Origin of the sequence: Pseudomonas salomonii (assembly GCF_900107155.1) — a bacterium.
Lineage (GTDB): Bacteria > Pseudomonadota > Gammaproteobacteria > Pseudomonadales > Pseudomonadaceae > Aquipseudomonas > Aquipseudomonas salomonii.
The window spans coordinates 56,154-105,734 of record NZ_FNOX01000012.1 but is presented as its reverse complement, the minus strand read 5'-3'; the positions used below and the strand labels follow the sequence as shown (position 1 = coordinate 105,734).

General features: G+C 58.5%; 52 protein-coding genes (1 of these 52 cut by a window edge). 20 read left to right on the top strand and 32 right to left on the bottom strand.

The window, feature by feature from the left end:
- The first annotated feature begins 373 nt into the window (after positions 1-373).
- Positions 374-697 (top strand): DUF6124 family protein, encoded by a 324-nt coding sequence (locus tag BLV67_RS25070; RefSeq protein ID WP_069786583.1) that lies wholly within the window; start codon positions 374-376, stop codon positions 695-697.
- Positions 698-853: 156 nt separating this feature from the next.
- Here the strand turns inward: BLV67_RS25070 and msrA are convergent, their stop codons facing one another.
- On the bottom strand, positions 854-1,360 hold the full coding sequence (gene msrA / locus BLV67_RS25065) for a peptide-methionine (S)-S-oxide reductase MsrA (RefSeq protein ID WP_065931406.1): 507 nt from the start codon (positions 1,358-1,360) through the stop codon (positions 854-856).
- 207 nt (positions 1,361-1,567) lie between these two features.
- Here msrA and BLV67_RS25060 point away from each other — a divergent pair, with 207 nt between their 5' ends.
- Positions 1,568-2,629, top strand: coding sequence for an alpha/beta hydrolase family protein (locus BLV67_RS25060; protein WP_069786582.1), 1,062 nt, complete (start codon positions 1,568-1,570; stop codon positions 2,627-2,629).
- A gap of 132 nt (positions 2,630-2,761) precedes the next feature.
- Here the strand turns inward: BLV67_RS25060 and cynS are convergent, their stop codons facing one another.
- Both cynS and BLV67_RS25050 read right to left on the bottom strand, forming a co-directional pair.
- A complete protein-coding gene (gene cynS / locus BLV67_RS25055; RefSeq protein ID WP_017136972.1) occupies positions 2,762-3,232 on the bottom strand; it encodes a cyanase in 471 nt (156 codons plus the stop codon).
- A gap of 31 nt (positions 3,233-3,263) precedes the next feature.
- Positions 3,264-3,905 (bottom strand): carbonic anhydrase, encoded by a 642-nt coding sequence (locus BLV67_RS25050; protein ID WP_065931404.1) that lies wholly within the window; start codon positions 3,903-3,905, stop codon positions 3,264-3,266.
- Positions 3,906-4,016: 111 nt separating this feature from the next.
- Here BLV67_RS25050 and cynR point away from each other — a divergent pair, with 111 nt between their 5' ends.
- Positions 4,017-4,913, top strand: a complete 897-nt coding sequence (cynR, locus tag BLV67_RS25045; RefSeq protein ID WP_069786581.1) for a transcriptional regulator CynR — start codon at positions 4,017-4,019, stop codon at positions 4,911-4,913.
- Between the two features lie 26 nt (positions 4,914-4,939).
- On the opposite strand, the gene BLV67_RS25040 is transcribed toward cynR, so the two are convergent.
- Positions 4,940-5,563 (bottom strand): helix-turn-helix transcriptional regulator, encoded by a 624-nt coding sequence (locus tag BLV67_RS25040; protein ID WP_208604503.1) that lies wholly within the window; start codon positions 5,561-5,563, stop codon positions 4,940-4,942.
- Positions 5,564-5,658: 95 nt separating this feature from the next.
- Between BLV67_RS25040 and BLV67_RS25035 the strand changes: the two genes are divergently transcribed.
- Entirely contained in the window at positions 5,659-7,086 is a 1,428-nt protein-coding gene (locus BLV67_RS25035) for an MFS transporter (protein ID WP_069786580.1), read from the top strand.
- A gap of 244 nt (positions 7,087-7,330) precedes the next feature.
- On the opposite strand, the gene BLV67_RS25030 is transcribed toward BLV67_RS25035, so the two are convergent.
- Positions 7,331-8,365, bottom strand: a complete 1,035-nt coding sequence (locus BLV67_RS25030) for a methionine synthase (RefSeq protein ID WP_069786579.1) — start codon at positions 8,363-8,365, stop codon at positions 7,331-7,333.
- Between the two features lie 29 nt (positions 8,366-8,394).
- Positions 8,395-9,378 carry a DUF1852 domain-containing protein gene (locus tag BLV67_RS25025; RefSeq protein ID WP_069786578.1) on the bottom strand — a complete coding sequence of 328 codons (984 nt, stop codon included), beginning with the start codon at positions 9,376-9,378 and terminating at the stop codon, positions 8,395-8,397.
- A 453-nt stretch (positions 9,379-9,831) separates the two neighbouring features.
- Between BLV67_RS25025 and BLV67_RS25020 the strand changes: the two genes are divergently transcribed.
- The 6 genes from BLV67_RS25020 to BLV67_RS24995 all read left to right on the top strand — a co-directional run bounded on the left by BLV67_RS25020 (position 9,832) and on the right by BLV67_RS24995 (position 15,322).
- Positions 9,832-10,014 (top strand): hypothetical protein, encoded by a 183-nt coding sequence (locus tag BLV67_RS25020; RefSeq protein WP_065931399.1) that lies wholly within the window; start codon positions 9,832-9,834, stop codon positions 10,012-10,014.
- A 72-nt stretch (positions 10,015-10,086) separates the two neighbouring features.
- Positions 10,087-10,977 carry a nucleotidyltransferase domain-containing protein gene (locus BLV67_RS25015; protein WP_065931398.1) on the top strand — a complete coding sequence of 297 codons (891 nt, stop codon included), beginning with the start codon at positions 10,087-10,089 and terminating at the stop codon, positions 10,975-10,977.
- Positions 10,978-11,004: 27 nt separating this feature from the next.
- Complete coding sequence (locus BLV67_RS25010; protein ID WP_065931397.1) at positions 11,005-11,709, top strand: JmjC domain-containing protein; 705 nt, start codon at positions 11,005-11,007, stop codon at positions 11,707-11,709.
- Entirely contained in the window at positions 11,706-13,061 is a 1,356-nt protein-coding gene (locus BLV67_RS25005) for an MATE family efflux transporter (protein ID WP_141722702.1), read from the top strand. Before BLV67_RS25010 ends, BLV67_RS25005 begins: the two co-directional genes overlap by 4 nt.
- The gene (locus BLV67_RS25000; protein ID WP_065931395.1) at positions 13,058-13,834 is read left to right on the top strand and encodes a sulfotransferase family protein; all 777 of its coding nucleotides are present in this window, start codon (positions 13,058-13,060) and stop codon (positions 13,832-13,834) included. The genes BLV67_RS25005 and BLV67_RS25000 overlap by 4 nt, the downstream gene beginning before the upstream one ends.
- Before the next feature lie 108 nt (positions 13,835-13,942).
- Positions 13,943-15,322 (top strand): aminotransferase-like domain-containing protein, encoded by a 1,380-nt coding sequence (locus BLV67_RS24995; RefSeq protein WP_069786576.1) that lies wholly within the window; start codon positions 13,943-13,945, stop codon positions 15,320-15,322.
- On the opposite strand, the gene panB is transcribed toward BLV67_RS24995, so the two are convergent.
- The gene (gene panB, locus BLV67_RS24990) at positions 15,310-16,125 is read right to left on the bottom strand and encodes a 3-methyl-2-oxobutanoate hydroxymethyltransferase (protein WP_069786575.1); all 816 of its coding nucleotides are present in this window, start codon (positions 16,123-16,125) and stop codon (positions 15,310-15,312) included. The two genes, BLV67_RS24995 and panB, sit on opposite strands and share 13 nt — an antisense overlap.
- A gap of 140 nt (positions 16,126-16,265) precedes the next feature.
- Here panB and BLV67_RS24985 point away from each other — a divergent pair, with 140 nt between their 5' ends.
- On the top strand, positions 16,266-16,433 hold the full coding sequence (locus BLV67_RS24985) for a DUF2986 domain-containing protein (RefSeq protein WP_065931392.1): 168 nt from the start codon (positions 16,266-16,268) through the stop codon (positions 16,431-16,433).
- Here the strand turns inward: BLV67_RS24985 and BLV67_RS24980 are convergent.
- The 5 genes from BLV67_RS24980 to BLV67_RS24960 form a co-directional block, all read right to left on the bottom strand.
- Positions 16,404-17,387, bottom strand: a complete 984-nt coding sequence (locus BLV67_RS24980; RefSeq protein WP_065931391.1) for a GlxA family transcriptional regulator — start codon at positions 17,385-17,387, stop codon at positions 16,404-16,406. The genes BLV67_RS24985 and BLV67_RS24980 overlap by 30 nt on opposite strands.
- 4 nt (positions 17,388-17,391) lie before the next feature.
- Positions 17,392-17,934 (bottom strand): cysteine hydrolase family protein, encoded by a 543-nt coding sequence (locus tag BLV67_RS24975; protein WP_069786574.1) that lies wholly within the window; start codon positions 17,932-17,934, stop codon positions 17,392-17,394.
- Between the two features lie 159 nt (positions 17,935-18,093).
- A complete protein-coding gene (locus BLV67_RS24970; protein WP_069786642.1) occupies positions 18,094-18,519 on the bottom strand; it encodes a VOC family protein in 426 nt (141 codons plus the stop codon).
- Positions 18,520-18,630: 111 nt separating this feature from the next.
- Positions 18,631-19,506, bottom strand: coding sequence for a LysR family transcriptional regulator (locus BLV67_RS24965; protein WP_069786573.1), 876 nt, complete (start codon positions 19,504-19,506; stop codon positions 18,631-18,633).
- Positions 19,507-19,532: 26 nt separating this feature from the next.
- Positions 19,533-20,744 (bottom strand): YeeE/YedE family protein, encoded by a 1,212-nt coding sequence (locus tag BLV67_RS24960; protein WP_069786572.1) that lies wholly within the window; start codon positions 20,742-20,744, stop codon positions 19,533-19,535.
- A gap of 237 nt (positions 20,745-20,981) precedes the next feature.
- Between BLV67_RS24960 and BLV67_RS24955 the strand changes: the two genes are divergently transcribed.
- Genes BLV67_RS24955 through BLV67_RS24935 form a run of 5 tightly spaced genes read left to right on the top strand, consistent with a single transcriptional unit; the run spans position 20,982 to position 25,966 of the window.
- Positions 20,982-21,530, top strand: coding sequence for a type 2 periplasmic-binding domain-containing protein (locus BLV67_RS24955; protein ID WP_069786571.1), 549 nt, complete (start codon positions 20,982-20,984; stop codon positions 21,528-21,530).
- Entirely contained in the window at positions 21,517-22,722 is a 1,206-nt protein-coding gene (locus BLV67_RS24950; RefSeq protein ID WP_069786570.1) for a DUF6421 family protein, read from the top strand. Before BLV67_RS24955 ends, BLV67_RS24950 begins: the two co-directional genes overlap by 14 nt.
- A complete protein-coding gene (locus tag BLV67_RS24945) occupies positions 22,719-23,666 on the top strand; it encodes a DMT family transporter (RefSeq protein WP_074854542.1) in 948 nt (315 codons plus the stop codon). Before BLV67_RS24950 ends, BLV67_RS24945 begins: the two co-directional genes overlap by 4 nt.
- The gene (locus BLV67_RS24940) at positions 23,663-24,913 is read left to right on the top strand and encodes an ATP-grasp domain-containing protein (protein WP_069786569.1); all 1,251 of its coding nucleotides are present in this window, start codon (positions 23,663-23,665) and stop codon (positions 24,911-24,913) included. Before BLV67_RS24945 ends, BLV67_RS24940 begins: the two co-directional genes overlap by 4 nt.
- A gap of 33 nt (positions 24,914-24,946) precedes the next feature.
- Positions 24,947-25,966, top strand: a complete 1,020-nt coding sequence (locus BLV67_RS24935) for a branched-chain amino acid aminotransferase (RefSeq protein WP_056861168.1) — start codon at positions 24,947-24,949, stop codon at positions 25,964-25,966.
- Positions 25,967-26,034: 68 nt separating this feature from the next.
- Here BLV67_RS24935 and BLV67_RS24930 read toward each other — a convergent pair whose 3' ends face one another.
- Together BLV67_RS24930 and BLV67_RS24925 are read right to left on the bottom strand one after the other, a co-directional pair.
- A complete protein-coding gene (locus BLV67_RS24930; protein WP_069786568.1) occupies positions 26,035-26,901 on the bottom strand; it encodes a DNA/RNA non-specific endonuclease in 867 nt (288 codons plus the stop codon).
- Between the two features lie 204 nt (positions 26,902-27,105).
- Positions 27,106-28,323, bottom strand: a complete 1,218-nt coding sequence (locus tag BLV67_RS24925) for an MFS transporter (protein WP_069786567.1) — start codon at positions 28,321-28,323, stop codon at positions 27,106-27,108.
- A 121-nt stretch (positions 28,324-28,444) separates the two neighbouring features.
- Here BLV67_RS24925 and BLV67_RS24920 point away from each other — a divergent pair, with 121 nt between their 5' ends.
- A complete protein-coding gene (locus BLV67_RS24920; protein ID WP_074854541.1) occupies positions 28,445-29,149 on the top strand; it encodes a TetR/AcrR family transcriptional regulator in 705 nt (234 codons plus the stop codon).
- On the opposite strand, the gene BLV67_RS24915 is transcribed toward BLV67_RS24920, so the two are convergent.
- The 3 genes from BLV67_RS24915 to BLV67_RS24905 form a co-directional block, all read right to left on the bottom strand.
- On the bottom strand, positions 29,052-29,975 hold the full coding sequence (locus BLV67_RS24915) for a LysR family transcriptional regulator (protein WP_065931382.1): 924 nt from the start codon (positions 29,973-29,975) through the stop codon (positions 29,052-29,054). The genes BLV67_RS24920 and BLV67_RS24915 overlap by 98 nt on opposite strands.
- A gap of 97 nt (positions 29,976-30,072) precedes the next feature.
- On the bottom strand, positions 30,073-30,717 hold the full coding sequence (locus BLV67_RS24910; RefSeq protein WP_069786566.1) for a hypothetical protein: 645 nt from the start codon (positions 30,715-30,717) through the stop codon (positions 30,073-30,075).
- Between the two features lie 318 nt (positions 30,718-31,035).
- On the bottom strand, positions 31,036-31,932 hold the full coding sequence (locus BLV67_RS24905) for a LysR family transcriptional regulator (RefSeq protein WP_069786565.1): 897 nt from the start codon (positions 31,930-31,932) through the stop codon (positions 31,036-31,038).
- 122 nt (positions 31,933-32,054) lie between these two features.
- Between BLV67_RS24905 and BLV67_RS24900 the strand changes: the two genes are divergently transcribed.
- The 3 genes from BLV67_RS24900 to BLV67_RS24890 all read left to right on the top strand — a co-directional run bounded on the left by BLV67_RS24900 (position 32,055) and on the right by BLV67_RS24890 (position 35,306).
- Positions 32,055-32,720 carry an RraA family protein gene (locus tag BLV67_RS24900; protein ID WP_069786564.1) on the top strand — a complete coding sequence of 222 codons (666 nt, stop codon included), beginning with the start codon at positions 32,055-32,057 and terminating at the stop codon, positions 32,718-32,720.
- A 2-nt stretch (positions 32,721-32,722) separates the two neighbouring features.
- Positions 32,723-33,931: a pyridoxal phosphate-dependent aminotransferase gene (locus BLV67_RS24895; protein ID WP_069786563.1), complete on the top strand. Its 1,209-nt coding sequence runs from the start codon at positions 32,723-32,725 to the stop codon at positions 33,929-33,931.
- Positions 33,932-34,025: 94 nt separating this feature from the next.
- Positions 34,026-35,306 (top strand): cation:dicarboxylate symporter family transporter, encoded by a 1,281-nt coding sequence (locus BLV67_RS24890; RefSeq protein WP_069786562.1) that lies wholly within the window; start codon positions 34,026-34,028, stop codon positions 35,304-35,306.
- A gap of 151 nt (positions 35,307-35,457) precedes the next feature.
- Here the strand turns inward: BLV67_RS24890 and BLV67_RS24885 are convergent, their stop codons facing one another.
- The 15 genes from BLV67_RS24885 to BLV67_RS24820 form a co-directional block, all read right to left on the bottom strand.
- Positions 35,458-36,675 carry a phenylacetate--CoA ligase family protein gene (locus tag BLV67_RS24885; protein ID WP_065931376.1) on the bottom strand — a complete coding sequence of 406 codons (1,218 nt, stop codon included), beginning with the start codon at positions 36,673-36,675 and terminating at the stop codon, positions 35,458-35,460.
- Between the two features lie 28 nt (positions 36,676-36,703).
- The gene (locus BLV67_RS24880; RefSeq protein ID WP_083269333.1) at positions 36,704-38,011 is read right to left on the bottom strand and encodes an ATP-grasp domain-containing protein; all 1,308 of its coding nucleotides are present in this window, start codon (positions 38,009-38,011) and stop codon (positions 36,704-36,706) included.
- 4 nt (positions 38,012-38,015) lie between these two features.
- A complete protein-coding gene (locus BLV67_RS24875) occupies positions 38,016-38,873 on the bottom strand; it encodes an arylamine N-acetyltransferase family protein (protein WP_065931374.1) in 858 nt (285 codons plus the stop codon).
- Entirely contained in the window at positions 38,863-39,585 is a 723-nt protein-coding gene (locus BLV67_RS24870) for an SDR family NAD(P)-dependent oxidoreductase (RefSeq protein ID WP_069786560.1), read from the bottom strand. The genes BLV67_RS24875 and BLV67_RS24870 overlap by 11 nt, the downstream gene beginning before the upstream one ends.
- Entirely contained in the window at positions 39,578-39,919 is a 342-nt protein-coding gene (locus BLV67_RS32700; RefSeq protein WP_139114109.1) for an ApeI family dehydratase, read from the bottom strand. Before BLV67_RS32700 ends, BLV67_RS24870 begins: the two co-directional genes overlap by 8 nt.
- Positions 39,909-40,457 (bottom strand): hypothetical protein, encoded by a 549-nt coding sequence (locus tag BLV67_RS24865; RefSeq protein WP_065931372.1) that lies wholly within the window; start codon positions 40,455-40,457, stop codon positions 39,909-39,911. Before BLV67_RS24865 ends, BLV67_RS32700 begins: the two co-directional genes overlap by 11 nt.
- A 53-nt stretch (positions 40,458-40,510) precedes the next feature.
- On the bottom strand, positions 40,511-40,876 hold the full coding sequence (locus BLV67_RS24860; RefSeq protein ID WP_069786559.1) for a hypothetical protein: 366 nt from the start codon (positions 40,874-40,876) through the stop codon (positions 40,511-40,513).
- Positions 40,877-40,931: 55 nt separating this feature from the next.
- Positions 40,932-41,459 carry a DUF6622 family protein gene (locus BLV67_RS24855; RefSeq protein WP_065931370.1) on the bottom strand — a complete coding sequence of 176 codons (528 nt, stop codon included), beginning with the start codon at positions 41,457-41,459 and terminating at the stop codon, positions 40,932-40,934.
- Between the two features lie 9 nt (positions 41,460-41,468).
- Complete coding sequence (locus BLV67_RS24850; RefSeq protein WP_163005565.1) at positions 41,469-42,230, bottom strand: hypothetical protein; 762 nt, start codon at positions 42,228-42,230, stop codon at positions 41,469-41,471.
- 18 nt (positions 42,231-42,248) lie between these two features.
- Positions 42,249-43,490 carry a phenylacetate--CoA ligase family protein gene (locus tag BLV67_RS24845; RefSeq protein ID WP_065931368.1) on the bottom strand — a complete coding sequence of 414 codons (1,242 nt, stop codon included), beginning with the start codon at positions 43,488-43,490 and terminating at the stop codon, positions 42,249-42,251.
- 16 nt (positions 43,491-43,506) lie between these two features.
- Positions 43,507-44,769: a beta-ketoacyl-[acyl-carrier-protein] synthase family protein gene (locus BLV67_RS24840; RefSeq protein WP_065931367.1), complete on the bottom strand. Its 1,263-nt coding sequence runs from the start codon at positions 44,767-44,769 to the stop codon at positions 43,507-43,509.
- Complete coding sequence (locus BLV67_RS24835) at positions 44,766-45,908, bottom strand: hypothetical protein (RefSeq protein WP_065931366.1); 1,143 nt, start codon at positions 45,906-45,908, stop codon at positions 44,766-44,768. The genes BLV67_RS24840 and BLV67_RS24835 overlap by 4 nt, the downstream gene beginning before the upstream one ends.
- Positions 45,901-46,263, bottom strand: coding sequence for a phosphopantetheine-binding protein (locus BLV67_RS24830; RefSeq protein ID WP_139114107.1), 363 nt, complete (start codon positions 46,261-46,263; stop codon positions 45,901-45,903). Before BLV67_RS24830 ends, BLV67_RS24835 begins: the two co-directional genes overlap by 8 nt.
- Positions 46,264-46,521: 258 nt before the next feature.
- Entirely contained in the window at positions 46,522-49,578 is a 3,057-nt protein-coding gene (locus BLV67_RS24825) for a multidrug efflux RND transporter permease subunit (RefSeq protein WP_069786557.1), read from the bottom strand.
- Positions 49,575-49,581, bottom strand: partial view of an efflux RND transporter periplasmic adaptor subunit gene (locus BLV67_RS24820; RefSeq protein WP_065931363.1) — the 3' portion only. It continues 1,148 nt past the right edge of the window; 7 of the gene's 1,155 nt are visible here — the last part of the coding sequence; its start codon lies off the right edge, out of view — the gene reads right to left on this strand; the stop codon is at positions 49,575-49,577. Before BLV67_RS24820 ends, BLV67_RS24825 begins: the two co-directional genes overlap by 4 nt.

Sequence of the window (49,581 nt, the reverse complement as noted above, 5' to 3'; positions counted from 1 at the left end):
CCCACATTTAGGTCAGTGTAGGGTTCACGTCCTACAGCGCACACTGAAACAGCAAAGTCCGAAGCCACAGCGCCTTGCTCCCTTGCCTACGCTTGCGTCAGAATCCGCCGGCTTGTGCGCTATGGTGGGCGTCTCTAAGGTTGCTCGGTCGCTGACAATTCAGTGATCGGGTTTAGTAGCCCGGGGTTATTCCAGTCAGTGCATGAGCTTCATCTGTCGAACGGCTTCGTCCGTGCTTGATGGTGGCTGTGTGCAGGGCGTCTTCGGGCGCGCCGGCTTTCTTGGAATTCCCCGGTCTACTAACCTGCGCACAGCTGCCACCCCTTTGTTTAGTAGCTCAGAGGTGGCGGCCCTAAAGTGGGAAATTCCAAGTATGTTCAAAATAACGCCGAACCCTCCAAGCGAACCGGACCTGAAACTCAATCAGGCCGCGCATCGTGCAATTGATCACTACCTCAATCCAAAAGCCGACCCGGCTATGTCACCCCCTGCGCTGTTCAACGTCGCCGCCGATGCCAGCAGCGAAACCCTGATCACCAACAGCTACGAAACCTTTTCCTCGGTCACCGCCTTGCTGCTCGACCTGTCAGAAGACTTGACCGGAAAACAGCGCGACGTGGCGCTGGCGATTCACCAGTTGAGTGAGTTGGGGGTGTTGCTGATGGACAAGCTGCTGGAGCGCGAGGCCGCCGGCTAACGCTGATGATCGTTCCCACGCTCCGCGTGGGAATGCATCCCGTGACGCTCCGCGTCACATTGCGCAGGCCTTAAAATAGGCGTCGACAGCTGGACGCGGAGCGTCTGAGGCGGCATTCCCACGCGGAGCGTGGGAACGATCATTGCCCGGCGCGCCTCAAGCCCGCTTCGGCAGCTTCCAGTTCGGCCGAATAAAGTGGCAGGTATACCCATTCGGTATCCGCTCCAGATAATCCTGATGCTCAGGCTCCGCCTCCCAGAACGGCCCGGCCGGCTCAATCTCGGTGACCACACGGCCCGGCCACAGCTTCGACGCGTCCACGTCGGCCGCCGTATCTTCGGCAATATCGCGCTGCTGCTCACTCAAATAGTAAATTGCCGACCGATAGCTCGGCCCCGTGTCATTGCCCTGGCGGTCAGGCGTGCTCGGGTCGTGGATCTGGAAAAAGAATTCCAGTATCTGCCGATAACTGATCACCGCCGGGTCAAACACGATCTCGATCGCTTCGGCATGGTTGCCGTGGTTGCGGTACGTGGCATTCGGCACATCGCCGCCGGTGTAGCCGACGCGCGTTTGCAGCACGCCAGGGTAGCGCCGCAACAGGTCTTGCATGCCCCAGAAGCAGCCGCCGGCAAGGATGGCGGTTTCGGTCGGGTTGGTCATGGTCTGCGCCCTCAGTGGATACGAGGGTAGTTATGGGGCTGGGTTGGCCAATACCAAGGTGGCACAGGCGATTAATCTCAAACACTAACAGACGAACGGGCCAGCGAAACGATCTCCAACGGGGCGGTATTAACTGCAAACAGGGGATGTGCAGACCACAGGGTTTCAGGTGATGATTCGCCACCTAAATCAAGGACGATAACAACAATGAAAACCGCTCTACACGCCCTGTTCCTGCTCTGCCTGACCACACCCGCCTTCGCCGACGAAAACCCGGTCGGTTTCAAAACCACCACCCTGCCCGATGCGCACAACAATCGCCCACTGGAGCTGGTGGTCTGGTACCCCGCGACCACCACGGCCAAACCCACGCTGATCGCCGACAACGCGGTCTTTATCGGCGCCCTCTCCGTGCCCGACGCGCCGCCGGCTGCGGGCGAGCATCCGCTGGTGGTGCTGTCCCACGGTTACGGCGGCAACTGGGGCAAGCAGGTGTGGCTGGCCAGTGCATTGGCGCACAACGGTTACATCGTCGCGGCGGTCAACCACCCCGGCACCACCACCAAGGACCGCAACGCGCAAACGGCCGCGCAGCTATGGCAACGCCCCGCCGACCTGAGCCGCGCCATCGACGCGGTGCTGGCTCAACCCAAGCGATTTGGCGCGGTGGCGAACCAACAGATTGCCGCCGTCGGCCATTCACTCGGCGGCTGGACCGTGCTGGAAATCGCCGGCGCGCGCTTCGACCCTGACCTGATCGGCCGCGACTGCGCCGCACACCCGAAGCTGGGCGGTTGCATCGGCTACCAGGAGATGAACCCCGCCGCGACGCCCGAAGGCAAAGCCCGGCTGGCCGCGGACTTGAGCGACAAGCGCGTCACCACCATCGTGTCTCTGGATCTGGGCCTGTCACGCGGCATGACCGACGCAAGCCTGGCGGCATTCAAGGTGCCTGCGCTGGTTATCGCGGGGGGCGTGCCAACCGAGGATATGGACCCCAACCTGGAATCCGCCAACCTGGTCAAGCGCCTGCCAAAAGCCTCGACCCAGTACGTGGAAATCAGCGACGCCACGCACTTCAGCTTTATGTCGATCTGCAAACCGGGCGCAATCGAGTTGATTGAGGAAAGCTCGCCGGGCGATGGCATGATTTGCCGCGATGGCGAGGGTGGGCGGCCACGGGCGGTGATTCAGCAGCAGGTGGTGGGGTTGATTACGGGGTTCCTGGCGCGGACGGCCCCTAACGAAAAGCCAGGTCTGCACCCATAAAAAGCGCACCGTATACGATGCGCGAATGGATCAAACCCGGTAAAGGCACCGCGTAGCAGGATTCAAGGCAGCGCAAATAATGTGGCTGCCATAGCCCAAACCCCTTGCAGCGCCGGGCCGTCACTCAGCTAATCAGAATGGTTTGGTCGGCAGGTACTTGCCATCCAGGGTGATCACGGCGCGGGAGCCACCGTCCGGGTCTTCAACCTTTTTGACGTCGAGCTTGAAGTTGATCGCGCTGATGATGCCGTCGCCAAACTTCTCGTGGACCAGCGCCTTGAGCGTGGTGCCGTAGACCTGGATCATTTCGTAGAAGCGGTAGATGGTCGGGTCGGTCGGCACGCCGTTGCCGATGCTGCCGCGCACCGGGATGGTTTGCAGCAGGAGCACGGCATCCGCATCCAGGCCCAGGGTGTCGGCAACGGCTTGAGCGGCGCTGGCGGGCAGTGGGTGCTGGCCGAGCAAGGCGGCGGTGACGAAGGCTTCGTGCAGGCCGGTGCCTTCGGCGATCTGCGCGAACGACAGGTCTTTGCGGGCTTTGGCCAAGAGGATGACGTCGGTGAGGGCAAGGCGAGTGGTCTGGCTGATTTGCGACTGGATCATGGGGTTATCTCCGTGGGTAAAAAGTTGGGTGTTAGTAGGAAACGGCGCGCGCAGTCGGGTTGTCGGCAAGGGCGACGAACTGGCCGGTGCGGCCATCGAAGGCCTGGATGCAGCCGCTTTCGATGTCGTAGACCCAGCCATGCAGGGTTACGCGTTTTTCTTCGAGGGCCAGGCGCACTGAAGGGTGCGTCTGGATATTGGCCAATTGCGCGATCACGTTTTCGCGCACCATGGCGGCGACTTTGGCGTGTTGGTCAACATGCTGGCGGGCCTCGTTGACCACCCGGCCGGAGTCGGCGTAGCGCAACCAGCCGGCCACGGCGGGCATGTGGTCAAGGCATTTGCAGGTGGCGATGGCGGTCATGGCGCCGCAATCGGAATGCCCGCAGATCACGATGTCGCTGACTTGCAGGGCGGCGACGGCGTACTCCACCGAGGCCGACACACCGCCCGGCTCGGGGCCGTAGGACGGCACGATATTGCCGGCGTTACGGATCACGAACAGGTCGCCCGGCTCGCGCTGCGTGACCAGTTCCGGCACCAGACGGCTGTCGGAGCAGGAGATGAACAGTGCCCGTGGGCTCTGCTGGTTGGCCAGGTCTTTGAACAGGCCGGCACGCTCGGGGAAGGCGCTACGTTGAAACTTCAGGAAACCGTCGATGATGGCTTGCATGGGTGACTCCTTTGGTTCGCGATGCGATGAAGCAAAGGTTACGCAGCCCCTTAAATAAGGTAAAAGTCTCATATATGATCAAGCACATCAGATAATCTTATGAGTACAAGAATGCTGGCGCGCCATATCCATTACTTTCTTGCCGTCGCAGAGCATCAGGGCTTTACCAGGGCGGCGACGGCCCTGCATGTCTCGCAGCCGGCGCTGTCGCAGCAAGTGCGGCAGTTGGAGGAGAGCCTCGGCGCGCAGTTGTTTGATCGCTCAGGGCGCAAGACGCGTCTGACCGACGCGGGGGAGGTTTACCTGCGCTATGCGTTACGGGCGGCGCAGGAACTGCAGGAAGGCCAGCGTGCGATCCATGACGTGGGTGATTTGAGCCGCGGGACGCTGAGGTTTGCTGTTACGCCCACTTTCACCACCTACCTGGTGGGGCCGCTGGTGGAAGCCTTTCACCGCCGCTACCCAAACATCACGTTGAACCTGCGCGAAGTCGCCCAGGAGCAGATGGAAAACCAGCTGCTGGCCGACGAGCTGGATGTGGGCATCGCCTTTGATCAAGCGCACGCACCCGACATCGACAGCTATCCCCTGCTGGTGGAAACCCTGGCGTTGGTGGTCGGCAACCAACACCCGCTGGCAGGCGAGGCAGCCATCGGGTTGCAGGCGCTCAATGACGAATCGCTGATCTTGCTCAGCAAGGCCTTCGCCACCCGCGAGCAGATCGACCGCTACTGCAACCAACACGGCATCCGCCCACGCGTGGTGATGGAGGCCAATGTGATTGGCGCATTGATCGAGGTGGTGCGCAGGACCACGCTGTCGACGCTATTGCCGGCCGCGATTGCACGGGCGCATCCCGAGTTGGCCGCGATTGAACTGGGGCCGCAACGGTTGCAGCGCACGGCGGTGTTGATGCAGCGCAAAGGGGTGTACCAGAGTGCGGCGGCGCGGGCGTTTATCGAGGTGGCCAAGCAAGTAGCAGCAGCACTAGGAGAAGGCCCGCGTTAGAACGCCACCGATTAAAGGTGGCGCGTTCAGTGAATCCGATAAGCACACCGTCGCGCGCCCAGCTGGATATGTTCCACGCGCTCGACCTTGGCCCGTAGCACCTGCTCGAACACCTGCAATTCTGCGCGGCAAAACCCTTGGCACGCGGTCGCCGCTGCGCAGATCGGGCAATGGTTCTCCACCAGGATCAGGGCGCCGTCCGGCTGCTCGCTGCACTGGGCCATGTAACCTTCACGCGTGCGCAGTGCCGCAAGCTTTTCGACCCGCGCTTTAAGGCCGCGAACGCCTTGCATCTCACGTTCATACAACGCCAGGGTCTGGCGCTCGCGCACGTCGATCAAACGCTCGATAGCCTCTTCACCAAAGGTCTCGCGCACGGTCTGCAACAGTTGCACGGTGAGTTCGGAATGGGTGTCGGGAAAGCGCGCGTGCCCCGCCGCCGTGAGCTGCCAGACCTGGGTCGGGCGCCCTACCCCACGCACCTCGGAGCGGGCCTCCACCAACCCACTGGCGGCCAGTTTCACCAACTGCTGGCGTGCCGCTTCACCGGTGGTGCCGAGGAACTCACCGGCATCACTGGCCAATTGTGGCCCACGGGTCTTGAGCAGGTGCAGCAAACGATCCGCCGGCGACACCGGCGAATATTCCAAGTCGTTTCTTGACAAAATAAACAGCCTCGTCGCAATATTCAAAGCAATTACTTGGCAAATTAACCCAAGCCTGCCAGCGGCACAAGGAATCGTCGATGCACACCCAAGACAGCAGCTGGAGCGAGTTGCTCCGGGGCAAGAATGCCCCCCGTTCCATCGCCCTCTCCGGCGGCATTGCGCTGTATGCCACCAACACCTATATCGCCACGACCATTCTGCCGTCGGTGGTCGCCGAAATCGGCGGTCTGGCCCTGTATGCGTGGAGCACCACCCTGTACGTGGTGGCCTCGATCATCGGCTCAGCCCTCACCTCCAAGCTGCTGCAACGTACCGGCCCAAGGCTGGCGTATACCCTCGCCACGCTGATCTTTATGGTTGGCGTGCTGATCTGCGCCCTGGCGCCAAACATGCCGGTGATGCTGGTCGGGCGCTTGATTCAGGGGTTGGGCGGCGGCATGTTGCTGGCCCTGTGTTACTCGATGATCCAACTGGTGTTCGAAGAGCGCCTGTGGCCGCGGGCGATGGCGCTGGTATCCGGCATGTGGGGCGTGGCGACCTTGGTCGGCCCGGCGGTCGGTGGCGTATTCGCCGAGATGGATGCCTGGCGTTTCGCCTTCGGCGCCATGGTGCCGATAAGCCTTGCCTATATGGTGCTCACCCACCGCGCACTTCCGCCACGCGACGCCACGGCGAGCACGCCAACCCGCTTGCCGGTACCGCAACTGGTGCTGTTGGCCGCCGCCGTGCTGGCCGTGTGCGCCGGCAGCGTTTCGGCGCTGCCGAGCTGGAACCTGCTGGGCATCGCCGTGTGCGCCGTGCTGGTGTATGCACTGATCCGCCACGAATCCACCGCGACCCTACGGCTGCTGCCCAGGGACGCACTGAAGTTCGACGCCCCGCTGTGCGCGCTGTATGCAACCACTTGCCTGCTGGTGATCGGCATGAGCAGCGAGATTTTCATGCCGTATTTCCTGCAACACCTGCATGGCCAATCACCGCTGGTTGCCGGTTACATGGCAGCGCTGATGGCGGCCGGCTGGACCGTGTCGGAAATCCTCAGCTCCGGCTGGAGCGGCCGCGGCGCACAGCGCGCGATCCTCGCGGGGCCGCTGTTTATCGTGGCCGGGCTGGTGCTGTTGGCCATCACCACACCGGTGGAAAGCCTGGGTGAATGGGCGCGGCTGGCGCCGATCTGCCTGGGGCTGTTCCTGGTCGGCTTCGGCATCGGCCTGGGCTGGCCGCACCTGCTCACGCGCATCCTGCAAGTGGCGTCGGAGCAGGACAAGGACACGGCCGCCGCGTCGATCACCACCTTGCAGCTGTTCGCCATGGCCCTGGGCGCGGCACTGGCCGGGGTAATTTCCAACGTGGCGGGTATCAACGACGCAACCGGCAATGCCGGCATCGCCAACGCGGCACTCTGGTTGTTTGCCCTGTTTACCCTGGCGCCGGTGCTGGCCTGGGTAATGGCGCGCCGGGCGACGCGGGTGAAGGTTGCGGCGGCGCAAATGACCCCGTCCTGACCACCGTCTACGCGCTACGCTTGGCGATCCAGCGCCGACACTGCCGCGTGCGCAAAGCGTTGCCCAGTTGTTGCTCGATCAAGGCGCGTAACGGTGATACGCCGGGATCAGGCAGCCAAGCGTGGCCGTCCATCGAGTGCCCGAGCGCTTCACGAAAGCTCGGTTGCTCGACCGTCGTAGTGGGAAGTGCCAGAGTAAATCCTGAACAGGGAGTGCAACTGGGTACACCCCTTCCAATGTTGGCTCAGCGCGCGTTTAGGAGCTCTCTTCGAACGATCTCTGCGCCAGCACTCAGCGCATTCAACTTGCCCCTTGCGACGTGGCGAGGCAGAGGTGCCATGCCGCAATTGGTGCACGGATAAAGCTTGTCGGCATCGACAAACTGAAGGGCCTTGCGCAGGGTATTGGCCACTTCCTCGGGCGTTTCAATCGCGTGGTTGGCCACATCAATGGCCCCGACCATCACTTTTTTACCGCGAATCAACTCAATCAGTTCCATGGGGACATGGGCGTTGTGACATTCCAGTGAAATGATATCGATACTGGACTTCTGTAGCTTGGGGAAGGCTTCTTCATACTGCCGCCACTCCGACCCCAGGGTCTTTTTCCAATCGGTGTTGGCCTTGATGCCATAGCCATAACAGATATGCACCGCCGTTTCGCATTTGAGGCCTTCAATGGCCCGTTCCAGGGTGGCGACACCCCAGTCATTCACCTCGTCGAAAAACACGTTAAAGGCCGGTTCATCAAACTGGATAATGTCGACGCCCGCCGCTTCCAGTTCCCGCGCTTCTTCATTGAGGATCCTGGCGAATTCCCACGCGAGTTTTTCGCGGCTTTTATAGTGGTTGTCATACAGCGTATCGATCATGGTCATGGGGCCTGGCAGCGCCCATTTGATCGGCTGGTTGGTTTGCTGGCGCAGGAACCTGGCATCTTCGACAAACACCGGCTTTTGGCGGGCAACGGCGCCCACCACCGTCGGCACGCTCGCGTCATAGCGATCACGAATTCTGACGGTTTCACGTTTCTCGAAATCCACGCCACTGAGGTGTTCAATAAACGTCGTCACGAAGTGTTGGCGAGTCTGCTCACCATCACTGACGATATCAATCCCGGCGTGTTGCTGTTCCTGCAATGCCAGGCGCAAGGCATCTTGCTTGCCTTCAATTAATTCGTCACCTTGCAACTTCCAGGGTGACCACAGCGTCTCCGGCTCGGCAAGCCAGGCGGGTTTTGGCAAGCTGCCGGCTGTAGAAGTGGGTAATAACTTTTTCATGACAGGCACAACCTTTTAAATTTTATGAGTCAAGCGGCGTATTGAGCGGACCACTGTTCAAGAACAGCGTGATAGGGCTTGATGAAGTTCTCCTCAACAAACCGGCCCTGCTCTATCGCCAGCTGATTGCGCTCTTCTCGATCATAGACAATCAGGGTTAATGAATAATCCTGATGCTTCAAACTGGGTTGATAAGCTTTACCGGCAACCGAGTTCGCATTGTAAATCTCAGGCCGGTAAATTTTTTGAAAGGTGTCCATCGTGCTGATGGTGCTGATAAGTTCCAGGTTGGTGTAATCGCTGAGTAAGTCGCCAAAGAAATAAAACGCCAACGGCGCAGCACTGTTTGCCGGCATGAAATAGCGAACGCTCAAGCCCATCTTCTTGAAGTATTCATCGGTTAACGAATGCTCATCCTGCTGGTATTCAACACCCAACACAGGGTGCAGGTTCTCAGTGCGATGATAGGTCTTGGTATTCGAAACACTCAGGCAGATAACCGGTAGTTTCTTAAAATTCTGCGTGTACGCACTCGAGCTCACGAAACATTTGAACAGCTTGCCATGCAAGTCGCCAAAATTATCGGGCGTGCTGAATTCGGCTTGGCCCTTATTATGGCCGAGCAATACCACGCTAAAGTCATAGTCGCGTACATACGAAGAAAAATTATTGCCGACGATGCCGTCAAGGCGCTCATTGGTTTTACGGTCCACAATCGTCGTTTTCAACACTTCAATCAGCGGAATGGCCTGCCCATTGCCTTCAACACCGATCTGCATTTCAGCCGAAACGATCTCGAGCTCGAGCGCATACCGATCACCCTTGGCATTGTCCCAATGCGCTAAGGCATTGAAGCGGTTATTGATCATCTTCAAGGTATTGCGCAAGTTTTCCTGGCGGCGCTCGCCCCTCGCCAAATTAGCGAAATTGGTGGTGACGCGCGTGTTTTCAGAAGGGCGATAGTGCTCATCAAAACAAGTACTTTTAATCGTAAACTCAAACGCGTTGTTCATGAGAACCTGACACCTCAAAAAGTTGAGACAGACTTGAATTCACGGGTTGCCTTATAGCGCTGACGCTCAGCCCAAGTCTTTACTGTATCTACAATGAGGTGCAGTTTATGCTGACCATAGAGGGAGAGATAATGAATTGATTTCACCAAACCTTTAGCCCTGCTCATGATGAGTGCAAGGCCTCAAACACCGCACGATCGCGCGCAAAGCCATCGTCGAAAATGCCGGGATTGCCCCTCGCACCTTTCGACCTGCGCTTGGCCATCGAACCGGGCATTGCTGTGGTGCATCTGCTGAGTTTCGGGCCGGTACGCCCGCACAAAGATTAAGCTTTAAAGTCAATCCGGTTAAGCCTTAATTATAAAAACATGAAGTTTGTAATGCCGTATTGATTTTCGATCGTTAGCCACCTACGTTATCAATCCCGGTTTGCAGACTAATTAAGGAATGATTATGACCGCTCAATCGAAAACCGTTTCCCGCGCTAAGTTCTCTGCACTCGCTGCTAAAATCAACCGCGCTCAACCCGCTGACGCTGCTGACAGCGTCAAAGAAGTAAAAGCAATGCTGGCCACTAAAGAACTGTTCAAATCGGGCATGGTCGCCACGATGGACGGTGAACCCCGCTACATGTAATTCTCCACGCGAAAAAACCGTTACACACGACGCACAGTCTATTTGATACTTGCAAGCCGGGCCTTTCATCGCATGTTAAAAATCCAAGGTGACACATTGAATATACAGCGCACAGGCAAATATCGCTGCGCACTGCCGTTTTCGCTCTATGCATTAGAGGCACAAATTCTTTTGCCCGCCGCCAACCACCCTATGACTGACAGCGGGTTACTTGAAGAGCGTCGACAACATGTACAGGCCTTTCTTGCCTGTCAGGGCGCAAGTGAATTTATTTCAAGGCTGCACGCGGTGTTCATTGGCGGCTCACTGGCAAAAGGCACGGCCGATACACTCTCCGATACCGATGTATGCCTGATCGCTTCCGAGCGCCACCTGATCGGCTGCCTGGAACACCTTGGTTTACCCTATGAACATAGGCAATACGAATATCGAATCGATACCGAGTTTCCACCTGACAACAAACTGGATGTTCGCCTGATCAGCCTGGAAAGCCTTGAGAACATGATAGAAAGCTTTCAGTCGATGACTGACCTTTCAGCCAGCCATCAGGACTGTCTTGCCAACCTGCAAGAGGGTATCTATCTTCATTCAACCCCTGAAGTAGACGAGTTGATACGGCGCATAGACCTCTCTTACGAACACGCGAGCCTCATTATTTCAGACAAACTCCGGTACCTGAAAAACTACAACCTCAGCAAATACCTTATCCGTAAAGACTTCTTTACTTACTATGAGATGCTGGGGATTTTGTATGCGGCTTTTTGTCATATTTTCTTTGCTGTAAACGGGCAATTATTCAGAGGCTATCGCCACCTGCAACGTTTTTCCGTGCGCTATGAGATTTATCCAAGCGCCGTTATCTCAGCATTTTCCGAATGCTTCGAGTGCGCAACACCTGCTGCCACTGACAACCTGCTTATCCAGCTTTCAGGGTTTACCCAAGCGCTTGAAGAACACCTTTAAATGCCCTCACCGAGCCGAGAGATAACCGTGTTTGAAGAACTGTTTGGCATCAGCAAGCAGGTGTTGTTTCCCCACCGCTGGGAAACATCCCTCATCACCTCGAAAACCGCAGCCAAGCCCTTGGTCGGCAATCAAAGCGCTGACTACATTCTCTCCCTGCTGAGCAACCCTGTTGAGCATGAAGATTTGCTGATCATAAAGAATGGAACGTATTGCCAGCGTGACGCCTACACCTCAGGCGGCAGGTGCATCAAAGAAAATATCCGGGAGTTGATCACACAGGAAGGGTGCGCCGTTTACCTGCGCTGGTTGGAAAAATATGACAGTAACTTCACCACACTGGCCAATCGCTTGAATGCAGAATTGTCCCCGTTCACGTTCAGTTTCTGCCTATTTTACGCCCCCACCGCCAGCACTCTTTTTGACGAACATTTTGACGCCCATGATGCCTTCATCATCCAGCTGGAGGGGAGCAAGAAATGGCAAGTGTGGCCGGCAATCGTTGCAGACGTCGAAGCTGTTTCATCCCCGCACTTTTATACGCCTATGGTCAGAGCGCACGTGGCGGAACATGCACCGAGCTACGAAATAACCCTGCAGGCCGGTGATGTGATGTACCTGCCTCGCTGCACGATTCATCGCGCGCTGCCCACTGACGAGCACTCAAGCCACCTCAATGTGTGGATGACGCCGCGACCGCTGCACAAATTCATATGGGGTGACGTGAAGTGAAACATGCCTTACCCGAATGGCGGCCCGTACTGAAAACCGCTCTACCGTTGGTGCTGAGCAATTGCGTGAATGCCGCGCAGAACATGTTGAGTATTTTCCTGGCCGCTACTATCAGCTTGAGTGCAGCGGCGTCTGCCGGGTACATCAATAGAATCTATTTTATTTATGGCGCCATGATCATTGCCATGAACGGCGCCGGCAGCATACGGCTCAACCGATTGAATGGCGACCATCAGCGCGCGGCGTTCGACGCCATGCTCAAACGCATGGTGCGTTTTTCGGTGCTGGGCGCGGTGGCCTGCTTTGTCATATTTTTCCTCGGGGCCCACGCCATTACCCGACTGGTAGAGCCGAATGGCGACGTCGGTGCGGTACCGACCTATTTGCGTTGGATGGCGATTTCTTATATTGCCGTCACCTTGGCAAGCCCCTATTACATGGCGTTGATTGCCAAGAAGCAGGGCCACGATATTTTCCGCGCCTTGCTTGTTTCACTGAGCCTTGGCGGCGCCTTTTCAGCCGTCAGTGTCCTGTATTTCAAACTTGACCTGGCGTATGTGGGCGCCGGCTGTGCAGTGGCGCAGCTCGTCTATCTGGCGCTGATGATCCGCGCTTACAAACGCCTGGTTGCATGCGCCCCCGTGACAGCGCATCACGCGCCGGGCGTCCAGCCCACCTTTCAAAACAGCTTTAGCGCAGATGCGTTCAACTTGTTCATGGCAATGAGTGTTTCAACGCTGGTGGACTTCCTGATTCTGTACGTACTGGTTGAGGATGTTCAATTCGTGGCGTTAATGAGTTTTTACTTTTCAACGACGGCGATGCTTCAAGGTGTTTCGCTGGGTTTTGCAACCGCCGCCTCGGTGTTTATCGCGCAAGCCATTAATGAAAGCAGACGCACCTATAGCGTCACGGTGACTGGTTATCTGCTCTACAGCCTGCCGCTGGCACTGTTTTGCGCGGCCGTCTGTTATGTCTACCTCTACCACACATTACAGCCAACCAGCCCGCCCTCCGGTGTCATTTTTCTAATTAGCCTGATCACACTGATCAGTTGCATCACCCTCTTCGCGCAACGGGCAGTCTTGCGTGCCAAAGGCGATACGACCTTTATCAAAAAACTGACATTTGTACTGTCCGCGCTGATCAAGCTCCCTTTAGTCTTTTACATTGCCTACGCCCAGCCGGCATCCGCTGAGCGAACCAGCCTTCTGTTCTCTGTCTTCCTGTTGTGCAGCGTGATTGGCCTTGTCGCTATCGGCTTGCGTATTTCAAAATCGTTTAAAAGTGACGAGTCTCTGCCCGCTGGCCCACCCGTGGGAAGCGCTTCCTGCGAGGGCAGCCTGAAATGATCGAGATGATTTTTGTCTGTGGTTGCCCGCGTTCGGGCAATACATTGATGGGGGAGTTGCTGGGGTCACTGGCTAACGTGAATTACTGCGGGGAGTTGGGCGTATCGTATTTCTCAACCCAAGTCAGCCAGGAGGCTTTCAGGAGAACGCCGGGGCCGTATGCCGAGGCTTATCGCGCCAACCTGATGGGCAATGCGCTGGACTTCCTTGACGACATCAGGGCAGCCAACCCGCAAAAACCGATCCTGTGCGACTCCACACCGTGGAATGCACGAATACTCACGCAACTGCAGGCGTTGCACCCCACTGCACTGTTTATTTATATGTTTCGCCACTATTCAGGGGTTATCCAGAGCCTGAGGCGCTCCTGGGATCAAGGTTACGAGTGGGCGGGGCCAAGCGACGACAACCGCGCGCAGCTCTGGAGCGACCTGAATAACCGCATCCTGCAATGCCAACACCCCGCTTCGATCGGCATCAGTTATGACGCGCTGTGTGCCGACCCCTTGGCGACACTGGACCACTTGAACACCCAGCTTAACCACTACGGTGTGTCCGGCTCGTTTGACAGGGCAGTTCTATCCAAAAGCCATGCTAGCAGCGTCGCGCGCCCCACACTGGCTACCGTCAATGCGCAGGCGGAACTGGTCATCAACCCCTTGCGAACACGCTGTGACGCGCCCCGCCCGGACGCGGAAGCCACGCCACTGGACCGCGCCCTTAACGCCACCTACCAACAATTATTGCGCAAGTTCCCGGCGCAAACCGGATAGCGGGCGTCTGCCCTATGGCTCGAAGGCCCCCGGCAGTTTCCGTATTCAACGGCCTTGCGTAATACTGGACCGGCCCCACCACAGGGGATTCGAACGGTTCGAGTGAGCATGAATAGCACCCAAAACAGCGCTTTCGCCTATCAGACGGTCTACCGCTACCTCGTCGAGTTGATCGACGCCAGCCCGTCGTCAGGCGAACGTAAGCTGCCGTCCCTGCGCCAATTGGCCGAGCGCCTTGGCGTGTCGGTGTCGACCACCAAATACGCCTATGCCTTGCTTGAGGATGAAGGGCGGATCTACGCCCGGCCCAAACAGGGCTATTTCATAAGGGCCATGATTTCCACTGCAACCTCCGCTGAAACCAACCTGCTCGATCAGGTGTTCGCCAATGCCCGCCAGCCGGGAATGCTGGCCTTGAGCAGCGATGCACCGGCCATGCTGTTGTCGCTGGAAAACCCGCTGCTGATGCTCGAACGTGAACTGACCCGCCAGCACCCACGCTCCCTCGCGCCGCTTTATTTACCCTTCGGTGAGCCCGAGTTGCGCGCCGCATTGGCTGAGCGCTACACCCAATCCGCCGACCGCTACTGGCAGGCCGACCAGGTGTATATCGGCGCGGACCTGCACAGCGTGCTGGAGGCGGCACTGGTCGCCTTGGACCTGTGCGGCACGGTGGCGCTGGTGGAGTCACCGTGTTCGTGGGCGATCCTGCGCCAATTGCAGGCGGCGAAGATTCGCGTGATCGAAATGCCCCTCGACGCCCACGGGCGTTTCGACCTGGCGGCGCTGGAAGGCGTGCTGATGCGTGAACCGATTCGCCTGGCGGTGCTGTCGTCGACGGTGAATATCCCCCAGGGCGGCGTGATGCCGGCACAGGACAAGCAGCAGATCTGCGGCTGGCTGGCGGCGCGGGCTATCTGGCTGTTTGAAAACAACACCTACGGCGAGTTGTATTTCCAAGCGCAGCCGCCGCGTTATCGCGACTTCGCCGACCCGCAGAAGCTGCTGGTGTTTTCGACCTTCGATAAAGTCATCGGCTCCGAAGCGCCGTATGGCTATGTGCTGTGTCGCGGGCAGGGGCCGCAATTGCAGCGGGTGTTTCTGGAGCGTGGGTTTCGCCTGTCACCGATCCGGCAAAAGGCGATCGCCAAGCTGCTCACCTCCAAGCGACTCGACGCGCATTTGAAAACGCTGCGGGCGCTGCTGCTGGAGCGCATGACCGGCATGAAAGCCTTGCTGGAGGAACATTGGCAGGTAATTGCGCCCCAAGGCGGCGCCAGCTTCTGGCTGCAAGCGCCGCATGCGGTGGATATGCGCCAGGTGTTTGAGCGCCTGCTGGCCCAGCGCATCGTCATCGCCCCTGGCGAGCTGTTCAGCCAGCACGGCGCCTGGCCGCAGCACCTGCGCCTGAGCTACACCCTCGACTGGAGCAAGGATATCGCCCAGGCCGTAAAGCGATTGGCCGAAGCGTTTGATCAAAGCCCGTAGCAATGCCGCGCTTCGGGGAAACGGCCATGGCGCACGTCATCGGCAAACCGCTCGCAGGCATCGCGAATCACGGCGCCTACATCTGCGTACTGTTTGACGAAGCGCGGCAGATGCTCGCCGCCCAAACCCAGCACATCTTCGGTCACCAACACCTGGCCATCGCACGCAGGCGAGGCACCAATGCCGATGGTGGGCATCCTTGAATCCAGAGTGATCTGCCGCGCAACACCTTCGGCCATACCTTCGAGCAACAGGCTGAAGGCGCCCGCCTCCAGATTGGCACGGGCATCCGCGGCAATCACAGCAGCAGTTTCGGCGGTAAGCCCTTGTGCCTTGAAGCCGCCCATCACGTTGACGAACTGCGGCATCAACCCCACATGGGCCATCACCGGAATGCCGCGCGCCACCAGAAACTCCACGGTGCCCGCCAGTGCCACGTTGGCCTCCAGCTTCACCGCATCGCAACCCGTGCGCGCCAGCACTTGGGCGCAGTTGCGAAACGCTTGCTCATTGGATTCCTGATAGCTGCCAAACGGCATGTCGGCAATCACGCAGGCCAGGCGCGTGCTGTCGACCACGGCGCGGGTGTGGCCGATGATTTCTTCCAGCTGCATGCTCAAGGTCGAGGCCCGGCCATAGCCGACCATCGCCGTGGAATCACCCACCAGAATGAAGTCGACCAGCGGGTCGATCAGCTTGGCGATGGCGCTGGAGTACGCGGTGAGGGAGACGATTTTCTGCTGGCCCTTCATGGCGACCAGTTGCGGGACGGTCAAGCGTTTGCTGCGGGTGTGGAGGCTCATCGGTGTTTTCCGTTTGTGCTGAATTCACGGCCCGATTATTGGTAAAACCCCAGGGCGTTCAATGCACAGATTGACGCTAAAAAGCGACCCAGGTTTTTAACCTGATATCATCCTGGCCTTCACCCACCAGGCACCGACACATGAACCGCCAGAAAAAACTCAAGCAGCTCTTTAAGGCCAAAGCCAAGAAGGCCAGCGCCAAACTGGCGCCCAAGAGCAAAGATAAATACATCAGCAAAGCCGACCGCGCCAAACTCGAAGCCGAGGCCGATCAAGCCTCAACCAGCGCTGCCGACACGCCCGCTTGAGGGCGTGCCCACCTCATACTTGTTCCAGATTCGCCGCAGGTGCCGGGCTGACCCAAAGCCGGCGCGTTCGGCAACGGTTTCCATGTCCAGGCTCGACGCCATGAGCAGTTCACGGGCCACGGTGATACGCAGCGTGTGCAGGTAATCCAGCGGGCTGATGCCTACGTGTTCGTGGAACAGCCGCGCCAGGTGTCGGCTGCTGGTGCAGGCCAGTTCGGCCATGCGTGTGACGGTCCAGGCTTCACAGGGTGCCGCGGTGATGGCGTCCTGCACACGATGCACGGCCGGGTGCAGGTGGTTGCGACCACTGATCCAGGCTGAGAGCTGTGGGTCGGCGCCGCTGCGGCGCATGTACACCACCATGTCGCGCGCCACGCTGCAGGCCAGGCGCGGCCCGGCCAATTCGGCGAGCAGGTGCAGCATCAGGTCGATGCCCGCCGTGACACCGGCGCTGCAACTGACCGGGCCGTCCGTGACATACAGCCGGTTTTCCAGGACCCGGGCCTTGGGTGCCAGGGCCTGCAATGCCGCGCACAGCGCGTGGTGGGTGGTGCACTGGCGGCCATCGAGCAACCCGGCGCGGGCGGCACTCAATGCCCCGGCGCACACGCAGATCAAACGCTGGCCCGACGGCGCAAACACGCTTTGCAGCCATTGGGTCAGCGTGTCGCTGGCCGACTCAAACGCTTGGCGCTGCGCCTTGCTCACCTTCGACGTGGAGCCGACCAACACCACCAGCGTGCCGGGCGCCAGGCTGGGCGGCAATGGCGCCAAGCCGGCCAGCGGCAAGCCGATGGAGGTTTGCAGCGCGGGCACCGGGCTGACGTACTGCAAGTCGAAGTCAATGGCTGCCGGGGCCTCGCTTTGCGCGGCCAGGCGCAGCACCTCGGCGGGACCGGCCAGGTCCAGCATCAGCACATTGGGCAACAGCACGAACAGCACCGGCACGCTCACGGGTTCAACTCTCCAAGGCCTGGGCGACGGTGACGATGCGCGCAAAGCGCTCTTCCAGCACCAGTTCGGTACGCTCACGAATCTCGGCGGCGCTGTATTCTCGGCCACTGCGTGCGTGGGTCATCGGGAAGGTCAGCGTTGCCTCGCTGACAAAATCCACCGCAAAACCGCTGTCCGACGCCTGCCGGGTGGTGGTTTCGCAACACTGTTCGGTGCGGATGCCACTGATGATCAGCTCGCTCACACCCATCTCCGTAAGCCGTGCAGCCAAAGGCGTGCCGGCGAAGGCACTGTGAAAGCGCTTGTGAATGATCAGGTCGGGGTTGATCGACAACTCGCTCAAGGTTTTGACATTGCCCGATGCCATCGAAAAGTGCCCTTGGTCTTCAACATGGAAGATTTGTATCACCGGGATGCCCTGTTGAACACACCCATCGATCAGCGCCTGCTGTTTTTTCAGGAACTGTGGCAGGTCATTTTCGGACCAGTAATCAGAATGACGGAATGACTGCTGCACATCGATAACGATAAGGGCTTTGCGGCTCATGATAGGTCCTTGAGGCTTGCATCACAGTGGTTGATGCAAGCCATGGTAAGCACACCTGTCGATGAGCGACAGGCAGGTGGCGGACCACTTCAGGACCGATTCGGACATACCCGCTCAGCCGCGCAAATCACCCTCGGAAGTTTGCCGCACGGTGAGCAATTACTTGGCGAACAGCTGGCTCATGTCCTTGAACGCCTTGAACTCCAGGGCGTTGCCGCACGGGTCGAACAGGAACATGGTGGCCTGCTCGCCCACCTCACCCTTGAAGCGGATGTAGGGTTCGATCACAAACCGGGTCTCACGCGCGCGCAGCCGCTCAGCCAGGGCCTCCCACTGGTCCCACTGCAGGATGATGCCGAAATGCGGCACCGGCACATCGTGGCCGTCCACGGGGTTGGAGTGCACCGATTCCTGGGATGCAGTCTTGGGGTGCTCGTGAATCACCAGTTGGTGGCCGTAAAAGTCGAAGTCGACCCATTGCGCACTGGAGCGCCCTTCCGAAAGGCCAAACACATCGCCGTAGAAGTGACGCGCGGCGGCCAGGTCGTAGACGGGAATCGCTAGATGAAAGGGAGAAAGGCTCACGGTGGCTACCTGCAGGTTCTGTTGGGTTAGACCCCGATTCTTCACCACAAAGCCCCATGGATAAAGCGGATATCCTTCGCCCTGAGCCTCAATAATTTTGATGCTCGCGCCCTACTTCGGCGCACCCAGCACTTCGATGACGCACGCCCTGAATAATTCGAAGAGCGGCAATTGGCGCTGGGTGTACTTGGTCAGCAGCACGATTTCACGGTAGAACGTGAGCGTGTCCAATCGCAAAACCCGCACGTCGCTGCCATGTTCCAGCCACAGGCCAGCCAAGGGCACCAGCGACACGCCCAAGCCACTGCGCACCATCTTGACGATGGCGTCCAGTTCGTCGAGTTCCAGCGCCTGCCGGGCCTGAATCTTGTGTTCCTTGAGAAACTGCGTGACCTGGCGCCCGCCGAACGAGCCACGGTCATACCGCACGAAGGGCTGTTCACGCAGAATCTGCAGCGGGTCGTCGCCCTGCACGTCCTTGGCGGTAATCAGCACAAAGGGTTCGCGGGCGATCACTTCGATATTCAGGTCTTTGGGCAGGTTGAAGGGCGGGTGAATCATGATCGCCAGGTCCAGCTCACCGGCATCCACCTGGCTGAGCAGGTTGAGCGATACGCCGGGCACCAGGCTGACCTCGATAAACGGCGCACGGCGTTTAAGCGCGACCAGCGCCTGGGGCAGGAGGCCGGTTTGCACACTGCCGATGGCGCCGATGCGCAGCGAACCGTGAAAGTTGTTGGCGCTGTCGGGCGCGCCCATGCGCGAGAAAATATCGAGGATCTCCTCCGCCAGCGGCACCGCGCGCTGCCCCGCCGCATTGAGCGTGGCGGAGCGACCGGTGCGGTCGAACAGCTTGACGCCCAGGGCGGCCTCAAGGTGTTTGATCTGCGCACTCACAGCCGATTGCGTCAGCCCCACCTGCTGCCCGGCGGCGGCAAAGGTGCCACGGCGGGCGGCGCTTACAAAGGTTCTCAACTCTCTGATCATGGGCCTGCCCTATCGCTCGTTGGGGTTCAGCATCCGCTCAAGGCCACCTGCGGTCGTTCGCCTGCGAAGAAGAACGGCCGCAGGCGCACACCCACGCTGTTACCGATAAACGCTGCCACCAACCACACCCAGCCATGCAGGCTGCCGGAGGCGATGCCGCTGAAATACGCGCCGATGTTGCAGCCGTAGGCCAGGCGCGAACCATAGCCCAGCATCAAACCACCGATCACGGCGGCCACCAGCGAGCGCGCCGGGATTTTCAGGCTTGGGGCAAAACGCCCGGCCAGGCCCGCAGCCAACAGCGCGCCGAGGACGATGCCGATGTCCATCACGCTGGTGATGTCTTGCCACACGGGGGCTGCCAGGGCTTTGGCGTTGCCCGGCATTTGCCAGAACGCCCAACTGGCCACGTCCACACCCAAGCCGCCGGCCACTTTGGCACCCCACAACGCGAACGCCGAGGTAATGCCCCATGGCCGTCCGGCCAGCGCCAGCGTCGCATAGTTAAGCAGTGCCAGACCGATTGCCCCCCACACCAACGGCCAAGGCCCGCGCAGGAAACGGCGCAGACCGATGTGCCCGCTGGTCACGCCTGGTTCAAGCTGGCCGTGACGGCCCTTCTCCAAGCGCACGGAAACCAGCGCAATGAGCGCAAACACGGCCAGGCTCAGAACCATGGCCGGCAACACGCCGAAGCTCTTGACGATGGACACCGCCGGGAACGCCGGCAACGCGAACCACCAATCCACATGGTGGGTGGCAATCAATGAACCGCAGATAAAGAACAGCAGCGTCACCAGCATGCGCGCATTGCCGCCGCCCACGGTGAACAGCGTGCCGGATGCACAACCGCCGCCCAACTGCATGCCGATACCAAAGATAAACGCCCCGAACACCACCGACACGCCAGCCGGTGCTACCAGCCCGACCACCGGCTGGCCGAACAACGTGCCCGCTCCCAGCGCCGGGAAGAACAGCAACACCGCCACTGCCAGCATGACCATCTGTGCGCGCAAGCCGGCGCCGCGCCGATCATTGATAAATACGCGCCAGGCCGACGTGAACCCGAAAGCGGCGTGGTACAGGGTCAAGCCCAATGCGGCGCCAACCACCAGCAACAGCACCTGGCGCGAGCCGACGCTGTTTTGCAGGAATACGGCGCCGGCCACCAGGATGATAAAAGCCGCCAAAGGCGCGATAGGCTTGCGCGCTGGGGTCAGGGAAAGGGAGGTGCTCATGGGCTTTCTCGGATCTGATCGGGGGGGAGATTGGCGGTGAGTATAAACCCTGACAGGGTCGGCCTTTGCAGGAATTCAGACGGCCAGGCAAGGCCGCGAAGGTGGCAAAGTTTAGTTTAGCCGGGTGTATTGCTTGAACAAAAAACCTACAGTAACCTGCGCCAAGGCAGCCACCAACAGGTGGCAGGAATGGATTCTGGCCCGCTGTCCGGTGGGCTCTGACAAGGAAGTTAAAGCATGCACACGGCTATCAGTCCGACTATCTATACCCTCGGCCCCGAGGGTACCAATTGCGCCACCGCCGCGCAGTGGTGGCTTGACTCTCGTGAAGAGCGCAATGGCACGCAGCGAATTGTTCTGCATGAGACGCTTGAGCAAGCCTTTGATGAGTTGTCCGGAAAACAGGACGGCTATCTTTTAAGCTGCGCCGCCTATCCCGATTTGCATACACTGATTTTTACCCGCCTGGGCGATATGGAGTTGTGCGACAGCTTCATCATGCCGACCCATTCCATGGTGCTTGCCAGTCGTACCAGCGCCGACCAGATAAAGAGTGTGGCAACCCACCCCGCGCCCCAATCCCTGGTGGCCAGCCATTACCGCAAGGTGTTTGCCAACAGCAATGCCGATGCCGCCGTGCTGTGCAGCACTGGCCAGGCAGATGCGTGCGTGACCACCGTGGTCGCGGCAGACCTGCATGAACTGAACATCATTGAGGATTTCGGCCAGGTGCCGATGGCCTTTCTGGTCCATTCGCTGAAGCGAGCCGACCATGCAAAAGCCTGAACCGCTGTCGACCCTGGTCAATATCGTCAATGAAGTGCGTGCCCGCCAGGAACTGGATGGCAGCATCAAGGCCCCGGACCTGGCCGACCAGGCCCGCATCAACCGCTTGATCGCCGAGCTTGACCGGCACGCCGCAATGATCGACGGGCTGTCTGCGCCGCTGCTGACGGCGACGCTGGAAGACCTGGGCAACTGGCTGAAGAATGGCCTGGATCAACGGCCTTTGTTCGATAAGACACTCGCCAGTTTCAACACCCCTGCACCCGGCGACGCCTTGTTTCTTCTGGCCCCCATGCGCGCGACCAACGGCCCAGACCCCGAAGGCTTTCGGCTGGAGCTGGTCACCGGCTACCGCAGTGAAACCCCTTACCTGGCAAAGGCCGCGCAGTACACCGAGCACTACGTGGCACCGTTTCAATGCATCAAGCTGGGAGCGGCCTCGAAGGGGTTCCTGCAAGGCAATTGCATTGTGCTGTTTCCAGAGTCCGTGGCGACGGCAGCCAAGGTCGATAAACAGACCTTCGCGTTGTTCTTCTTCAGCAAGTTTCTGCGTATCTACAACGAGCAGACACTCGTCGAGGCAGACCGCTTGTTCGGGCGCCAGAGCCCGTTCCTGTTCGGCCAACTGAGCAGCCGCCAGATGTCTGAGTCAGACATGTACGACGCGCGTTGCCTGTGGGGTTATTACCACGACTATGCGCACCACACCGGGCCACGCCCGTTGGACAAAAACCTCTACATAAAGCTGAATTGGTTTACCGGCCTGCTGGAAGAAACCAAGTGTGACCTGATTACGGTGCGCCTGGTGCTGGAACACCGTCCGGACTTTTGGCGTGAAATCGCCGAGTTCATCCTGCTCGAACGCATGTTCCGCTACCCCAAAGGCTCGGACCAGCACATGACGTTCGATGCCGGCACCGGGATTTTGCTGTTCGAGATGCTGATCAATGCCAAGGCATTGATCGAAACCGAGCACGGTCACCTCACCTTCGACAGCGAACGTCTTGGCCAAAAGCTGGTGTCGATGATCGCCGATATCGAGGCCCTCGAAGCACTCGACGACGAGGCCTATCTGGCGGGTGCCAAAGCTTATGTGCAGCAGCATCTGGGCGCACCGCAAACCCCACTGGCACGCTTCAATTTCCCGGCCACGCACTACGCACGCCGCGTGCTGGCCGAGTGCCCCCAATGAATGCATTGAAGGTCCGCCTGCTGCTGTTCACCGTGGCCATTCTCGCGTTGTTCTCGATCAGTTGGCTGCTGTCGAAAAGCCTGCTCGGTAGCCTTGCGGTGATGCATGCCGTTGGGCTCAGGCTGTGGGCCACAACGGCCGCCTTATGGCTGATCGTGGCGTTCAGCACACGGCCGCCGCAGGCTTCCAAGCCCCTGCTCGCCAGGATGCCGGGTTTTTTCATCCTGTCGATCCTGGGGTTCTCGCTCTACTTTGTCTGCAGCTTCGGCGCCTTGAAAACGCTGAAAGCCAGCGACCTGACCATGGTCCTGGCGACGATTCCGGGCATTACCTACCTGCTGGGTCTGCTGACCCGCAGCCTGGGGTTTTCCTGGCTCAAGCTGGCGGGTGTGGTGATCGTCAGTGTCGCGGCGCTGGCGTTCAATACCCACACCGGCGACGTTGGCGCAGTCAGCGCCTCAGGCATTGCGCTGGCCTTGGTCGCGGCGCTTTCCTACGCCGTTTATGGCCTGCTGTCCAAGCGTTACCTCAAGGATCTGCCACTGATCAACTCGCTGGCCTGGGTCACGCTGATCGCCGCGGCGTGCTTTGTGCCGCTGTTCGTTCTCGACCCCGCGCCCTTGTTGCTCCTGAACCTTGAGGACGCGCTCAAAGTGCTGATTTTGGGCGCTGCCTGCTCGGCGCCGGTGTATGTGTTGTACCAGAAGGTTTTGGCCGAGGGCGGCGTGCTGTATGCCAATGCGATTGGCTTGCTGGCGCCGTTCGCCGTGGTCACCGGTGAGTGGTTGATCGGCTCCGGCACGACCTTGGGTGCAGTAAAAATCGTCGCGATGATTGCGGTCATGGTGGGGATCACCCTGTTATTCATGGATGCATCAGGCGCCTCGGGCTGGACGTTCAAGCGTCGCGCCCCAAACCCACCGGTTAGTGAGGAAATACAATGAAAAAGCTCGCGTTGGTTTGCCACCGCAGTGCCAAGTTGTCCTTTGTATTTGAGGCCGCAGAAGCGGCAGGTATTGAGCTGGTACTGATTTACGACACGACCGAAAGCGCCCCCGCGCACTTGCCGGCGGTTACGTCGACCTGGCAGCTGCCGGTGTTCGACGAGCCTCAGGTGGCGCTGGAAGCGTTCGCGGCCGGCGCGCAAGAGAGAGGGATTGGCGGGGTCATGACGGTTCGCGAAGAAGCGATCATCTGGACGGCGCTGGCGGCGCAAAAAATCGGTACACCTGGCATCGATCCCCATGTGGCGGCGCTGGCCCGCAACAAGTACCTGATGCGCCAGGCCTTTGCCGAGGCAGGCTTGAGGTCGCCGGGCTTTTGCTACATTGATAACCCCCACGACCTCTCCCAAACCCGCGCCCTGGGCTTGCCCCTGGTGATCAAGCCGCTCTCCGGCTGGTCGAGCACCGGTGTGATGCTGGCCAAAACGGCCGAAGAGCTTCCCGGCCTGGTCAACGCTGTTTGGGAGGTACAGAGCAAGGACCTGGCACGTTTCTATGACCAGGACAAAGCCGCAGGCCTGGTTGTTGAACAGTATTTGCCGGGTAAAGAATTCGTGGTGGAGTGCTTTGTCGACATCGAAGGGGTGCATGTCCTGGCCGTGGGCGACAAGGGCCAACCCGAAGGGCCCTGGTTTGAAGAAACGATCTACCGCCAGCGTCGAGATATCGACGACCCCTTGATCATGGCGCTGTGCGAAACCGCGCGCGCCGGGGTCAAGGCGTTGGGCATTACCATGGGCGCCGCCCATGTGGAGCTGCGCCTGGATGCCAAGCAGCAAGCCTACGTGATTGAAATCGGCGCACGCATAGGGGGCTCGGGGGTCTCGCACTTTGTGGTGGAACAGAGCACCGGCGTGTCGTTCGCCGCACTGTGCATGAAGGCTGCCCTGGGTCTGCCGACCCCGGCACTGCCCGATGTACTGCCGGCCGCCAGAGTGGCTGCAAACTACATCATTCCTCTGCGCGGCGATGGCCGTTTCAACGGTTTCAGCGGGCTGGAAAAGGTCGAGCAACACCCAGAAACCGCACGGATCGTCACCTTTTTCGAGGCCGGACACCTTTCACCACCCCCTCCCGCGTTTGGCGGCTACCCAGGGTTCATCTTCTCGGTACATGCCTCGGATGAGGCGGCGAACGCGTACCACCAATGGCTTGATGCGTCATTGAGCATCAACTGGAACCAATAAATACCACCCGTAGCCGGGTTCGGGAGTCGTGATATGGAACATCCGCAACTGGATTGGAATAACCTGGGCTTCAGCTACAGGAAAACCGACCTTCGTTACATTGCACACTGGCGTGACGGTCAGTGGCAGGAAGGTGCGCTGACCGAAGATAACCAACTGCATATCAGCGAAGGCTCAACCGCGCTGCATTATGGCCAGCAGTGTTTTGAGGGGATGAAGGCCTACCGTTGCAAGGATGGTTCGATCAACCTGTTTCGCCCCGATCAGAATGCTGCCCGTATGCAGCGCAGTTGCTCACGGCTGCTGATGCCGCCCGTCTCGACCGCGCAATTCATCGATGCCTGCAAGCAGGTGATCAAGGCCAACGAACGCTTCCTGCCGCCCTACGGAACAGGCAGTTCGCTGTATCTGCGACCTTTCGTGATCGGTGTGGGCGATAACATCGGTGTGCGTACCGCGCCGGAGTTTATCTTCTGCGTGTTTTGCATCCCGGTCGGCGCGTTGTTCAAAGGCGTGTTGCAACCGAGCAACTTCATCATTTCGGACTATGACCGCGCCGCCCCCAATGGCACGGGCGCTGCCAAGGTCGGCGGGAACTACGCGGCCAGCCTGCTACCCGGTACCGAGGCACGGCAGGCGGGTTTTGCCGACTGCATTTACCTCGACCCGCTGACCCATAAAAAAATCGAAGAAGTCGGCTCGGCCAATTTCTTTGCCATCACCCATGACAACACCTTTGTGACGCCGCGTTCACCTTCAGTATTGCCTGGCATCACCCGCGCCTCGCTGATCGAGCTTGCGCAAAGCCGTCTGGGGCTCAAGGCGGTGGAAGAAGACGTGTATATCGACAACCTCGCGGCTTACAAGGAAGCCGGTGCGTGCGGCACCGCAGCGGTGATCACACCGATCGGCGGTATCCGCTACAACGATCACCTGCATGTATTCCACAGCGAACATGAGGCCGGCCCGCTGACCCAACGTCTGTTCAATGAGCTGACCGGCATCCAGAACGGCGACGTTGAAGCGCCGGCAGGCTGGATCGAAAAAGTCTAAAGCCGTGAGACGCCCGCTGTGCCGACACCCCGTGGGCGCCAGTACAGCGGGCCCATCCAGAAAAGTGGTTATGTCCGACCCACTGACCCCGTAACCGGTAAGTTGCCGAGCAACTTGAGCCCGGTGCTTTTCACGAACGTATCGTAGTCCATCGGCTTCTGGATACGGGTTTCGGCGTTGGGCAGCACATAGGCCCAGGCGCGTTGGGACGAGGCGTCGTACACCAGCTTGAACAGGCGCGTGGGCACCCACACCTTGTTGTCGCCGACGGTGCTGTAGCCGGCATCAAACAACGGGCCGGTGAACACAAACACATTGCCGCCGGCGCGCACGGCGAACTTGCGCACGTCGGCCTCGACCTTGCTCCAAATCTTGCGGTTGTTGGTGGGGTCTTGCGGCACCATGTTCGACAAGGCGAAGGACTGCGCCATGGCATTTGCGCTTGGCGCATCGGCGGCCGGGGATTGATGGCCGCGGTCCACCGCCGGGTGCTGGCTGCGATAGTCGCTCAATTCCGCGCGCGCGCCTTTGGGAATGCGCGGGTCGGGATAAAACTGGTTGGTGCGCGCTTCACCCTTGGCGTCTTTCAGCTGTGCGGCATTCAAACGCTCAACCACCACCAAAGGCGTCTTGCTGGTTTGCGAGTAGAGCACCGCAAAGTGATCCGAACACAGCGCCATGGGTTTCATCGAGGCGGGTACAGTGGCCGTGTTGATCGGCTTGGCGCCGGGAAACAGGTCCGCGCAGCCGTCGAAGGAGAGCTGTTTTTCTTGACTGGAATAGAGACCGAGGGCCGCGCTTTGGCTGATGGAGCTTGAGCGCGAAGTGTGTTCATGGGCGGGTGGTTTGATCAGGTCCAGCAGGCTGCGGGCCTGTGCGCCGGGCGAGAGCAGAACAAACGCCGACAGGCCAACTGCAATAATGCGTAAGTGCATGTTTTATATCTTAAAGTGAGGAGCCTAATGGACCCTCACTTTAACCTTTAGTGCGACGCCTGACGGATCGAATTCCAGGCCGCCCGCGCCAGGATCCCCACCTCGTTAAGGCACGCCAGCGCTTCACGCAGGATGCTGCGCCTGCCGGGGAAGCCACTTGCCGAACGGGCAGGCGGCACCATGAACGTGAAGCTCGCTTAGCGCCTAGTGCCCCGCCACCGCTGGCCCATCGGCTGACCGCCGTCCCGGTTTGAAGCCATGGGCACGCGCCGTGCAGGCAATCACCAACGCCACCAGCAGCAACAGCGCCATTGCCCATGGAAAGGAGGCGGCGCCCCACGTTTTCAGCAGCACGCCACCGACTACACCGCTGGCCGCAATGGCGCTGTTCCACGCCACCACGTTCAGCGACAGCGCCACATCGGCGCCCTCTCCGGCGGCATCGGCCAATGCGGTTTGCAGCAGTGTCGCAGCGCCACCAAAACTCAGACCCCACACGGCCACGCCAAGGTAGATCACCTGCGGCACGCTGCCGACAAAGCCGAACACCAGGGTTACCGCTGCAAACGTCACCAGGCTTGCCAGCACGGTCTTGCGCAACAGCGGTTCGACCAGTTTGGCCGTCAACCAGATCCCCAGCAGCGCGGCAATGCCGAACACCAGCAAGACTAAATCCACACGTTCAGCCAAGCCTGCACGCGCCACAAACGGGGCAATGTAGGTGTACAGAATGTTGTGTGCCAGCATCCAACTGATCACCACCGCCAGCACCGGCCGCACGCCGGGCGTGGTCAGCACTTGGCCCAGGGACAGACGCTGGTGCGCAGGCTGCGGCGGATAGTCCGGAACTTTCGCCAGCACCCACACGACCAGCAGCAGCGTCAGCGCCGACATCAGACCAAAGGTGGTACGCCAGCCCACCAGGCCACCCAGCCACGTGCCCAGCGGCACACCCAGCGACAACGCAATCGGCGTACCCACCATGGCCAGTGCCAGCGCCCGGCCCTGTTGGTGCGGCGCAACCATGCGCCGGGCATAACCGGCCAGCAGGCTCCAGGCCAGCCCCGCCGCCACGCCGGCAAAGAACCGCGCCACCAGGGTTATGCCGTAATGGGACGACAACGCGGTGATGGAGTTAAACAGCAGAAAGCCGACGATGGTCAGCAGCAACACATTGCGCCGCCGCCAGCCACGGGTGGCAATGGTCATGGGAATCACCGCCAGCACCGAACCCAGCGCGTACGCCGTGACCATCTGCCCGGCCATCGACGGCGAAATCGCCAGGCCATCGCTGATCAACGGCAACAGCCCGGCGGGCAAGGTTTCGGTAACGATGCAGATAAAGCCGGTCATGGCCAGGGCAAGCAAAGCGCCAATGGGCAGGCGGTCGGAGGACGCGGATAAGCTGAGTGAGGGTGTCACGGGAGACTCCTTGGGACGACTTAGATACTGATCGATATAAATGTTGCGTGCGCACACCGTGCGTTGTCAACGACTTATGTATCGACTAGTATTTATCTCGCTTACCCAGAGGATTCCCCACATGGCACAAATGGGCCGCCCGCGTAATTTCGACCGAGACCAGGCCGTTGAACAGGCCATGCATCTGTTCTGGCAGCATGGTTATGACGCCACCTCCCTCGCCCAGCTCAAGGCCGGCTTGGGTGGCGGTATCTCCGCGCCAAGTTTTTACGCGGCATTCGGCTCCAAAGAAGCGCTGTTCGATGAGTGCGTGCAGCGTTATCTGGCCACCTATGCCCAGGTCACCGAATGCCTGTGGGACGAGGCTTTGCCACCTCGCACGGCGATCGAAACCGCGTTGCGCCAGTCGGCGCGCATGCAGTGTGAAGACGGGCACCCCAAGGGCTGCATGGTGGCGCTGGGCGTGATGAGCGCACCCAGCCCGGAGAATGCACGGGTCGCGGACGCACTGACGCAATCGCGGGTGCGTACCCGGGCGGGCATTGTGGCCTGCGTTGAGCGCGGCATACGTCTTGGGCAATTGCCAGGCACCACGCAAGCGGCGTCGATGGCGACGGTATTTGACAGTTTCCTGCAGGGCGTTTCGATCCTGGCGCGCGATAACGTGCGGTTTAAGGATATCGACGCGGCGATCAGCCAACTCCTGCTGACATGGGACATTACGGCCGTTACCGCGTCGCCCATTCGTCCCGACATGCCAGCAAAAAATCCACAAACGCCCGCACCCGATGCGGCACATAGCGCCCATGGGGATACAGCAAGGTGAAGGGCCGTGAACGCCCGCCAAACGGCTTCAGCACTTCAACCAGGCTGCCGTCGGCCAATTCACGCTCAACGATAAACTTGTAGGTCTGAAACAACCCCGCGCCGTGTTTGGCCAGGGTTACGCCGCCCAGCACATCATGGGCAATGCTGTAACCGGCCTCTCCGGCAAACTCCTGCTCCTGGCCTTGCAGCTGGAACAGCCAGGGGATGCGCCGGCCATTGCTGGGCAGTTCAAACTGAATGCACTCATGCAATGGCAGATCGTCCAGCGTCTGCGGCGTGCCGACGCGCTGCAAGTACGCAGGCGCAGCGATAACCACCAACTCAGCATCTTCCAGCAGCCGCGCGATCAGCGACGAATCCGGCTGGGCGCGCACGCGAATGGCCAGGTCATAACCTTCGGCAACGAAGTCGATATTGCGGTTGCTGATGTGGATATCCACAGTGACTTGCGGGTACTGCGCACGGAACCTGGGCAGCAGCGGCAGCAAGCGGTGATGTGCGTAAGTGGTCGGCACACTGATGCGCAAACGCCCGGACGGCACCGCCTGCGCGCCCATCACCTGTTGCTGGGCCTCCACCAGTTGCGTCAGCGCCTGGCGGCACTGCTCGTAAAATGTGCGGCCGCTGTCGGTGAGGCGAATGCTACGGGTGGTGCGCACAAACAAGCGCGAACCCAGGCGTTCTTCCAGGCGCGAAATACTCCGGCTCACGGCGGCCGGGGTAACGCCTGCGGCCTGCGCAGCTGCAGTAAAGCTGCCGGCTTCGGCAGCCAGGCAGAACAGCTCGATGCTGCCCAGCTGCAAATCTTCGAAATGGCGTTTCATGATTGATTACATCGGCTCACTATCCGACGCCATACTTACCAGTCTCTTGCCCTTTAATACAGCGTGCCGGGCGAGAAACGCCAAAGATCACTCGCCCTCAGGGCACGGTGACAAATGCATCTGCCCCGGTTGAGTATTCAATGATGGAGGGTGTATTCATTTTAAGTTTGTGCCGCTCTATATGATCGCCTTTCATCCGCGAAAGAAAGCGGACCAGGTACACGCCTGGCTCATCAAGCTTGACGATGTACTTGAGCTCATAGGTTTCGGAAGGCCCGATATCCAGAAAGGGAAATACCAGCAAGGTCGAGCTCATACCGTCATACCGCGCCTCTGCCACATCCCAGGCAGGCCCATACACCGGCAAACCCGCGTCAAAGCGCTGAACCTTTACGATCGACAAAACACGCCGGTCCAGATTCAGCCGTGCAATGTCATTACCGCTGTTGGACAGTGTGACACCCACTTCCAGCAGACTGGCGCCGTCCTCGGCAGGCATCAGTTGAGTCTTCAAGGTCGCACCCACATGGGCGCTCAACTCGGTTTTGATCTGCATCTCTTTAAGCAGCAGTGCACTCATTTGCGAGTCTTGCTTTACGTAGTAAGTCACCCAGACCGTCCAACCCGCCACACACAACAGGGCCACGACTGAAACAAGGCTCGCGGCCACACCCACCTTGATTTGCAGGAGCTCCCAATGACTGCGTTGCCGGGATTTATGTTGAGAAGGTAAGCGGTTCATGCCAATGTTGCTCCTGATGACGGCAGGCGAACTTACGGCAACCTTCTACGATCAAGCAATACACAATTAGCCTATGTTAAAACTGGCGAATGTGCCAAAACGCCCATGCGGCGCGCGCGCTCGCTGACCCGCTCCCAGGCATTGATCGTTCCCACGCTCCGCGTGGGAATGCCGCCCCGGACGCTCTGCGTCCAGCACTTTAAAGCGTGACGCGGAGCGTCACCGGATGCATTCCCACGCAGAGCGTGGGAACGATCAGCGTGGGAACGATCATCAAGTTCGGCGCTAGAGCAATAGACTTCTGTGGCGATGGATACGCTAGAGCAGTAACCGCGAAAAATCGCAGCACGCTTGCGCCATCTGCGCCACGTCCTGGTTCAAGCCGAACTGCCGGTCCACCCGGTGCAACGCCACGTACTGGATGCGCGGCAATTCGGGCTCGGTGACCAGCGCCCGTAGCGCGCCTTGCTCGATCAAGTGCGACAAGCACGCCCTGGGCAGGTAACTTACGCCAATCCCCGACAATGCCAACCCCACCTGCACCAACAAGTTGTGGCTCGACAGCGTGCGCGGCATCTGCACGTTGTGCGCGGCCAGCCAACGCTCGTAGATCAACCCGGTGCCCGACTGCGCGCCCTGGGTAAGCACGGTGTAGTTGGCCAAGGTCTCGAGGCCCACCGGGTCGGCGTCGGGGATCAGGCTGGGTGCGCAGATCCAGGCATTTTCCACGCTTTGCAGCGCGGTGCTGTGAAAGCGTGGGTCGCTGAACACGTCAGGCACGATCACCAGATCCAGCTGGTCGCTTTCGAGCTTGCGGAACAGCTCGCTGCTGAGTTCCACCGAAGGCTCGATCTGCACCTTGGGGTAAGCCTGGCGCAAGGTTTCGACGAGTGCCGGTAACCACGTCAGCGCGGTCAACTCGGTGACGCCCAGGCGAAACCTGCGCACCAGCACTTCACGGGCGCTGACCCGTTCGAGCAACTGGTCGCGGCCTTTGAGCAGGTCGCGGGCATAGTCGAGTAGCTCGCCGCCCTTTTCGGTCAGCCGCGCGTTGCGTTTGCTGCGGTCGAACATCTCTACATCAAAGGTGTCTTCCAGCTCCTGGATGCGCTTGGAGATGGCCGACTGTGACATGTTCAACTTGTTGGCCGCCGCTTCAAAACTGCCCAGTTCAGCGATCCAGTACAGCGCGTCGATTTGCTTGAAGGTGATCACGGCAACCAACTCATTAGAAAAATCGATGCTATCACATCATAAAATATCGCTAAAACTGTCGGTTTATCACTCCTAAGATCCGGCCATAGCCCTTCGCTATCTGACGACTCTGGAGATTTGCCATGTCCTTGCCCGGTTCACGCATCCTTCCCAACGCCCCGATGGCTCCGGCCGAGCTGGTCGAAGCCTTTGCCCATGTGGTCACCCCGCATATCAGCGACAACCTCGGCCGCCATATCGGCGCCCGTGGGCTGACGCGTTATAACCGCAGCGGCAAGCTGGTAGGCACGGCGATCACGGTCAAAACCCGGCCCGGCGACAACCTGCTGATCTACAAGGCCATGAGCATGATGCAGCCCGGCCATGTGCTGGTGGTGGACGGCCAGGGCGACATCAATAACGCGGTGATCGGCGAGTTGGTCAAGCTCTACGCCCAGCAACGCGGCTGCGTGGGATTTGTGATCGACGGCGCGATTCGTGATGTCGCAAGCTTTGAGGACACGCCCTGCTACGCTCGCGCCGTCGTACACACCGGGCCTTACAAAACCGGGCCTGGCGAGGTGAATGTGCCGGTGTCCATCGGCGGCATGCTGATCAACCCCGGCGACTTGCTGGTGGGTGATGAAGACGGGCTGGTGGCTTTTTCCCAGGCTGACGCGGCTCAAGTGCTGCGCCGTGCCGGGCAACATGCCGAGCACGAAGAAGCGGTGAAGGCCGAAATCGCCACGGGCGCGGTGCGCCAAGGCTGGATAGACAAAGTGCTGGTAAACGCCGGCTTGGCGGAGTGAACATGAGCACAGCCTTTCTTTCCGAGCGTGTGCTCGGCATCGCGCCGTCGCCGAGTGTGGCCGCCAATGCCCTGGTAACTGAACTGCGCGCCCAGGGCCGCGATATCGTCAATTTCACCGTGGGCGAGCCGGACTTCGACACCCCGGCGCATATTCTCCACGCCGCCCGCCTGGCGATGGAGAGCGGCGACACCCATTACACTGCTACCACCGGCACCCTCGCGCTGCGCCAGGCCATTTGCCTGAAGCTCTCCCGCGACAATGATCTGGTCTACGGCCTGGACGAAGTGGTCGCCGGCTGCGGCGGCAAGCACATCATTTATCACGCGCTGGCCGCCACGCTTAACCGCGGCGATGAGGTCATCGTGCATACGCCGTACTGGGTGTCCTACCCGGACATGGCACGGCTCAATGACGCCACACCGGTGATCATCCCCGGCGATGAACACCAGGGCTTCAAATTGTCGCCCGAGGCGCTGGAACAGGCGATCACCCCGCGCACCAAATGGGTGATTCTCAACAGCCCCAACAACCCCAGCGGCGCGGTGTACAGCGAAGCCGAACTGCTGGCCCTGGCCTTGGTATTGCGTGCACATCCCCACGTGCTGGTGATGGCCGATGAGATCTACGAGCACTTTGTATATGGCAATGCCCGCCACGTGCCGCTGACGCGCCTGGCGCCGGACCTGAAACCGCGCACCCTGATCATCAACGGCGCTTCCAAGGGCTACGCGATGACCGGCTGGCGCTTGGGTTTTGGCGCAGGGCCGGCGTGGTTGATCGCCGCTATTGCCAAGTTGCTGTCGCAAACCACCACCTGCCCCAGCTCGTTGAGCCAGGCCGCTGCGGTGGCGGCCTTTGCCGGTGAGCAGGCACCCATCACTGCCATGCGCGAGGAATACGTGCGCCGCCGTGCACTGATGTTGGACCGCTTGGCGGGCATTCCCGGCGTGAGCGTGACCCCACCGGACGGCGCGTTCTATGTGTTCGCCAATGTCAGCGGGCTGATGGGCAAGCTCACGCCACAAGGGGAAACCCTGGAGAGCGACACGCAGCTGGTGGAGTACTTGCTACGCGATTACGGCCTGGCCACGGTCAGCGGCGCGGCGTACGGCATGTCGCCCTATGTGCGCCTGTCCTTCGCAAGCGCGCCAGACGTTATCGAAGAAGGTTGCCGTCGCCTCCGGGACGCGTGCCACGACCTGCGCTGAACCCGGCGCAACACCCGGCGGCCAAGGGATGGCCGCTGTTTTGACTGCCTAGAACAACAACTTAAAAATCATTGATCGCAAATGAGGCATTCCCATGCACACGCCCCGCATCGCGCTGGTCTGGCAAATCATGATCGGCTTGCTCGCCGGCATCGCCATTGGTGCCCTGTTGCACCGTTTTCCCGAATCCCGGCCGTGGCTGGTAGAGAATATCCTGCAACCGGCGGGCGATATTTTTATCAAGCTGATGAAGATGATCGTCGTGCCTATCGTGTTCTCTTGCATGGTGGTGGGCATTGCCGGGCACGGTGACGGCAAGGCCCTGGGCCGTATCGGGGTCAAAACCCTGAGTTATTTTTTCTGCATCACCACCCTGGCGATCATTGTCGGGCTGGTGTTGGGCAACCTGCTCAAACCCGGCGCCGGCACTGAGCTGGCCAGCCTGCATGCGGCGACTGTCACCCTGCCTGCCAGCGGTGGCAGCGGCCACAGCCTGGGGCAGATCATTGTCGGCATCATCCCCGACAACGTGATCAGCGCCATGGCCCAGGGCAGCCTGTTGTCGGTGCTGTTTTTTGCGGTGATGTTCGGCCTTGCTGTGTCGCGCTTGCCCGCCGAACGCAAAGACCCGGTGATCGCGCTGATGCGCGGGGTCTCGGATGGCATGTTCAAACTGACCTCGATGATCATGGCCTACGCGCCCATCGGCGTGTTCGGCATGATCGCCGTCACCGTGGCCAACTTCGGTTTCAGCGCGCTGCTGCCATTGGCCAAACTGATCATGGTCAGCTATGTGTCCATCGTGTTTTTCGTGCTGGTGGTGCTCAACCTGGTTGCGCGTTTGTGCGGGATCAACCTGTTTGCCTTGATGCGGCATATCAAGGATGAACTGGTATTGGCCTTCTCCACCGCCAGCTCCGCGGCGGTGATGCCACAATTGATGAAAAAGCTCGAAACCTATGGCGTGCCGCCGTCGCTGGTGAGCTTTGTGGTGCCGGTGGGTTACTCGTTCAACCTCGACGGCGCCTCGCTGTTCCTCGGCATCGGCACGTTGTTTGTGGCGCAGTTGTATGGCATCGACCTGAGCCTGGGCGATCAGGCCTTGCTGGTGGTGACCATGGTGCTCACCTCCAAAGGTGCGGCCGGTGTGCCGGGGTTTATGTTTGTGATTCTCTCCGCCACCTTGGGCAGTGCCGGCTTGCCGCTGGAAGGCGTGGCGATTATCGCGGGGGTTTATCGCTTGATGGAGATGCCGACCACCGCGCTGAATGTGTTGGGCAATGCGTTGGCGCCGATGGTGATTGCCAAGTGGGAGCAGCGTGAGGCCAAACCGGCTTTACCGGCCGATGCCAAGGGCTTTCGCACACGTGCCTGAGCACACTCCGTTCATGTGGTGATCAGGATTGTCCTGCTCGCCACAGTGCAGGTATTCGTCCTTAACGGGTGCCCCGGCGCCGGCAAGACGCTTTGCGCCAGCGGGTCCAGGTGTTAGAGGCCGGATTGTATAAGCCTGCCACAACCGACACTTACCGCTGACGCACATCCCGCAACACCGGCTCTTTTTCACGGGCACTTCGCCAAAATTCAACGTCACGCTCTATACCGAGCGTAGCGACACCGCGTCGCAGCGCCTCCTCCAAGCCAGCGATGCTCATCAGGGCGAGTTCGATAGCCCGACAAGCCGCGTCAGGATCAGCGAACGACGTCAAATCGCAATTGACGCTCAAGTGGTCTGTGCCTGCATCCCCTGTGGACAGGGTCAACTGCAAGGCAAATGACTGGCCACACCGGCGCCATAGGGTCTGGCAGACAGTCGAGAGGCTGAGTAAATTGCCGCAAAAATTAAAGCTCGTATCACTGCGCCCCTGCAGGATCAAGGTGCCGACCCGCTGTTGCGAGGTGGGCAGCAGCGTAGCGATGTCCCCCGTGTCATAACGGATAACCGGAACAATAGGCGCCTTCAAATCACTGAGATACAACTTGCCCTGGGCGTCGACCTCGGCCAGTACCCATTTGCTCAGGAAATCATAATGACCCGGCGGGTGTGCAGGGGTTGAAACGCCCACCAGGCCCATCTCGGTATTCCCATAAAGGCCATAAAACTCGGCCTTCGGCCAAACCGTTCTTATGTAATCTTGCTTAGCGCCGGAGAACGCTTCGCCGATATAAATCACTTTTCTGATATCCAGCACTACATTGGCTTTCAACGCCATGTGAGCGGCCTGAATAATACCGCCCGGTGTCGCCAGCAAGGCGCTGACTCCCACTTCGCGGCAGATATCCAGGCACCCCTCGGGGCAGTCCTGCGCGTCCAGACGCCCGACAGGCAAAACGGTGCAGCCAATCGGCTCCAATAATCGCGAAAGCCCCTCGTACAAGCAGCCAAATCCGCCAGGCACCAGTAAGTTGGCCACGACGTCCTGACTGGAAAACACCCGCTGCCCTAAAAAGCGACGCAGCTCCACTGCGTAGGCGTCTCGCGAGACACTGGGCCAAAAATCATTGGCCACAACCAGCGGAGAGGCGGTTGTACCCGACGAACTGACCAAATAACAATGACGCAAACGGCCCTCATCACGCAGCTTCTCCACCACACCCTGAAGTGTGGTCTTTGAAGATACAGGGTACAGACGGTCAAACTGTTCATAGCTCAGCGCCCGTGGGTAACCCGAGTAACCCGCCTCACGATAGTGCTCAACCATACGGTCAAAAGACTGCGCATCAAAAAAAGAGTGATTTAGCATGCAAGCCGCCTTCCCTGCAGAACCTGGCTTAAAAATAGGCGAGGTACTCATCCTTAAGAAACCGCCAGTTCTCGGGACTCAACTGCGCCCCGTTCAGCGCTGACGCGGTCAATTGCTCAAACACCTGCACGTCTGCCCACAGAGCAGCATCGTCAGCATGGGAAAAAGCTGCATTCATCGAAGACGAAAACAGGTCACTGGTTTTCTTGAAGGGCTGCCCTTCTTCGACATTCAATTGAACCCCTATCAGGCTGCTGAGCTGGCTGACCGCTGCCGGCAAACCCTCAGGCGTCCCCCCGAAAACACCGGGTGAGGTGCTGATAACGTCACTGATAATGCCAGGCTTGATCAGCCGCGCATCAGACAGCTCAGCGGCCGGCGCGAAACTGGAAAAGTACAGTTGTTCCAGTAAGTGAGGGGCGTAACAGTGCGCGAACAGCACCGGGGTGATGGTGCCGTGCAATCGCGCGCCCACTTCGATCATCACAGGGCCATTGGGGCTGTCCAGCAACTCCATATGGATTGCTCCGTTTTCAATCCCCATGGCTGAAGCCGCGTGTTTGGCATAGTCGACCAAGGCCCGCACCGCGTCGGAGCTCGGGTCCAGCAGGAAGGTGAATTTCTTCACGAACGGGCAGCCTTCAATACCCAGTTCATCACAGCGGATATAGCGACAGACGGACGCAACAACATAGGTGCCCTGCTGCGCGACCATATCGACAACGTACTCTTTGCCGGTGACAAAGGGTTGCAGCACAAAACAATCATTGTCCGACCATGTTGAAGAAAAGCCGCCCCAATCCGCGGCAAGAATCGCGCTCTGCAACTCAGCGCGGTTTCTGCAAAAAACCACGCCTTCACCGCCTGCCGACGACTGCGGTTTGAGCACACAGGGGTACGCATCCCAGTGTTCCAGAACCGACTGCGCAGCTGCCTTCCCTTCCAGCACGTGTGTCGATATACACGCCAGACCCGCCTCTGCCAGCGCGCGCTGCATCGCATCTTTATGGCGACGTAACCGAGAGTAAGCGGGGTCATTGCCAGGTAAGCCATGACGCTCGCTCAAGATATCGGCGATGAATACACCGTTCTCGCTGCCGGCGAGGATGATGTCGAAAGGCAGTTCATCAGGCCCCGGTACCTGTTCGGCAGAGATAAAAATCCCTTGATAGAGTTCGGCATTGAATTCGCCTTTCTTTTTCTCGCTCAAAGTCGGCATTTTGCTGACTTTATCCATCTCCATGACGGCGTAGCAGTCAACACCCTGCTCCTTCAGGTACCCCACTAACAGATTTGCATTGGAGACGGGGTTGGTGATCAGACAGCGCTTAGTCATCGTATTAATCCCTGCTGATGCCTGGCGGTAGTTGACGAAATCGTTGCGCACAAAGAACGATGTTGAAATGCGACTTCACCAGGCGAACCAGTTCGTCAATCGTTCGAACGTTGTAGCTGGAGCGACGCTTGCCCTGGACACACACCAGCGTGCCGTTTTGCAGGATGTCGCCCCCTTCTGAATGAGGGCGGGCACAAATGAAATGGCTGGCAAACAGGGAGGTGGGGGCATGGGTGTTGTAAAAGTGAGTCACGCGAAACTCTTCATAGTTGTAGTCTGCATCACGGACAACCAGCAGGCCCTGCCAACACTCGCCGCGCAGGTACTCCACCAACCAGTCACGATTGCCCAGCCGCGTGACGCGATAGCGGTGGCAACCCTGCACTTGCGTCAGCTGATCATCACGCTCATCAAGCGAAAGCGGCCTTATGGGGCCGCGCAGACCAAACCCGACATCGCATAGCCAGCGTTTTCCCTGCGCACTGACCACCAGCGCCATGTGCGTAGACAACTCACGGCATACGCCGTGCGCGAATGTCTTGGCCAAGGTGCGCTGCACCGAGAACCCAAGGCTTTCCAGGGCCTGCGCAAAAATGCCATTCATGTGCGTACAACCACCGCCCCGTTGCCCGTACACGATTTTTTGAGCGACGAGGTTCAATGCAAACGGCACCTCTACGTCCAGAAATCCATCTGCCATATCAAATGGAATATGGGTGACGTGCGCTTCGTGCAGACGGGCCAGGCTGGCAAGATCCGGTTGGCTTGCGTCAGGGTTGCCCACGCGCTGAAGATACGCGCCCAACCATGGCGGGCTGTTCTGTTGCGCCGTGGGGCAAACCTCCAAGGGTTCATCCAACATTTTCGCCATTCCCCACACGCAGCAAACTGCCAGTGGTTGAAAGGCGCCGGGTTGCCAGCAGACACACGGCCTCGGCGACTTCTTCAGCCGTCATTACCCGTCTTGCGGGAATCGACTTGAGAATCTCCCTGACCTGATCACCGGCGAAAGCCTGAAACATGTCCGTATCCACAAAGCCCGGAGAAACGCAGTTCACTCGCACATCAAAGCGCGCCAGTTCGATCGACAGGCCCATGCTCAGGCGTTCAATCGCGGCTTTGGCGCAGCCATAGGCTGTATTACCCAACTTTATTTTTTGCGCGGCAACCGAACCGATATTAATAATATTGCCGTGGCGTGCCTTTGCCATCAGCGGGGCAAACACCTCACAAAAATTCAGCGTGCCGCCAAAATTGTTTGCCATCACTTGTTCAAACGTGGACGGCTCTTGACTCAAGAACAACCCATCGCGCGCGATGCCAGCATTGTTGACCAACACTGAAGGCAGAGGATGGCCCTGAAGTTGCGTGCAGAACTGTTCAACCTGACGCCTGTCGCTACCGTCAACGCGCGCCGTGATTGCACTCGGGCCGAACTCGCACGTGAGGCGATCTGCAGCGGCTTCATCCTTGAAATAGGTCGCGAAAACGGTAAATCCCTCCGCGATTAACTTGCCTGCAATCGCGCGGCCTATTCCACGCGTTCCTCCCGTTACAATAGCGGTCTTAGTCATACATGACGCTCCCTCGACAATGTACAGAACGTGAAGTCTTCAGGACAAAGCCGACCTCCTTGGCGCCCGGCCGGTCGAACCCTGAAAACTGTAAATCCAGACACTCCCCTGGTGTGATCGGCGCCATAAAGACCACTCGTTTTACACGCAGGGACGCACCCGGCAGCAGGTGCCGGCAACAACTCAGCACAAAACCCACCGTAAACGCACCTGGAACAATCGGATGCCCTGGAAAATGCTCATCAAAGATCGAAGCGACCGCGTCCACCTGGACCAACACCGAGTGGTTTTCGTCTATTGACTCCAGTGACGTGGTAAACACTTCATACCGCACGGTTTCTTTCTCCCTGAGCCAAATAGTAATCCGGGTATTTTTGAGTAAACACCACGGCGCACAAGATCGTGAAGTAAGACATCAATAAGTAAATCGGCCAGTAGTCGTTAAACATCAGACTCAATACAGCAAGTCCAAAATTAAGGCTGAACACCGCATTCCACATCAAGGTGATATGTTTATTGATGAAAAAGAACGCCGGCGTGTGCCAGACTTCCTCCGGAGCTTCCAACTTTGCATACTGCAGCGTGAAGGGTTTGCCAATACAATAAGAGCCCCACCCGGCCACTGCCAACAAGGCGTAGATCAGCGGTTTAGTGTATGACAAGCTGAAAAATCCGGGTTCAGCATACGAAATACAAGCGACCAGAACAAAGCCACACGCGACACTCCAATCAATAACAAACTTGTGCTTCAAGCCCTTGTAGCACAGCACAATCAAGACCACTAATGACAACAATGCCGCCTCGGTATAACTCCCCGATCGCCAGGTCAGAAAGTAAGGAAACAACAACGGAGGAATAATAAGATTGATCATGACATGCACACCCCTGGGGAGCAGAACGCAAAAGGCATCCCGGCCGATTTAATTCATGGCTGCGTGGCCATGACCGTCACCAAACAAAACACCTCATCGTATTGAGTGGGGTCGCTCGACGAGAAAACCTGCACCGTGCCGCCACGGGGCTCATGGGAGACCTGGCCAAATAAATAGCGCGCCTGGCGCAGGTCTCCCGCACTCAGATTACGCAACGACACCGGCAAAAACCGCTCGGCCACTGACACCGCACCGGCGCTCGCCCTCACACACCTCACCGCGAACTGGTGACACAGCTCAACGGTGACCAGACTGGCGTCGTAGCGAGCAATAAACATCTCCAGCACATCAGGATCCAGCCGAACACGGAACAGCTCACCATGCCTTTCCAACTCAGGACACAGTTCCAGATAATTCATGAAGCCTCCCACGGCGTCTTGTCAGCCCGCTGACCGTCCCGGCACCCGGCGCCCCTCATGTCTTGTTGACACACGTGGCATCGGCAATGCCGTCTCGCGCATACCGATTCAGAATCGACAGCATCTTCCACGCGCGTCCGCACAACAGCCCGATCGTCAAACCCGACGCCACGCCAATCAAGACCACCATCGGCAATGAACTGGCGAACACTCGATCTGTCGCCTGCTCATAACCGATGTAATATTTAATGCCGAAAAAAAACATCGAGAGTATCAACAGCTTTAATGAGCCCGGCACTGAAATGGAGTGCCGGGCCTCCCCTTGGGTAATACCGTGATAGTCAAACCACAACGCTGCGATTGCCCAGCCGACTAATAACCCTGCCACCCAGGTGCCCATTGAAAGCAGTGGATGCGTGGCATAGTCCATTGCCGCCAATGACCACACCACAAAGATGACCGGGCTGAGCAAGAGGGAACGACGTGTTTCAGTACTTCTAAAACAGGCCATCACGCCGTAATAGAGAAGCATGAAAAAAACGGCATACACCCACAGTGGCGTTTCACGCAATATAACAAGCATGGGTATCCCTCAATGATGAGATCGTACGGAATAAACAGCACTGCTAATCGGGCAGCCAACATGGTGAGCCACTAACTTCAAAGCATCCTGACCCGGCAGCCCGACGGGGCGATAGATAAACTGCTTCCAGCCTTCGGTGTCACGCAACACGATCCGAAGTTGTGGCTGCCGACAGGTATCCAGAATACGTTGCACCACGCGAGACCGCGGGGACACGGTCATGGACACCACCACCACGTCATAACTGCCGTAATCAAAATCTACGCCGTCCGCCTCCACCAGGTTCAAACGTTCAGCCGGGATATCCAAGGCGCTCAGCGCGCCATGGAGCCCTTGTCGGGCTTTCACAATCGCGCTGTGATCACTATCAATACCCGTCACCACAAAGGATGTTTTCTGCAGGTACAGTAAAATACTCAGCGGCATCGCCCCCACACCGACCTGGCACATCCGCCCCAGGCTACCGTCAAGACTCTTGAGTTCAGCGCTGACCATGCGTTGATAAATCCGGTAGAAAAAACGGCTGAGCGGGCTGCCCTCACTCAACAGGTTTGCCCACTGCTCGCTCAACGTCGACTCGAACAACTGCTCTATCTCAAGCACTTTTCGCTGGCAGTCAGCCATCCGACTGCGCTCGCTACTGTGCGCGGTCTCATCCGAAAAGTTCAGCGGGTAGTTGTTCAATACAATCAATAAATCCGAATACGCTTGAAAGAGTTCACCCTGCCAACGCTGCTCTGTGGGAATGGCCAGCAATCTGTCGATACGCATTGATAGCTCTGCGCCCATTCACGCAACTCCCACACGCTGGCGCTCATCTCGCAGGGACGGTAGCTTTTGCCGGGCGTTGAACTGAAAGTGCTCGCGGCCCACAACCGACAACTCGGCGACGCCACGCCGCAAGGCTTCACTCAGTTTGGGGATCTGGCTGAGTACTGACGCAACGTGCGCCTGCAGACTTTGGCCCACCTCGCTATCGGGTAGATCCAACGCCACTTCCACGCGGTCCCGCCCCAACTCGACCGACTTGAGTGTGACCTGGCAATAGGTTGCATCCACGCCCGCGGCGGTCAGTTGCTTGCGCACAAGGTCCAATCGAATCTTGTGCCCTCCCAGACTGAATTCTTCTTCTACTCTGTCGCCGATGCTCAAGTAATAGGCCGCGTCACCCGAGACTGAAAAGAGCTCGCCGTAGTCGCCAATGCGATAACGAATAAGCGGCACCACAGGCGCTTTGAGATCGGTGACCAACAGTTCACCTTGCTCGCTGACCTCCACGAAAAACCAGTCGGAAAGCACCAAGTGGTGGCCCGCACTCATCTGTGGAGTATTGATCGCGGCAAAGCCCAATTCCGTCGCACCGTAAATGCTATAGAAAGACGCCTGCGGCCACTGTTCACTCACGAACTCGCGCTTGGAGAGGTGGAAGGCTTCGCCGACAAAAACAATCTTGCGTATGGGCAACGACACACCGGCACTCAGTGCGGCCTGAGCAACTTGCACAATCCCACTGGGTGACCCCACCAGGACATCAGCAGAAAAACGTTCCAGCAAATCGAGCAAGAGTGCGTTATTGGACAGGGTATCCGGCCGGCCCACAGGCAGGATGGTCACCCCAATATTCTCAAGCAACCGGCACATGCCCTCGTAGCTGTTACCCAGGCCGCCAGCCGTGAGCAGGTTTGCCACAACGTCATTGGCACTGAATACGTGCTCGGCCATGGCCTGGCGTACTTGGTAGGGGTAGCTGTTTTCGGTAACTCCCTGCAGGAACTTATTCGCCAGAATCACAGGGCTGCGGGTAGTGCCCGAGGTCGAAACGACATAACAGCCCTGCATTTTGCCGGCCGCCAGCAGTTGCCGACCCGACGCTGCCAGGGCGCTTTTATCCATGACGGGGTAGGCGTCGATAAACCCCTGATAGTCCGTTACCGTTTGCAGCGAACCAGGGTAATCCTCACTGATATACCCCATCACCATTTGATTAAACTTATCGACTGGAAAAGCTGTGCGGCGCTGGATTGTTTTCATTGTGCAATCCTTATAATCAAGCATCGACTCGGCGAAAAATCATGGATGCGGCAAGCCCGCCCATGCCAAAAGAGTTCTTGAGGCAATATTCAATATGGGCGCTGCGCGTTTCGCCTATGACATTGGCTGAACACTGCGGGTCTTTCACATCAAGATTACGCGTGCCTGGAATAAAGCCTTCTCTCAACGCAATCAAGGTATTAAGCGTTTCCATGGCCCCGGCGGCAGCGATCATATGCCCATGCAACGACTTGTTCGCGGTGACCGGAACAGCCTCGGACAACACCGAACAAATCGCGGCGGACTCATGCAAGTCGTTCAACACCGTCGACGTGCCGTGCGCATTCACCAGGCCTATTTGGCTTGCATTCAACTGGGCACTTGCCAGTGCGCGCGTCATTGAGAGTTTCATTTCCCGGCTGTCAGGGTCGGGTTTCACAATATGACTCGCATTCATGCTCGCCCCATACCCCACGACTTCCAGCAACGGCACGGCCCCTCTCTTGAGCGCGCTGGTGTATGTTTCCAACAAGAACAGTACCGCCCCTTCCGCCGGCACATAGCCTGAGCGGCGCGTATCAAAGGGGCGCGACAATCCATCAGGCGGTAAAGCGGCATCGGTACAGATCACATCAACCGATTCCAGGCCTACATAATGTTCAGGCGTGACCTTGGCACTGGCGCCCCCCACTATTGCCGCGTCGACTCGCCCGCTCGCCACCTGTTCAAAGCCGGTGCCAATCGCTTGTAACGATGCAGAGCAAAGACCGACGTGCACCATGGTCGGGCCGTGGAACGGAACGTGCGCATGGACCTGACGTAACAACTGAGTCGGGTCCATACGGGAAAAGTCACTGATTCGATAGTGCTTTTCCATTACCGCGGCCATGTTTGTAAAGGCGTTATCCGCGTTTCGTTCCAAGTCGTAAACGAAGTCCACGGTCTGATGAATATCAGGAACAGGCTCATCCACCCCGAGAAAACAACCAATACGCTCTGGCGCGAGATGACTTAAATCCGTGCCCGGCCAGGCCAACAAACCCTTGATAGCGTTACTGACATAAAGCTCATCCCATGAGCGGCTGCGCCTGGAGGCCGACGCGGGTGTATTGCCTACTTGTGGAATACCCGCGAAATGGCTCTTGAATGTCCCCGTGTCAAACTTGTGGATTTCGCGAATCCCCGACGTTCCTTCGCTGAGTGCCGCTCTTACTGAATCGTAAGTATCACCCAAGGGCGTGCAGCAGCCGAGAGCGGTGATCACTACACGTTCTCTCATGATAATTCTCCCGACAATGCTTGATCAGGAGTTAAATGCCTTAGCTTTTTGACTACCGCACAGGCACAACCAATCCCGATTCCCATCCCGTTCACCAATAGTGTGCGCCCGACCTCGATGCTTTCATCTGCCAAGGCGCACCCCAGATCCACCAGGCCGCTGGTGCTACCGGCGTAGCCTGTGTAAGGCTTGTAACGGCGAACGTCGGCCTCAGGCATGATCTTGAAGACCGCAGCGTCCTCTACCTGGCGCAAGTTGGGTGCGCCATTGTCATACATGATGACCACAGGATGCGTGTCAATAACCGCAGCCGGCAGGCATTGCAGCAAGGCCTCCCAATCCGCTTGTTTTGAATATATCTGTGCGTCAAATCGGCTATAAACCGCAACGATTTCGGCCAGTGCAACATGACCGGAATGTTGCAGCAGGGTGGTATTTTCAAGCATCAACGCCACCGCCCCGTAAGTCACGCTGACTTTATCGGCAGTGGCGTCGACGGGGTCTGTTTCAACCAGCCCCATCTTCCGAAAAGCCTCCAGGTTATCGGCTTTGGTCATATCGCCGACCGCACACAACAGGGCACCGCCCTGCTCGGCATGTTGCAGCTTGAACAGCGCCTGTTCCAATAAAGACAGCCCGCCCAACGACATACTGCGTAAGGGATACCCACCACCGGTAAAGCCAAAATATTTGGCAATGTGGTACAGGTTATTAGTCGGTAACTTACGGAACAGCCTCAGTGGGTGAACAGCGCCTGCGACCCGACCTAATTCAGCGTGTATAGATTCTGCTGACAGTTCCGGGTGTTTCATTCGGTAGTCGTAGAGAATCTCATAAAAGTCGCGGACGATTTCTGCGGTTGTATAGACATTGATCTCTGCCCGCGCCGCTTGATCAAACGCGCCGCCTTGTTCTGCCATGGCGCAGGCGGCGCCTGAGACCAATAGACTGTGTATGGCCGCATCGGACAAGATCGCCCGGTCTTCGCGGGCAATATGTTTAGCTAACTGTGCAGAGAGCACCGCCGGCACCTTGGCCCGTTGCCTGGCGGCTATGGGGAGGATGTCTTGCCGGCCGATATCCGCCAGGTCGAACCCTGATTGTCGTACGGCGAGGCCGGTGATGAAGACACTAGCCATGGGCAAGCGCCTCTAGGCGCCGAGAGCAAAACTCCGGCGTCCAGAAACTACCGATCTTATCCGGCTGAATAACAGTACTGTCAGGAACTTGAAGTATTTCGCTGGCCACTTCCCAGCCCTTGGCTGTCCACTGGCGATCCACACAGAGTGCCGGATCAGCCTGCATTTTATGAAACGGCCATAAGTGTTCGGGCTCAACCTGGGGGTTGATCTGCGACTTAACTTCAAAACAGAAATCAATGAAGTCAATGGACGTAAATCCGATTTGGTCGAATGACTTATCGCTGGGTATTGCGTCGGGACCTTCGAGAAACAGAATATCTGCTGCAATTTGTTTTACTTTGATCAGATACATAGCGATCACACCCCTTCTTCCATGTTTTGTAAAAAACGAGAGCGGCATAAAAGTCAGTCGACTTTATTGTTCTTATAATTGGATCCAATAGATGCTAAACAAATAGCTATAAGCTTGTCAAAATATTTTTTACACATAAAAATCAGACACTGATGAACGGCTGGCACTATTTAATGGATGATAAAAATCGCAGCGCTTTAACCCGCACTGTACGGCCCCTCACTTGCTGTTTAGTTGAATCTACAGCCAATAAAACGGTTAGACGGGCGCCATGGCAATTTCACTTGTCACTTCCCTGTCACGTTTGGCCAGCAACGTGTAGACGCAGGGCAAAACAAATAAGGTGAATAAAGTTCCGATCGACATCCCGGTGGCAATCACCATGCCGATGTCATATCGACTCACAGCCCCAGCCCCCGTCGCAAAAATCAGCGGCACCATGCCAAATACCATGGCAGCCGTCGTCATCAACACCGGCCTCAGGCGAATCGCCGTCGCTTGCTCCACCGCCTCCCGCGGCGATAGCCCTTTGTCTCTGCGCAGCTGGTTGGCAAACTCGACGATCAGAATCCCATGCTTGCTGATCAACCCGATCAGCGTCACCAACCCTACCTGGGTATAAATGTTAAGACTCGACCACCCAAGGAACAGCGGAATCAACGCCCCGCAAATGGATAACGGCACTGTCACCAGAATCACCAGCGGGTCGCGGAAGCTCTCAAACTGCGCCGCCAGTACCAGGAAAATAATCGCCAGCGCCAAGCCGAATGTCACCCATAGCGCCTTGCCTTCCTGCACGAACTGGCGCGATTCCCCGCTGTAGTCGAACGCATATCCCGGCGGCGCCTCTTCAATGGCAATCTGCTTCACCGTTTCAATGGCCTCCTCCATGCTGACCAATGGAAAACCCGAGATCAATGCAGAATTGAGCTGCTGGAACTGGTTCAACTGCCGTGGCCGCGCGCGGTCTGTAATGCTGATCAAGGTCGACAGCGGCAATAATTCACCCTGGGTATTTCTGACGTAGTAGCTGTTCAGCCATTCGGGGTTGTCACGGTACGCACGCTCAACCTGTGCAATGACCTTATAGCTGCGCCCTTCGAGGGTGAACCGGTTTATTTCCGCCTCACCCAACAACGTCGCCAGCGTGCTGCCGAGGTCCTGCATCGACACGCCCATCTGCGATGCCTTGGCGCGATCGATCTCCACCACCACTTCCGGCTTATCAAACGCCAGGTCGATATCGACAAAACCGAACTTGCCCGATTGCATCGCGCGATTTTTTACGCGCTCGGCCACTTTCAGGAGCGACTCATAATCCTGAGCAGTATTGATGACGAAACCAAAGGGCAGGCCTTCGCCAGTACCGGGCAGAGAAGGCAGGTTGATACCAAATATTTGCAAACCTGGGATCTGCGCCAAGTGCGCCTGCAATTCAGGCAGGATCTGCATCTGAGTGCGACTGCGCTCATTCCACGGCTTGAGCAGAAAACCGCCTATGCCTGACTGCACCCCGTTGTAGCCGTTGATCTGGAACGACGAGTAGTACTCTGGGAATGTCTTGAAGATCTTGATGAATTCATCAGTGTAGGTATTCATGTAATTCAGGTTGGTCGGCTGAGGTGCGCTGGCCATCATGAAAATGATGCCCTGGTCTTCGGAAGGCGCCAATTCCGCCTTGGTGAAGGTGAGAAACACCGGAATCAGGCATAGCACGATCAGCGCGAAGACCACCACCACCGGCCGCGTGTTCAACGTACCGTGAAGCATGCGTTGATAACGTCGTTTGAGCCGGTCAAATACCCGGTCCAACCGGCTCGCCAGCCCGGAAGCGTTTTTGTCATGGCGCAGCAGCAGGACACACATCATTGGCGAAAGTGTCAGCGCGACGACGCCGGAAATCACCACGGCACCGGCCAAGGTCAAAGCAAACTCTTTGAACAGGGCCCCGGTCAGCCCGTCGAGAAAACCGATCGGGGCATAGACCGCCGCCAAGGTGATGGTCATTGAGACAACCGGCAGGGCAATTTCCCGCGCGCCCTCCAATGCTGCGTCCAATGGGCGCTTGCCGTCCTCGATATGCCGGTGAATATTTTCGACCACCACGATCGCATCATCCACAACCAGGCCGATGGCTAGCACCATCGCCAGCAGCGTCAGCAAATTGATGGAGTAACCCATCATCTGCATGAAAAACAGCACGCCGATCATCGACAGCGGAATGGTGATCACCGGTATCACCACCGAACGAAGCGCCCCCAGAAACAAGAACACCACCACGATGACAATCAGCACGGCTTCAAACAGCGTTTTCACCACCTCGTTGATGGACGCCTGGATGAACAAGGTGGCGTCGTAGGCAATATCAACCTTGAGGCTGGGCGGCAACTGGGCCTCCAGCTCAGGCATGATTTTGCGCACTTCCTTGATCACCTCCAGTGGGTTGGCGCTCGGCGCGGCCTTGATTGCGATGTACACAGAGGGCGTGCCACCAAAGGAACTGATCGCGTTGTAGTTTTCCGCGCCCATCTCCACCCGTGCTACATCGCGCAGCAGCACCCGGCTGTCACCGTCGGTTTTGAGCGTGATAGCCGCGAAGTTTTCGGCGGACTTAAGTTCGGTAGTGGCGTTGATACTGGTAACCACATACTCGCCCTTTACCTCGCCTGCGGCCGATAGATAGTTGTATCGGCGCACCGCTGCCGTGACGTCATTGGCAGTCAGGCCGAAGCCGGCAAGCTTCACCGGGTCCAGCCAGATACGCATGGCAAATACCTGACTGCCGAGGATTTCGGCTTCGGCCATGCCGGGCAGTGTGGTGAGCTTGGGTTGAATGACCCGCGAAAGGTAGTCGGTAATCTGCGAGTTATTCAATTGCTCGCTGGAGAAGCTGATATACATCAGCGCGGAGGCTTCGGCGGACTCCTTGCTCAGCACAGGGTCTTCAGCATCCGCAGGTAACTTGTTCTTGACCTCGTTGGCCTTGGCCAACAACTCGGTAAACAAACGGTCGCTGTTGGCACCGATGCGCGCGTAGATCGAAATCACCGAAAAATTCTGGCGACTGACCGACGTCATGTAGTCAATCCCCTCGGCACTTGCCAGGCTTTGCTGCAAAGGCTGAGTGATGTAGCCCTGAATCGTCTCGGCATTGGCGCCAGGGTAGGCAGTGGTGACGGTGATCAGGGCGTTTTCCATTTTCGGAAACTGGCGCAGCGCCAACTTGCTGTAGGCCTGAAACCCCAGCAGCACGATGAGCAGGCTGACCACCAGGGCCAGCACCGGCCGACGGATGAAGATGTCGGTGAACTTCATAGC

Bases quoted from the DNA above. Each gene is read 5' to 3' on its own strand.
- BLV67_RS24985 (WP_065931392.1), top strand. From the start codon at position 16,266: ATGAACCGCCAGAAAAAACTCAAGCAGCTCTTTAAGGCCAAAGCCAAG.
- BLV67_RS24930 (WP_069786568.1), bottom strand. From the start codon at position 26,901: ATGCACTTACGCATTATTGCAGTTGGCCTGTCGGCGTTTGTTCTGCTC.
- BLV67_RS24865 (WP_065931372.1), bottom strand. From the start codon at position 40,457: ATGATCAATCTTATTATTCCTCCGTTGTTGTTTCCTTACTTTCTGACC.
- cynS (WP_017136972.1), bottom strand. From the start codon at position 3,232: ATGATCCAGTCGCAAATCAGCCAGACCACTCGCCTTGCCCTCACCGAC.
- BLV67_RS24825 (WP_069786557.1), bottom strand. From the start codon at position 49,578: ATGAAGTTCACCGACATCTTCATCCGTCGGCCGGTGCTGGCCCTGGTG.
- BLV67_RS24965 (WP_069786573.1), bottom strand. From the start codon at position 19,506: ATGATCAGAGAGTTGAGAACCTTTGTAAGCGCCGCCCGCCGTGGCACC.
- BLV67_RS24875 (WP_065931374.1), bottom strand. From the start codon at position 38,873: ATGTTGGATGAACCCTTGGAGGTTTGCCCCACGGCGCAACAGAACAGC.
- BLV67_RS24900 (WP_069786564.1), top strand. From the start codon at position 32,055: ATGTCCTTGCCCGGTTCACGCATCCTTCCCAACGCCCCGATGGCTCCG.
- BLV67_RS25025 (WP_069786578.1), bottom strand. From the start codon at position 9,378: ATGAACAACGCGTTTGAGTTTACGATTAAAAGTACTTGTTTTGATGAG.
- BLV67_RS24845 (WP_065931368.1), bottom strand. From the start codon at position 43,490: ATGAAAACAATCCAGCGCCGCACAGCTTTTCCAGTCGATAAGTTTAAT.
- BLV67_RS24855 (WP_065931370.1), bottom strand. From the start codon at position 41,459: ATGCTTGTTATATTGCGTGAAACGCCACTGTGGGTGTATGCCGTTTTT.
- BLV67_RS24895 (WP_069786563.1), top strand. From the start codon at position 32,723: ATGAGCACAGCCTTTCTTTCCGAGCGTGTGCTCGGCATCGCGCCGTCG.
- BLV67_RS24860 (WP_069786559.1), bottom strand. From the start codon at position 40,876: ATGAATTATCTGGAACTGTGTCCTGAGTTGGAAAGGCATGGTGAGCTG.
- BLV67_RS24945 (WP_074854542.1), top strand. From the start codon at position 22,719: ATGAATGCATTGAAGGTCCGCCTGCTGCTGTTCACCGTGGCCATTCTC.
- BLV67_RS24870 (WP_069786560.1), bottom strand. From the start codon at position 39,585: ATGACTAAGACCGCTATTGTAACGGGAGGAACGCGTGGAATAGGCCGC.
- BLV67_RS24975 (WP_069786574.1), bottom strand. From the start codon at position 17,934: ATGAGCCGCAAAGCCCTTATCGTTATCGATGTGCAGCAGTCATTCCGT.
- BLV67_RS24885 (WP_065931376.1), bottom strand. From the start codon at position 36,675: ATGCTAAATCACTCTTTTTTTGATGCGCAGTCTTTTGACCGTATGGTT.
- cynR (WP_069786581.1), top strand. From the start codon at position 4,017: ATGCTGGCGCGCCATATCCATTACTTTCTTGCCGTCGCAGAGCATCAG.
- BLV67_RS24830 (WP_139114107.1), bottom strand. From the start codon at position 46,263: ATGTATCTGATCAAAGTAAAACAAATTGCAGCAGATATTCTGTTTCTC.
- BLV67_RS24950 (WP_069786570.1), top strand. From the start codon at position 21,517: ATGCAAAAGCCTGAACCGCTGTCGACCCTGGTCAATATCGTCAATGAA.
- BLV67_RS25015 (WP_065931398.1), top strand. From the start codon at position 10,087: ATGTTAAAAATCCAAGGTGACACATTGAATATACAGCGCACAGGCAAA.
- BLV67_RS25000 (WP_065931395.1), top strand. From the start codon at position 13,058: ATGATCGAGATGATTTTTGTCTGTGGTTGCCCGCGTTCGGGCAATACA.
- panB (WP_069786575.1), bottom strand. From the start codon at position 16,125: ATGAGCCTCCACACCCGCAGCAAACGCTTGACCGTCCCGCAACTGGTC.
- BLV67_RS24835 (WP_065931366.1), bottom strand. From the start codon at position 45,908: ATGGCTAGTGTCTTCATCACCGGCCTCGCCGTACGACAATCAGGGTTC.
- BLV67_RS24935 (WP_056861168.1), top strand. From the start codon at position 24,947: ATGGAACATCCGCAACTGGATTGGAATAACCTGGGCTTCAGCTACAGG.
- BLV67_RS24960 (WP_069786572.1), bottom strand. From the start codon at position 20,744: ATGAGCACCTCCCTTTCCCTGACCCCAGCGCGCAAGCCTATCGCGCCT.
- BLV67_RS24955 (WP_069786571.1), top strand. From the start codon at position 20,982: ATGCACACGGCTATCAGTCCGACTATCTATACCCTCGGCCCCGAGGGT.
- BLV67_RS24915 (WP_065931382.1), bottom strand. From the start codon at position 29,975: ATGAAACGCCATTTCGAAGATTTGCAGCTGGGCAGCATCGAGCTGTTC.
- BLV67_RS25060 (WP_069786582.1), top strand. From the start codon at position 1,568: ATGAAAACCGCTCTACACGCCCTGTTCCTGCTCTGCCTGACCACACCC.
- BLV67_RS24920 (WP_074854541.1), top strand. From the start codon at position 28,445: ATGGCACAAATGGGCCGCCCGCGTAATTTCGACCGAGACCAGGCCGTT.
- BLV67_RS24880 (WP_083269333.1), bottom strand. From the start codon at position 38,011: ATGACTAAGCGCTGTCTGATCACCAACCCCGTCTCCAATGCAAATCTG.
- BLV67_RS24890 (WP_069786562.1), top strand. From the start codon at position 34,026: ATGCACACGCCCCGCATCGCGCTGGTCTGGCAAATCATGATCGGCTTG.
- BLV67_RS24840 (WP_065931367.1), bottom strand. From the start codon at position 44,769: ATGAGAGAACGTGTAGTGATCACCGCTCTCGGCTGCTGCACGCCCTTG.
- BLV67_RS25030 (WP_069786579.1), bottom strand. From the start codon at position 8,365: ATGAAAAAGTTATTACCCACTTCTACAGCCGGCAGCTTGCCAAAACCC.
- BLV67_RS24910 (WP_069786566.1), bottom strand. From the start codon at position 30,717: ATGAACCGCTTACCTTCTCAACATAAATCCCGGCAACGCAGTCATTGG.
- BLV67_RS25035 (WP_069786580.1), top strand. From the start codon at position 5,659: ATGCACACCCAAGACAGCAGCTGGAGCGAGTTGCTCCGGGGCAAGAAT.
- BLV67_RS25020 (WP_065931399.1), top strand. From the start codon at position 9,832: ATGACCGCTCAATCGAAAACCGTTTCCCGCGCTAAGTTCTCTGCACTC.
- msrA (WP_065931406.1), bottom strand. From the start codon at position 1,360: ATGACCAACCCGACCGAAACCGCCATCCTTGCCGGCGGCTGCTTCTGG.
- BLV67_RS25050 (WP_065931404.1), bottom strand. From the start codon at position 3,905: ATGCAAGCCATCATCGACGGTTTCCTGAAGTTTCAACGTAGCGCCTTC.
- BLV67_RS24940 (WP_069786569.1), top strand. From the start codon at position 23,663: ATGAAAAAGCTCGCGTTGGTTTGCCACCGCAGTGCCAAGTTGTCCTTT.
- BLV67_RS24850 (WP_163005565.1), bottom strand. From the start codon at position 42,230: ATGCGTATCGACAGATTGCTGGCCATTCCCACAGAGCAGCGTTGGCAG.
- BLV67_RS25070 (WP_069786583.1), top strand. From the start codon at position 374: ATGTTCAAAATAACGCCGAACCCTCCAAGCGAACCGGACCTGAAACTC.
- BLV67_RS24995 (WP_069786576.1), top strand. From the start codon at position 13,943: ATGAATAGCACCCAAAACAGCGCTTTCGCCTATCAGACGGTCTACCGC.